This window comes from Shewanella algicola (assembly GCF_014648035.1).
GTDB classification, from domain to species: domain Bacteria; phylum Pseudomonadota; class Gammaproteobacteria; order Enterobacterales; family Shewanellaceae; genus Shewanella; species Shewanella algicola.
The window spans coordinates 57,672-102,464 of record NZ_BMQI01000013.1 but is presented as its reverse complement, the minus strand read 5'-3'; the positions used below and the strand labels follow the sequence as shown (position 1 = coordinate 102,464).

General features: G+C 42.3%; 42 protein-coding genes (1 of these 42 cut by a window edge). 21 read left to right on the top strand and 21 right to left on the bottom strand.

Annotation, left to right across the window (positions count from 1 at the left end; genetic code table 11):
• Window positions 1-373: 373 nt before the first annotated feature.
• Together IEY42_RS07715 and IEY42_RS07710 are read left to right on the top strand one after the other, a co-directional pair.
• A complete protein-coding gene (locus IEY42_RS07715; RefSeq protein WP_188924716.1) occupies window positions 374-925 on the top strand; it encodes a gamma carbonic anhydrase family protein in 552 nt (183 codons plus the stop codon).
• Window positions 926-1,178: 253 nt separating this feature from the next.
• A complete protein-coding gene (locus tag IEY42_RS07710) occupies window positions 1,179-2,399 on the top strand; it encodes a sensor domain-containing diguanylate cyclase (RefSeq protein WP_188924715.1) in 1,221 nt (406 codons plus the stop codon).
• A 32-nt stretch (window positions 2,400-2,431) separates the two neighbouring features.
• Here the strand turns inward: IEY42_RS07710 and IEY42_RS07705 are convergent, their stop codons facing one another.
• Genes IEY42_RS07705 through IEY42_RS07690 form a run of 4 tightly spaced genes read right to left on the bottom strand, consistent with a single transcriptional unit; the run spans window position 2,432 to window position 6,201 of the window.
• Window positions 2,432-2,686, bottom strand: coding sequence for a DUF1488 family protein (locus tag IEY42_RS07705; protein WP_188924714.1), 255 nt, complete (start codon window positions 2,684-2,686; stop codon window positions 2,432-2,434).
• Window positions 2,686-3,519: a shikimate dehydrogenase gene (gene aroE / locus IEY42_RS07700; protein ID WP_188924713.1), complete on the bottom strand. Its 834-nt coding sequence runs from the start codon at window positions 3,517-3,519 to the stop codon at window positions 2,686-2,688. The genes IEY42_RS07705 and aroE overlap by 1 nt, the downstream gene beginning before the upstream one ends.
• A 31-nt stretch (window positions 3,520-3,550) precedes the next feature.
• Window positions 3,551-4,807, bottom strand: coding sequence for an amidohydrolase family protein (locus IEY42_RS07695; protein WP_188924712.1), 1,257 nt, complete (start codon window positions 4,805-4,807; stop codon window positions 3,551-3,553).
• An 11-nt stretch (window positions 4,808-4,818) separates the two neighbouring features.
• Window positions 4,819-6,201 carry an amidohydrolase gene (locus tag IEY42_RS07690; RefSeq protein ID WP_188924711.1) on the bottom strand — a complete coding sequence of 461 codons (1,383 nt, stop codon included), beginning with the start codon at window positions 6,199-6,201 and terminating at the stop codon, window positions 4,819-4,821.
• 147 nt (window positions 6,202-6,348) lie between these two features.
• On the opposite strand from IEY42_RS07690, the gene IEY42_RS07685 reads away from it, so the two are divergent.
• Window positions 6,349-6,783, top strand: a complete 435-nt coding sequence (locus IEY42_RS07685) for a group II truncated hemoglobin (protein ID WP_188924710.1) — start codon at window positions 6,349-6,351, stop codon at window positions 6,781-6,783.
• A gap of 41 nt (window positions 6,784-6,824) precedes the next feature.
• Here IEY42_RS07685 and hemF read toward each other — a convergent pair whose 3' ends face one another.
• From hemF to IEY42_RS07655, 6 genes are all read right to left on the bottom strand, one after another.
• Complete coding sequence (gene hemF, locus IEY42_RS07680) at window positions 6,825-7,754, bottom strand: oxygen-dependent coproporphyrinogen oxidase (RefSeq protein ID WP_188924721.1); 930 nt, start codon at window positions 7,752-7,754, stop codon at window positions 6,825-6,827.
• 4 nt (window positions 7,755-7,758) lie between these two features.
• The gene (gene tsaC / locus IEY42_RS07675; RefSeq protein ID WP_188924709.1) at window positions 7,759-8,325 is read right to left on the bottom strand and encodes an L-threonylcarbamoyladenylate synthase type 1 TsaC; all 567 of its coding nucleotides are present in this window, start codon (window positions 8,323-8,325) and stop codon (window positions 7,759-7,761) included.
• 39 nt (window positions 8,326-8,364) lie between these two features.
• The gene (locus IEY42_RS07670) at window positions 8,365-8,928 is read right to left on the bottom strand and encodes a DNA topoisomerase family protein (RefSeq protein ID WP_188924708.1); all 564 of its coding nucleotides are present in this window, start codon (window positions 8,926-8,928) and stop codon (window positions 8,365-8,367) included.
• A 59-nt stretch (window positions 8,929-8,987) separates the two neighbouring features.
• Complete coding sequence (locus tag IEY42_RS07665; RefSeq protein ID WP_101033474.1) at window positions 8,988-9,461, bottom strand: DUF494 family protein; 474 nt, start codon at window positions 9,459-9,461, stop codon at window positions 8,988-8,990.
• Between the two features lie 2 nt (window positions 9,462-9,463).
• Window positions 9,464-10,480 carry a DNA-processing protein DprA gene (gene dprA, locus IEY42_RS07660; RefSeq protein ID WP_188924707.1) on the bottom strand — a complete coding sequence of 339 codons (1,017 nt, stop codon included), beginning with the start codon at window positions 10,478-10,480 and terminating at the stop codon, window positions 9,464-9,466.
• An 83-nt stretch (window positions 10,481-10,563) separates the two neighbouring features.
• Complete coding sequence (locus tag IEY42_RS07655) at window positions 10,564-11,670, bottom strand: LysM peptidoglycan-binding domain-containing protein (RefSeq protein ID WP_188924706.1); 1,107 nt, start codon at window positions 11,668-11,670, stop codon at window positions 10,564-10,566.
• A gap of 126 nt (window positions 11,671-11,796) precedes the next feature.
• On the opposite strand from IEY42_RS07655, the gene def reads away from it, so the two are divergent.
• The 5 genes from def to IEY42_RS07630 are packed head-to-tail and all read left to right on the top strand — an operon-like array spanning window position 11,797 to window position 17,434.
• A complete protein-coding gene (def, locus tag IEY42_RS07650) occupies window positions 11,797-12,303 on the top strand; it encodes a peptide deformylase (RefSeq protein ID WP_229779968.1) in 507 nt (168 codons plus the stop codon).
• 14 nt (window positions 12,304-12,317) lie between these two features.
• A complete protein-coding gene (gene fmt / locus IEY42_RS07645) occupies window positions 12,318-13,274 on the top strand; it encodes a methionyl-tRNA formyltransferase (RefSeq protein ID WP_188924705.1) in 957 nt (318 codons plus the stop codon).
• A gap of 1 nt (window position 13,275) precedes the next feature.
• Window positions 13,276-14,559 (top strand): 16S rRNA (cytosine(967)-C(5))-methyltransferase RsmB, encoded by a 1,284-nt coding sequence (gene rsmB / locus IEY42_RS07640; protein ID WP_188924704.1) that lies wholly within the window; start codon window positions 13,276-13,278, stop codon window positions 14,557-14,559.
• 16 nt (window positions 14,560-14,575) lie between these two features.
• The gene (gene trkA, locus IEY42_RS07635; protein ID WP_188924703.1) at window positions 14,576-15,985 is read left to right on the top strand and encodes a Trk system potassium transporter TrkA; all 1,410 of its coding nucleotides are present in this window, start codon (window positions 14,576-14,578) and stop codon (window positions 15,983-15,985) included.
• A 6-nt stretch (window positions 15,986-15,991) separates the two neighbouring features.
• Window positions 15,992-17,434, top strand: coding sequence for a TrkH family potassium uptake protein (locus IEY42_RS07630; RefSeq protein WP_188924702.1), 1,443 nt, complete (start codon window positions 15,992-15,994; stop codon window positions 17,432-17,434).
• A 3-nt stretch (window positions 17,435-17,437) separates the two neighbouring features.
• Here the strand turns inward: IEY42_RS07630 and hemG (IEY42_RS07625) are convergent, their stop codons facing one another.
• Window positions 17,438-17,989, bottom strand: a complete 552-nt coding sequence (hemG, locus tag IEY42_RS07625) for a menaquinone-dependent protoporphyrinogen IX dehydrogenase (protein ID WP_188924701.1) — start codon at window positions 17,987-17,989, stop codon at window positions 17,438-17,440.
• A gap of 194 nt (window positions 17,990-18,183) precedes the next feature.
• Between hemG (IEY42_RS07625) and IEY42_RS07620 the strand changes: the two genes are divergently transcribed.
• Window positions 18,184-18,492: an ArsR/SmtB family transcription factor gene (locus IEY42_RS07620; protein ID WP_188924700.1), complete on the top strand. Its 309-nt coding sequence runs from the start codon at window positions 18,184-18,186 to the stop codon at window positions 18,490-18,492.
• A gap of 4 nt (window positions 18,493-18,496) precedes the next feature.
• Here IEY42_RS07620 and hemG (IEY42_RS07615) read toward each other — a convergent pair whose 3' ends face one another.
• The 4 genes from hemG (IEY42_RS07615) to pepQ form a co-directional block, all read right to left on the bottom strand.
• Window positions 18,497-19,030 carry a menaquinone-dependent protoporphyrinogen IX dehydrogenase gene (hemG, locus tag IEY42_RS07615; RefSeq protein WP_188924699.1) on the bottom strand — a complete coding sequence of 178 codons (534 nt, stop codon included), beginning with the start codon at window positions 19,028-19,030 and terminating at the stop codon, window positions 18,497-18,499.
• Window positions 19,030-20,487 (bottom strand): TrkH family potassium uptake protein, encoded by a 1,458-nt coding sequence (locus IEY42_RS07610; protein WP_188924698.1) that lies wholly within the window; start codon window positions 20,485-20,487, stop codon window positions 19,030-19,032. The genes hemG (IEY42_RS07615) and IEY42_RS07610 overlap by 1 nt, the downstream gene beginning before the upstream one ends.
• 73 nt (window positions 20,488-20,560) lie before the next feature.
• A complete protein-coding gene (locus IEY42_RS07605) occupies window positions 20,561-21,175 on the bottom strand; it encodes a YigZ family protein (RefSeq protein WP_188920721.1) in 615 nt (204 codons plus the stop codon).
• The gene (gene pepQ, locus IEY42_RS07600; protein ID WP_188924697.1) at window positions 21,168-22,487 is read right to left on the bottom strand and encodes a Xaa-Pro dipeptidase; all 1,320 of its coding nucleotides are present in this window, start codon (window positions 22,485-22,487) and stop codon (window positions 21,168-21,170) included. The genes IEY42_RS07605 and pepQ overlap by 8 nt, the downstream gene beginning before the upstream one ends.
• A 234-nt stretch (window positions 22,488-22,721) precedes the next feature.
• On the opposite strand from pepQ, the gene fadB reads away from it, so the two are divergent.
• From fadB to IEY42_RS07575, 5 genes are all read left to right on the top strand, one after another.
• Complete coding sequence (gene fadB, locus IEY42_RS07595; RefSeq protein WP_188924696.1) at window positions 22,722-24,872, top strand: fatty acid oxidation complex subunit alpha FadB; 2,151 nt, start codon at window positions 22,722-22,724, stop codon at window positions 24,870-24,872.
• A gap of 22 nt (window positions 24,873-24,894) precedes the next feature.
• Window positions 24,895-26,058: an acetyl-CoA C-acyltransferase FadA gene (gene fadA, locus IEY42_RS07590; RefSeq protein WP_188924695.1), complete on the top strand. Its 1,164-nt coding sequence runs from the start codon at window positions 24,895-24,897 to the stop codon at window positions 26,056-26,058.
• 251 nt (window positions 26,059-26,309) lie between these two features.
• On the top strand, window positions 26,310-26,555 hold the full coding sequence (gene tusA, locus IEY42_RS07585; protein WP_188924694.1) for a sulfurtransferase TusA: 246 nt from the start codon (window positions 26,310-26,312) through the stop codon (window positions 26,553-26,555).
• A gap of 3 nt (window positions 26,556-26,558) precedes the next feature.
• Entirely contained in the window at window positions 26,559-27,002 is a 444-nt protein-coding gene (locus IEY42_RS07580) for an MOSC domain-containing protein (RefSeq protein ID WP_188924693.1), read from the top strand.
• 286 nt (window positions 27,003-27,288) lie between these two features.
• Window positions 27,289-30,474, top strand: a complete 3,186-nt coding sequence (locus IEY42_RS07575) for an amidohydrolase family protein (protein ID WP_188924692.1) — start codon at window positions 27,289-27,291, stop codon at window positions 30,472-30,474.
• A gap of 400 nt (window positions 30,475-30,874) precedes the next feature.
• Here IEY42_RS07575 and IEY42_RS07570 read toward each other — a convergent pair whose 3' ends face one another.
• Window positions 30,875-31,438, bottom strand: coding sequence for a DNA-3-methyladenine glycosylase I (locus IEY42_RS07570; protein WP_188920708.1), 564 nt, complete (start codon window positions 31,436-31,438; stop codon window positions 30,875-30,877).
• A gap of 112 nt (window positions 31,439-31,550) precedes the next feature.
• On the opposite strand from IEY42_RS07570, the gene glyQ reads away from it, so the two are divergent.
• Window positions 31,551-32,456: a glycine--tRNA ligase subunit alpha gene (gene glyQ / locus IEY42_RS07565; protein ID WP_188920707.1), complete on the top strand. Its 906-nt coding sequence runs from the start codon at window positions 31,551-31,553 to the stop codon at window positions 32,454-32,456.
• Window positions 32,457-32,465: 9 nt separating this feature from the next.
• Entirely contained in the window at window positions 32,466-34,550 is a 2,085-nt protein-coding gene (gene glyS, locus IEY42_RS07560; protein WP_188924691.1) for a glycine--tRNA ligase subunit beta, read from the top strand.
• A gap of 66 nt (window positions 34,551-34,616) precedes the next feature.
• Here glyS and IEY42_RS07555 read toward each other — a convergent pair whose 3' ends face one another.
• From IEY42_RS07555 to dnaA, 5 genes are all read right to left on the bottom strand, one after another.
• Window positions 34,617-35,666: an HDOD domain-containing protein gene (locus IEY42_RS07555; RefSeq protein WP_188924690.1), complete on the bottom strand. Its 1,050-nt coding sequence runs from the start codon at window positions 35,664-35,666 to the stop codon at window positions 34,617-34,619.
• A gap of 102 nt (window positions 35,667-35,768) precedes the next feature.
• The gene (gyrB, locus tag IEY42_RS07550; RefSeq protein ID WP_188924689.1) at window positions 35,769-38,186 is read right to left on the bottom strand and encodes a DNA topoisomerase (ATP-hydrolyzing) subunit B; all 2,418 of its coding nucleotides are present in this window, start codon (window positions 38,184-38,186) and stop codon (window positions 35,769-35,771) included.
• Window positions 38,187-38,201: 15 nt separating this feature from the next.
• Complete coding sequence (gene recF / locus IEY42_RS07545; RefSeq protein WP_188924688.1) at window positions 38,202-39,284, bottom strand: DNA replication/repair protein RecF; 1,083 nt, start codon at window positions 39,282-39,284, stop codon at window positions 38,202-38,204.
• An 88-nt stretch (window positions 39,285-39,372) separates the two neighbouring features.
• Window positions 39,373-40,473 (bottom strand): DNA polymerase III subunit beta, encoded by a 1,101-nt coding sequence (dnaN, locus tag IEY42_RS07540; RefSeq protein WP_188924687.1) that lies wholly within the window; start codon window positions 40,471-40,473, stop codon window positions 39,373-39,375.
• An 18-nt stretch (window positions 40,474-40,491) separates the two neighbouring features.
• Entirely contained in the window at window positions 40,492-41,880 is a 1,389-nt protein-coding gene (gene dnaA / locus IEY42_RS07535) for a chromosomal replication initiator protein DnaA (RefSeq protein ID WP_188924686.1), read from the bottom strand.
• 445 nt (window positions 41,881-42,325) lie between these two features.
• Between dnaA and rpmH the strand changes: the two genes are divergently transcribed.
• From rpmH to mnmE, 5 genes are all read left to right on the top strand, one after another.
• Window positions 42,326-42,463, top strand: coding sequence for a 50S ribosomal protein L34 (rpmH, locus tag IEY42_RS07530; RefSeq protein ID WP_006083827.1), 138 nt, complete (start codon window positions 42,326-42,328; stop codon window positions 42,461-42,463).
• 12 nt (window positions 42,464-42,475) lie between these two features.
• Window positions 42,476-42,832 carry a ribonuclease P protein component gene (gene rnpA / locus IEY42_RS07525; RefSeq protein WP_160055730.1) on the top strand — a complete coding sequence of 119 codons (357 nt, stop codon included), beginning with the start codon at window positions 42,476-42,478 and terminating at the stop codon, window positions 42,830-42,832.
• Window positions 42,799-43,053, top strand: coding sequence for a membrane protein insertion efficiency factor YidD (gene yidD / locus IEY42_RS07520; RefSeq protein ID WP_188739966.1), 255 nt, complete (start codon window positions 42,799-42,801; stop codon window positions 43,051-43,053). Before rnpA ends, yidD begins: the two co-directional genes overlap by 34 nt.
• 3 nt (window positions 43,054-43,056) lie before the next feature.
• A complete protein-coding gene (yidC, locus tag IEY42_RS07515; RefSeq protein WP_188924685.1) occupies window positions 43,057-44,685 on the top strand; it encodes a membrane protein insertase YidC in 1,629 nt (542 codons plus the stop codon).
• Window positions 44,686-44,782: 97 nt separating this feature from the next.
• A protein-coding gene (gene mnmE, locus IEY42_RS07510) for a tRNA uridine-5-carboxymethylaminomethyl(34) synthesis GTPase MnmE (protein ID WP_188924684.1) crosses the window boundary here: on the top strand, window positions 44,783-44,793 show its 5' end (the start). The gene runs 1,351 nt beyond the window's last position; 11 of the gene's 1,362 nt are visible here — the first part of the coding sequence; it begins with the start codon at window positions 44,783-44,785; its stop codon lies off the right edge, out of view.

Genomic DNA, 44,793 nt, shown 5'->3' with positions numbered 1-44,793 from the left:
GTGAATGTCCACACAGATTTCTTGTTTTGATTGTTAAAGAGCGTTGATGCCTTATTTCGTGCACCGCCGTTAGACGCTAGGTCGTTGGCTTGGGAGGCGTATTTTACGCTTTCCCGTGTTGGCGTCAAGTGTTTTTTCAAACTTTCTTTTCGCCGTTGAATTGTGTGTTTTGAAGCACTTAATTCAACCTAACTCGGTGACCGCTTTCGCTGCCTGCCGTGTCAGTGGATGCGCATTATAGGCACCATGAGATTTAGTGCAACCCCTTTTTTTAGGTTATTTGTTGTTTTCGACTTGTTTGCAGATAATTTAGCCTGACCAGCCAGTTTTTAAGCATTATACTGTCAGAAACCATGAAAATATAAGGATTGTTATGTCGACTAATGTAAGAACTTACCAAGGAATACACCCTAATTTAGCTGATAACGTCTATGTTGATGAGTCAGCTGTGCTTGTCGGTGACATAAAATTAGATCATGACGCGAGTGTATGGCCTTTAGTTGCTGCCCGTGGAGACGTTAATAAAATTCGTATCGGTAAACGCAGTAATGTTCAAGACGGCAGCATATTACATGTTACCCGTAAATCTTCGGCTAACCCAAATGGCCATCCTTTGATTATTGGTGACGATGTGACGATTGGTCATAAGGCAATGCTTCATGGCTGCCATATTGGGAACCGGGTCTTGATTGGTATGGGCGCTATTTTACTTGATGGTGCAGTAGTAGAAGATGATGTCATTGTTGGTGCTGGCTCTTTGGTACCACCAAACAAAGTACTACAGAGTGGTTTCTTATATGTAGGAAGCCCTTGTAAACAGGCTAGACCGCTAACGGATGCTGAACGCGCCTTTTTACCTCAATCAGCTGATAATTATGTACGTTTAAAAAATGAATACTTAGTAGATTTACTGCAATCTAGTTAATTCCTCTTACAAAATGGGCTGCAATACTAGTGAGTCCATTTTGTTTCTGTTATAAATCATTATCGTTGCAATCTATGGTTGGTATTTTCTATTTGCTCCTTAGCAACTAATGATGGATGACAAGCTAGGACGTTAACTTCTACCCACACCAAGTTATCAATGATTGTAAAGTAATAGCTAAATTTGCCGAAGCTTAGTTTTTTGATATTGAAGTTGTAATGTCATATCAGCTCCGTTTAACAAGGATGATGTTGTGCAGATAAAAAATAAGCTAAATACCCAAGAGCTTACTCAAATAGATGTAAAGCAGCATATCTGGCAGCTGATAATTCCTTTAGTACTGATTAGCATCATTCTATTTATTATTTTCGATAATCAGCAAGACTACCTCTATTTGGGTTTCTTTGTTGGTGGTTACCTTATTAGTTATGTCATTAGCCATTTTATGCATAAACAAAATATGCAGCGCCTATGGCGACACATGGAACAGATTTTACGTATCAATGACACTACCTATGAGTTAGTTAAGGTATCCAGTCAATATGAATCTGAACAAGCCTTTCTCGATGCGTTACTACAAAAAGCGATTACAGCCGTTGACGATGCAGAAATGGGTAGCATTATCTTAGTTGATAACCATACTGATAGATTGCAATTTGGCTCGGTCGTTGGGCTTGATATTGATAAACTTCGCCGGATTAACTTTACCTTAGAAGAAACCTTTCTCTATAGATTGACCAAAGGACGCTTAGATAAAACCGTCACCATTAATAATATGCGCAACATCAATGCTAAAAGCACCCTGACAGATGATGACCAATTTGTTTTACTCAATGCGTCGTCTAAACCTATTTGTTCGACATTATCTAGCCCTATTCGTATTGATGGCGAGCTTTATGGAATGATGAACTTAGACAGCAGCATGATGGAAGCTTTTGGTGAATACGACATAAGCTTAGTGAACATACTCACCTATGAAGCAGCCAATGCGATTTCACTTTATCAAAAGTCGAAAGAAATTGAGATTATGGCTAACTACGATGGCTTAACCCAATTGTATAACCGTAAAAAGTTTGATGAATCGGTTTTGCAATGGCAGCACGACTCGGCATTAGCAAGCTACATTGTGATTTTGGATATGGATAATTTAAAACCGCTAAACGATCTGTATGGACATCAGGCTGGTGACGATGCTTTAAAAGCATTCGCCCAATCACTGAAATCGATTTGGCATCCAGCTTTCTTAGTGGCTCGCTATGGTGGAGATGAGTTTATTGCTTTATGCCATGGTCCGCTTGAAACATTAGAAACGCAAATAATCCAAATCCAAAAAGAATTGAGCCAACTGAGTTCCGCGATTTACTTCAGTTATGGTATTGCGCAATATCAGCAAGATTGGAACAAATCATTTAAGCAAGCTGACAGTAATATGTATCAACAAAAACGCTTAAAAAACCAAAGAGTATCGCTCTAAAATAAGTTGATGACGACAAAAATTGAGGATAACTAAAATTCAATATCGCCATTATCGGTAAATGCTTCTTGGCTTATCAGTTCTTCAGCTTTATCTTCTAGATCGAAACGACATTGCTCAAACAAGCTGGCAGCATTGTGTTGGCTCACCACTTGTGACTGACATAACGCTGAAATCGTCGCAAAGCTAACGTAACAGTTAATATTGACGCCTTGTTGTTGAGCAACGAACCTAACGTTATCAGCTCCGACAAAGAGTTGGTCACCAAAAATCACGCTTTGATTCATTACTCTGCAGCCTTTTGTGCCAATTGTTCACGCAACTTGCGTATTACAGGGCCTTTATCTGGGGTTACACCGCGCCATAAACTAAAACTCGCCGCAGCTTGTCCGACTAACATGCCTAAACCATCTGCGGTTTTACGCGCATGCAAAGCTTGAGCCCACTGATTAAATCCTGTGGTTTGCTGGCTGTAAGTCATGTCGTAACAGTCGGTTGTGGCATCAACAATGGCGTCGGGCAATGCAATAAGTTGACCAGATAAACCCGCAGATGTTGAGTTGATAACCAAATCAAACGGAGAAATTAGCTCATCAATCGGTTTGGCAAAAAAATTACCATATTCATTGAACAGGCTTTGCAGCTCTACCGCTTTTTCATGGGTGCGATTACAAATAACCAATTGCGCAACATTGTGTTGCAGTATCGGTAAAATACAGCCTCTCGCGGCGCCACCAGCTCCCACCAGCAACACACGTTTACCTTTTAAGGGACCAAACAGCATTTCTAAATCGTTAACCAACCCCACACCGTCAGTATTGTCGCCACCAATTTTACCATTGGGCAAATTGAACAGCGTATTGACCGCACCTGCCAACTTAGCCATATCACTGAGTTCATCGCACATGGCAAACGCTTGCTCTTTAAAAGGCGCAGTAACATTGGCTCCTTTACCACCATTGGCAAAAAACTCAGTTAATGAAGTAGAGAATTGATCTACCGGTGCCAAAATTGCTTCATAGCTCATATCTTGTTGAGTTTGCTTAGCAAACTCGCTATGAATCAATGGTGATTTACTTTGGGCAATCGGATTACCAAATACAGCATACTTATCGGTCATCAAAAACTCTCTTCATTGGTATTAAGTCTATCTAACGATACGCGGCTGGCATATCGGTTTTTTTCAAATAGCGATCTCGTAATTCATCTTGACGACTGTGCAAAGATTGCTCTTCACCTGCTATCCACATTTTTTCAATACGAGTGCTAAATTCAAACGGGTCGCCACTCCACAATACTAAATCAGCAGGCTTACCCACTGCAATACGCCCACTGTCTAGATGAAAAATATCTGCAATGTTGGCCGTCAATGCCGCTAACGCATCGTTGTAATCCATGCCATTAGCAACTGCATTACCCGCACTATAACGTAATGCATAAACGCTATGACTGTCACCGGGTAAGGCAATAGCCACTTTGACACCTGCTTTTGCCAACTTACCGGCATTTTCAAGAGAGTTATGTAGCGAATCAAAACTCTCTGGCAGATTGCGCATCGCATCAATAACAACCGGAATATTGGCTTGGGCTAATGGTTCTGCAACTAAAACGGCATCGGCACCATTAACAATAATCAAATCCAGCTCGAAGTCTTGTTTAAGCTTAATTAAATGAATAATATCGCTAGCGCGGTCAACAGCAACAATCAACGGTATATCACCGGCTAATACTGCCGAAATGATGCTGTCCTCACGACTCGGCTCGTCGCTATCATCTTTATCTGACTTATTGGCTTTTTGGGTTTTGGTAAGTGTTTTTTGGGTATCTTCAAGCTGATGTATAAGTTGCTGCATTCCCGTGGCGCGCGAACCCTCATCGGTTGCGCCTAACTCAACATATAAGCCGGTGTTGTTTGCGATAACGCTATCAAAATCGCCACTTAAATCGACCACAAATGTTTGACCAGCAAAAATACTCTCTCCGCCGCCTGATGTGACAATATTGCGAGTAATCCCACCCTTGCGAGCAAATGTGATAGTGCTCGCTAGAGGGTTAAACGCAAAGCTAGGATCAAAACCGATATCGGCTTCTTTATCTCTGGCATCACGAGATGTTGCTACCGCGCCTACTTCAACCAATCCCATGTCATTCATCGCTGCAATAAAGCCAGGTGTTAATATAGCCCCTTTGGCATCGATAACACTGTCAGTTTTAGGGTTGTTGGGATTAATGGCAGCAATCGTACCGTTTTCGATCACCACAGTAGCATTGTTTAACACGCCCTGTTCGGTTGCGGTATGCACTGTGGCATTGATAATCGCTAGGCTTTCCGCTTGAGCCACATTCGCACCAAATGCCAAGCTAATAGATAGGCTCAAAGCAAGCGCTGATTGAGTAAATAATGTCATTGTCTTGCTCCTTATTGTTGACCTAACATAAAGTCACTTTGCGCCTGATAGGCTGGGTCTTGACGGTCATACACTTTGGCTCCATCAATAAACACTTTTTCAGCTTGGGCATACACACTAAACGGATTGGTATTCCAAATGACCACATCAGCATTTTTACCAGGCTCGAGTGAGCCAGTTTTATCGTCAATGCCTAATGATTTAGCAGCATTTGAGGTAATCCAACCAATCACATGTTGCTCTGTTAACTCAAAACCATTGTCATTTGCGGCGTGCATAATTTTAGCGGTTTCTTGGTTTAAACGTTGAATGGTGACACCTGAATCAGAATGCACAATGGCACATGAGTTTTTAATCGCATCAACCATGGCGACATTTTCTAGCACCATATCATAAGCTTCTAGCTTAAAGCCCCACCAGTCTGGCCACATAGCGGCACAGTTGCGATTTTCAGCCAATAGGTCTGCAATTTTATAAGCTTCTACTGCATGGTGGAATGTCCCTGCGTGATAACCAAACTCTTTACCTAAGTCTATCATCATTGCTATTTCTTCGGCTTTGTAGCAGTGGTTATGAATGAGAATATCACCTTCAAGCACACCTTTAAGGGTGTCTTTCATTAAATCGCGCTCTGGCGCGACCGGGTTTTTACCTGCGGCGTAGTCTGCATCGTATTTGTCCCATGCGCGTTTGTATTCTGTTGCTTGAATAAAAGCAGTGCGATAGCCGGCCATATTTCCCATGCGGGTCATGGGTAATTCATTACGGCTACCATAGAGGTTTTTAGGATTTTCACCGCAGGCCATCTTTAATCCGTAAGGTGCCTGGGGGAATTTCATCGCCTGCATTGTTGCCGCTGGGACATTTTTTAATGTCACCCCACGCCCACCTATCAAGTTGGCAGAACCGGGTAAAATTTGCAGTGTGGTAATACCGCCTTCTCGAGCACGGTTAAAGCCAGGATCCTGTGGCCATACGCTGTGCTCAGCCCAAACCTCAGCAGTAACAGGGTTGGTCATTTCATTACCATCATTATGAGATTCAGCATTAGGGCTTGGATAAACCCCTAAGTGTGAATGCACATCAATAATACCAGGAGTAATCCACTTACCTTTAGCATCAACAACCACCGCGCCGTCAGCAACAAGCTGCAGGCCTACTGCGCTTATCTTGCCATCTTTAATCAACACGTCAGCATCCTCAAGACGCTCACCAGTACCGGTTAATACAATGGCATTTTTAAGTAATGTCGTTGAATTAGGTAGTACCTGATAGGTGCTAGGATATGGATTAACATTGATAGTCACTTGTGGATCTTGTTGTTCTGCAGGGCTACAACCGACAATTGCAGCAGATAACGCCACAGCAACCAAAGCTGGCATTCGTTTGGCCATTGAGATCTCCTTTCTTATTTTGCGACAAATCTAACCAAGTTACCTGTTGAAATACAGTGTAATCGTTAAATAATTGGTATCAAAACGTTAATAGAAAAATCATTTTATGCGATATAATGGCAGTAACATTCTTAACCATACAAAACGATGAACTGGTTACGTAGATTATTCGCTAAACCGCAAGCAAACGATGACAGAGATACCACGCAATCTAACGCCTACGATTTAATTGGTGGCGATAAAGTCATCCGCGCTATTGCCCATGACTTTTATCAGCAAATGCAAACTCGGCCTGAAACTCAAAGCTTACTCGCCATACATCGCTCTCCCATTGCTGACTCTGAGCAAAAATTATATGAATTTTTAAGTGGCTGGCTTGGCGGGCCGCAACTGTATCAACAAAAACATGGTCATCCTGCGCTTAGAGCTAGGCATATGCCTTTTGCTATTGACGAATCAATGCGTGATCAATGGTTAATTTGCATGCGTGCCGCCATTGAAAAAAGTATAAAAAAACCTGAACATCAACAAGTGATTATTCAGGCTATTTCGACCTTAGCTGACAATATGCGCAACCGATAATGGTTAACGCAATGTCGCTAACTCATGTTACTAACTCACAATTAAGCTTGCGCTAACCAGTCTTGTGGCTTTAAGTAAACGTCGTACAATTCCGCTTCTGCCGTGCCTTCTTCAGGCGTAAAGGCATATTCCCAACGCACTAATGGCGGCATCGACATAAGGATTGATTCTGTGCGACCACCGGTTTGCAAACCAAACAAAGTGCCACGGTCATAAACCAAATTAAACTCTACATAACGACCACGACGATACAGTTGGAACTGACGCTCATCATCGCCGTACTCTAATGCTTTATTGCGCTCAACAATTGGGGCATAAGCTTCAATGAAACCATTACCGACCGCTTGCATAAACGCAAAGCTACGCTCAAAACCAGGCTGATTTAAATCATCAAAAAATAACCCACCAACACCACGCGTTTCATTACGATGCGGCAAAAAGAAGTATTCATCACACCATTTTTTGTATTTAGGATAAACATCTTCGCCAAATGGATCGCAAATATCTTTCGCCATTTGGTGCCAGCTAACCACATCTTCTTTAAATGGATAATAAGGCGTTAAGTCAAACCCACCGCCGAACCACCATACAGGGTCAGCGCCTTCTTTACGGGCAATAAAAAAGCGTACATTGGCATGAGTAGTTGGAATAAACGGGTTATTAGGGTGGATCACTAGCGACACCCCCATAGCCTCAAAACTACGGCCAGCCAACTCTGGACGATGTGCAGTTGCCGATGCAGGCATCGCCGCCCCCATCACATGCGAAAAATTCACCCCAGCTTGTTCAAAGACTTTACCTTGAGTCATCACACGGCTAGTACCACCACCTTCTTCGCGCTCCCATGAGTCAGCTTTAAAGCTCGCTTTACCATCGAGTAGCTCTAAACGCTGACAAATATTTTGCTGTAATGCCAACAAAAACGACTTAACTTGTTGTGCATCCGGCACCTGAGATTGAGTATTGGGCATATTGTTAGCTTCCATTTCGAAGTGTTTGGCCACTGCGAGCATCGATAATTGTTGATGGCTGACGCTGTTCACCAAGTTGACCTAAAATTAATGCATCAATTTTATCACTAAAATCAATGATGATATGTTGCGCATCGACCACGGGAGGCTCACCCGCTAAATTGGCACTGGTCGATACTAATGGTTTATTAAGAGTGTTGCATAACTCGCGTACTACCGGATGGGCAGACACTCGTACCGCGATGGAGTCAAACTGACCACAGAGTAATTGAGACACCTGCGGCTTAATGGGCATCACAAACGTAAACGGTCCTGGCCATTTAGATTGCGCAAACTGCAACTGCGACTCGGTGAGCTGAGCAATATCAATGTAAGGTAATAATTGTTCAAATGAACTGGCAACCAAGATTAACCCCTTTTGCCAAGGGCGTTGCTTTACCGCCAATAGCTTTGCAATTGCGCTGTCATTGTCAGGATCACAACCTAAACCAAATACAGCTTCGGTTGGATAAGCGATTACGCCACCTTGCTCAATAAGGGTAGCGACAGCCGATGGCTGCAGTTGCAACATTGGATTTCCTTTCATTAGATTATTGGTAATGGCAACGAACTATAAAGCTCGCTTATATTTACAGGATTTTTGCGGACACTCAAGACGACTGCCTGCTGCGCCTTTTCGTTCAACTAAAATCCCAAAGCCGCATTCAGGACACGACTCATTATATGGAGGATAGTTTACGATAAACTTGCATTTAGGATAGGCACTACAAGCAAAAAAAGTTTTTCCATAACGGCTAGTTCGAGATTCTAAATGACCTTTACTGCATTGAGGACAGGTAATTTGCTCAACTTCACTGCTGTGATCATGTTTTTCAATATGAGTACACTCAGGATAATTGGTACAGCCAATAAAGATACCAAACCGCCCAGGCTTTACCGCTAACTCATGACCGCATTGCGGGCATTGAGAACCACTGATCACTTGCGTTTCAATTGACTCATGCTGCACTAAAGGCCGTGTATAATCGCACGTAGGATAATTATTACAGCCAACAAAACTGCCATGCTTACTGTGCTTAACCGACAGCTCTGAACCACAAACAGGACAAAGCTCAAACTCTTTCTCCAGTGCATGTTCGTGAACAGTAAACAGCTGTTGATCAATTTTCGACATGGTGCTCTCAATGAATAATATTCTATAGACCTAAAAAAGGAGGCTAAGCCTCCTTTCTGTTATGAGTGTAAGCGCCCTTCCGGCTGCTCGAAGATTAAATCTTCCATTTGCTCGTAGGCTGACTCATTTCCTGGCACATTGAATAGTACCATTAATACCACCCACTTGAGATCTTCTAACACCAATGTAGGCTCATCTAACTCCATCACCCGGTCAATCACCATTTCACGGGTTTCAACACTGAGTACTTGAATTTGTTCTAAGAACAATAAAAATCCACGACACTCAACATCTAATTTAGCCATTTCCGCTTTGGTGTAGATACGAAATGAATGTTGCGCATGATTGCACAAATACGGTTTATCACTTTCTTGCAGATCAGCTAAGTGCTCTAACCAAGAAAGGGCTTTTATAATATCGACTTGATGAAAACCCGCTCGAGTTAACTCTTTAGTGAGCTCATCTTCATCCACTAATAGTTCAATTTCACTATGAACATAATTTTCAAATAAATACATGAGGATATCAAACATGGCTAACTCCTCTTTAGTCTGACGTAACCACCGGGCACTGCTGCAACCCACCCTTGTAATTCAAGTTCAAGCATTTGTATTAACACCAGATCTATTGGCTTCCCACTATCCTCAACCACTGCATCAATTGCAGTCGTTTCATAACCTACACTAGCTAACAGCGAAGGAAATGGCAAATCACAAATGTCATTATCCTGTATATGGTGCCGATGATGCAATTGTTCAAGGTGATAATCCGATAAACTCCCTAACTCTTCTATAATATCGGCAGCACACTCAACAAGTTTTGCGCCATTATTGATTAAATCATGACAACCTTGGCTGTATCCACCTAGTACTGAACCCGGAACTGCAAATACCTCACGGTTTTGCTCCATTGCCAGCCGAGCACTAATTAACGAACCACTTTTACGACTGGCCTCCACCACGACTGTACCCAGACTTAATCCACTGACAATACGATTGCGTTTAGGAAAATTACCCGCATAGGGTCCAACTTCCGGCCAATACTCACTGATAACACAACCAGATTGAATAATGTCGTGGTACAAGTATTGATGCCGCTTAGGGTATATACGTTCAACACCGGTGCCTAATACAGCCATAGTTGGACCATTAGCGGCCAATGTCGCTTTGTGGGCAGCACCATCAATCCCCGTAGCCATGCCACTGGTAATAACAAAACCTTGGCTTGCCAAATTATAAGCAAGCTCAGCTGCCATATCTAAACCACCACGCGATGCATTTCGGCTCCCCACAATGGCAATGCTAGGCATCACTAAAGGCGTCACGAGACCTTTAACAAATAACACTAAAGGAGCATCACTAATTTGTTGTAATAAAGGAGGATAGAGTGGATCTGAAGGAGTTAAAATATAATGATGAGGTTGCGACTCTTGCCATGCTAATGCCAAATCAACTTTATCAAAATCGATTTGACATTTTGCTAACAGGCTTGCCGATAACGGCAAGCCTTGTGGTTCAAACTCTAGACGTTGACGAAGTTCTTCAATGTCCATTTGAGTTAATAATTGTTGAATCCGGGCAGGTCCTAACCCAGATACTGCACAAACAACTAGCCAGTCGACCAGTTTATCCGAAATTATTTACCCTTTAAGGTCAACGGTTCAGGTTTAGCGAGTTTGTCGCCGGTGCGAACAGGGATTTCATTAAACATAATCAAGCCTAAACTCGTTTTATCGAAGACTTTAAATACCAATAAGTTTCCATGAAAGATATCAGGCATCTTATTCGAAGTCTCTTCAGCAAAGTGCGCTAACACTTTGTCATATGATGAACGGTCCAACGCGCGTACAGGCAAACCTTCATTATCATAGGTAATGATTTCACCATCTCGATACATCGAAAATACATGGCCTGTTTCAACACCATCTTCACTGCCACGGTCAATGTATACAACATCAAGTTTACCGGCTTCACGGATTTTACCGTTAATCGCTAAAATTGACGTAGGTACCGTAAGCTCGGCCGCTTTTGGAATAAAGTATGCTGACATTAATGCTTCATCTTCAACCGGAGCAACTCTAAAGCCGCCTTTGGTTTCACGTAAGCTACTTAATAACTCTACTTTTGATATTGGTCCAGACTCAATCACCCGGCCGCTAGAGGCTAAAATCATTTCTTGGCCTAACATGCCCTCTCTATCTGAAGCAAAAAACTCACGCCCCGTTTCATACATGGCCACTTTTAAACCGACCTCAAGCGGAGCGTTAACATAAATAACGTCACTCACCACATGATGCAACGATGGACTCTCACCACTCATTACCATTGGTAAACTGGCAAACCAAACAGGGTCCACCACTCGGTTTTGCGTTAAATAAGGTTGAATAAGCGCTAAGTCCACTGCAGGGATAGGACCATTTTTTGAAGCGACTCTTCCTTCAGGACTTTTCTTTATGTGCTGTTTTACCACCAAACGCGGTTGCCCATCGATAAAGACCAATGTCAGCCTATCGCCAGGGTAAATAAGATGAGGGTTAGCAATTTGCGGGTTAACACCCCACAATTTAGGCCAACGCCATGGATCATTTAAAAAATATCCAGATATATCCCACAACGTATCGCCCTTTTTAACGACATACGTATCAGGATGCCCAGCTTTCAAAGTTAATGTATCAGCACTAACTCCAAAAATATTTAATGATAAAAAAGCAAGTAAAAGTAAGCGTTTCATGGTGTGGTCCATGTTGTTTAGCTCTTTATTAGAGCTTTTTACTGTTATTGATAGGCGGTAAGGATTAAAATTACCCTATTCGCAACAGCCAGTATAGCTAACTGGCTGAAATTTGACAGACTTGTTAAGAGTTTATATATGCCATTATTAAATGTTTTACGATTTCCAGATGAGCGTTTACGCACTATTGCTGAACCTGTGACTGATTTTGGGCCAGAATTACAAACCCAAATCGATAATATGTTAGAAACCATGTACGAAGAAAAAGGCATTGGCCTTGCTGCAACCCAAGTCGATTTCCATAAACAGCTTATCGTCATGGACTTACAAGATGACGTTGAACGTCCAACGATTTTTATTAATCCACAAATTATAAAAAGCAGCGGTGACCTTGCTAACGAAGAAGGTTGTTTATCTGTTCCTGGTATATATGCCAAAGTAGACCGCGCCGAATTTGTCACATTCAAAGCACTTGATCGTCACGGTGAAGAATTTACCGTTGAAGCCGATGAATTGTTTGCGATTTGTATCCAACATGAAATGGATCACTTAAAAGGTAAGCTATTTGTGGATTACTTGTCACCACTTAAACGTCAGCGTATAAAAACAAAACTTGAAAAAGAAGCGCGTCTAGCCGCCAAGTAACAATAGGAACAAATTTGAAACCGTTAAAAATTATCTTTGCCGGTACTCCGGATTTTGCCGCCAGACACTTACAGGCGCTAATAAACTCTGAACATGATGTAATTGCCGTTTACACCCAACCAGACCGACCGGCTGGCCGTGGAAAAAAGCTAACCGCCAGCCCAGTTAAAGCATTAGCACAACAACATGACATCAACGTCTTTCAGCCGGCATCACTGCGCAACGAAGACGCCCAAGCAGAATTAGCCAGCCTCAATGCCGACATTATGGTGGTGGTCGCTTACGGATTGATTTTACCAAAGATAGTACTTAATACTCCTAGATTAGGCTGCATCAATGTTCACGGTTCTATATTACCTCGCTGGCGTGGTGCGGCACCTATTCAGCGTGCACTATGGGCTGGAGACACCGAAACCGGTGTCACCATTATGCAAATGGATGTCGGCCTTGATACGGGCGACATGCTACTAAAAACGCATTTGCCCATAGAAGCAAACGACACATCAGCAAGCCTATATGAAAAACTAGCAGAACAAGGCCCTCAGGCCTTAGTTGAAGCGTTAATAGGGTTAAGTAAAGGCAACCTTAAAGCACAAAAGCAAGATGAGGCCCTAGCAAACTACGCAGAAAAACTGTCTAAAGAAGAAGCCCGTATTGATTGGCATAAAAGCGCTAAGCAATTGTGGCAAGAGATCCGCGCCTTTAACCCTTGGCCAGTTAGCTACTTTGAACACCAACAAAGCGTGATTAAAGTATGGCAAGCAACCTACAATGCCCAAACATGCTCGCAAGCACCTGGCACTGTGATTTCGGCTACCAAACAAGGTATTGAAGTTGCGACAGCAGACGGCACATTAATTATCGAAACCATGCAATTGCCTAACAAAAAGCCCTTAAATGTGGCTGATATCTTAAATGCTCGTAGTGATTGGTTTGCTGCTGGTGTGTGTTTAAACCAAGAGGCTAACTAGCATGAATGTGCGTGCACTTGCAGCTAAAGCGATTTATGAAGTACTTGAAAAGGGCATGTCACTGTCGGTTGCCCTTCCAGAGCAACAGCAACACCTGGAAAACGGTAAAGACAAAGCCTTGTTAGCAGAACTCTGCTATGGGGTAATGCGTCAATTACCGCAACTAGACAAATGCGTAAGCGACTGTTTAGCTAAACCATTTAAAGGTAAACAACGCATTTTGCATCAGTTATTGATAGTGGGTTGTTATCAGCTTTACTTCACCCGTATTCCTGCACATGCCGCCATTTCAGAAACAGCAGAAGCCTGTCGGCAACTGCGTTTTGATGGATTAGTCAAAGTCGTCAATGGCGTATTACGCAATATTCAACGCCAAGATGCTGCCTTAAACACGGACTCAGATACGCTACGTTTTAATACCCCTGCCTGGTTTATTAAACGCTTACAACAAGCCTATCCAGACAGCTGGCAAACCATTATTGAGCAAAGCCACCAACGTCCACCAATGTGGCTACGTAACAATCGCTTATCGCAATCTCGCGAAGACTATTTAAGCGCACTAACGACACAAGAGATTAGTGCCCAAGCAGGCCCGAACCCAGATTCAATATTGCTAGACGGCCCTAAAGATGTGACCCAGTTGCCCGACTTTATGCAAGGCGCAGCGTCTGTGCAAGATGGCGCGGCCCAATGGGCTGCTACACTCTTAGCGCCTGCTGCAAATGAGCTCGTGTTAGATGCTTGCGCAGCGCCTGGTGGTAAAAGTTGTCATTTAATCGAACTCGCTCCAAGCATTAACCTTGTTGCAGTCGATTTTGATGAAAAACGCCTTGCCCGAGTGCAACAAAATCTGGACAGGCTGCATTTAAAAGCGCAAGTTATTCACGGCGACGCCGCCGACATAGATTCATGGTGGCAAGGGCAGCAATTTGACCGTATTTTACTGGATGCGCCATGCTCAGCAACCGGAGTGATCCGCCGCCATCCCGATATCAAATGGCTGCGTAAAAATAATGACATTGAAGAGTTAGCCAATTTACAACGACAGATTTTTGATCATTGTTGGCAATGGTTAAAACCTGGCGGCACATTACTGTATGCCACTTGCTCTATTTTACCGCAAGAAAACAGCCAACAAGTTGAGCAGTTTTTAGCCCGCACACCAGACGCTAAGTTAGTGCCCATTGCACAACAGTCAAATCCCGAAGACATTGGTTGGCAGATTTTACCCGGCCAAGACAATATGGATGGTTTTTATTACGCGCGTCTAGTTAAAGCAATTTAAGGATGTACCCAAAGCCATGAAGATTATTATTTTAGGGGCGGGCCAAGTTGGCGGCACATTAGCTGAAAACTTAGTCGGAGAGAATAATGACATCACCTTAGTCGACAGCGACCGAGCGAGACTAAGGCTATTGCAAGATAAGTTTGATTTACGTGTTGTAGTAGGCCATGGCGCCCATCCAAGTGTTTTAAAAGAAGCTGGTGCAGAAGATGCCGATATGCTCATTGCTGTGACAAACAGCGATGAATGTAATATGTCTGCTTGCCAAATTGCCTACAGTTTATTTGGTACGCCAACAAAAATTGCCCGAATTCGCTCCGAAGCTTACCTAGAACTACAAGATAAACTGTTTATTAACAGCGAGATTAAAACCAGTGACGCTAAACCGCGTGGTGGTTTTATTATTGATGAGCTCATCGCCCCTGAACAGTTAGTGACCACTTACATACAAAGACTAGTTGAATACCCTGGAGCATTGCAAGTACTTGAATTTGCAAAAGGTAAGTTGAGTCTAGTCGCAGTAAAAGCCTATTATGGTGGGCCTTTAGTCGGCAATGCATTAGCTACATTACGTGAGCACATGCCAAATATTGATACCCGAGTCGCGGCGATTTTTAGACAAGGTCGGCCGATTATGCCGCGCGGTACCACCATTATTGAAGCCGATGATGAAGTATTTTTTGTCGCCGATAGTCGCCATATTCGCGCAGTAATGAGCGAAATGCAAAAGCTCGATAACTCATACCGTAACATTATGATTGCGGGTGGCGGTAATATCGGCTTTGGCTTAGCACAAAAACTTCAACGTAATCACTCAGTAAAACTGATTGAACACCGACAAGAACGTGCAGAGCAACTATCTGAAAAACTTGAAAAAACAACTGTTTTTTGCGGTGATGCATCTGACCAAGAATTATTGATTGAAGAACACATAGATCAAACCGATGTGTTTATTGCCGTCACCAACGATGACGAAGCAAATATTATGTCGGCATTACTGGCAAAGCGCATGGGCGCCAAAAAAGTCATGGTGCTGATTCAGCGTGAAGCCTATGTTGATATTGTGCAAGAAGCCAATATCGACATTGCGATTTCACCACAACAAGCCACTATTTCTGCTTTATTAACCCATATTCGTCAAGGTGATATTTGTAATGTTTATTCATTACGCCGTGGCGCAGCGGAAGCCATTGAAGCCATTGCGCATGGTGATTCAAGCACTTCAAAAGTGGTTGGCAAGCAAATTGGTGAGATAAAACTGCCGCCCGGTACCACCATCGGTGCAATAGTTCGTAACGACGAGGTATTGATGGGTCATGACAAAACTGTCATCTTGCAAGGCGACCATGTGATTTTATTCTTAGTGAATAAAAAGTTTATTGGTGATGTAGAAAAACTGTTCCAACCAAGTGCATTTTTCTTTTAGGTTTTTATGTTTAACATAAAACAGCTTATCTTTATTCTGGGTATTTTTCTCTCGATACTCACAGGGTTTATGTTGGTGCCAATGGTATTTGCGCTATTTTATGGCGAAGAGACCATTGGCGATTTTATGATATCGGGCTTATTTACCGGCTTTATCGCCATTCTTTGTCTGCAAAATGGCCGTAATCGACAATTTAATCTCAATATTCGAGACATGTTCATGCTCACCAGCGTGACGTGGTTTGTGGTCAGTCTTTTTGCAGCATTGCCTTTCACCTTGTACCACGGCATCAACTACACCGATGCCTTTTTTGAAACCATGTCAGGTATCACTACCACAGGCTCTACCGTGCTCAGCGGCTTAGATACCATGGACCACAGTATTTTAGTGTGGCGTTCTCTGTTGCAGTGGCTTGGTGGTATCGGCTTTATTGTGATGGCAGTAGCGATACTACCTTTTTTAAACGTGGGTGGTATGCGGCTATTTAGAACAGAATCATCTGACTGGAGCGACAAAACCATGCCGCGTACCCAGAATATGGCCAAGCATTTATTTCAGATTTATTTTGCGCTTACACTGTTATGTGCCCTAGCCTACCACCTTGCTGGAATGCACTGGTTTGAAGCCATTAACCACGCAATGACCACGTTATCAACCGGTGGCTACTCAACGTCAGACCGCTCCATGGCAGCATTTTCACATGAAGCTCATTGGGTGGGTATCGTATTTATGCTAGCGGGTGGATTACCGTTAATCATGTTTGTTCAGTCAATCCAACAACGCAGTCTACGATTATGGAATGACCAACAAGTAAAAGGCTTTTTACTGTTTGTGTTATTGGTGTCTTGTTCATTAGCATTTTGGTTGTGGCGACATCAGCATATGGATTTTATTGATGCTCTGAGGTTATCAAGCTTTAACGTAATATCCGTTATCACTACAACAGGTTACGGATTAACAGATTATCAAGCTTGGGGAGCGGTCGCGAGCGTGGTGTTTTTGTTCTTAATATTTATCGGAAGCTGTTCTGGTTCAACGTCTGGTGGGATAAAAATATTTCGTTTCCAAATCGCTTTTTCAATTATGCGCCAGCAAATTAAACAACAATTTCATCCTAATGGCGTGTTTAAAGAAAAGTACAACGGCCATCGAATAAATGATGACATTGTTCGCTCAATTATGGCTTTTTTTATGTTGATGTTTGTGGTGATTTTAGGCTTATCGATTATTTTAGTGTCAACCGGCTTAGACCCAATGACCAGCTTTACCGGCGCAATCACCGCGGTAACCAATGTTGGGCCAGGGTTAGGGCCAATAATCGGCCCTGCGGGTAACTTTGCCCCCTTGCCTGATATTGCTAAATGGGCCCTCGCTGTGGGTATGCTTTTAGGGCGCCTGGAAATTCTCACCGTAGCGGTATTATTCCACCCGAAGTTTTGGCGCTTCTAGACCCTAGCTAAACTCAACTTGAGCCAGCTTAGCAATGTGATTGCCGTAAGCTTTCACATCTTCCCAATCGGTATAGTCAATAATGGCGGTAGGATCTGTCGGTCCATCAGTCATTTTCATGATCAACCTAATCATTAAACTGTCGTACCAAGGCCAAGATGGATAATCCACCTTACCGGCAATAATCTTAACATCTTGTGGCTTCCAAGCTGATAAGGTTAAGAATTTCTGTAAATATTTATTGTTTTCAGGGATGCGTTTTTCAGGGTTACGTGCAACAACATTGACACAGAAAAAGCTATTTGGAATATTCGATAAAGCTTGCTGATGTTGGCTGACAAATTCAAAAACCGACTTATGGTATGAGCCATACAAAACACAGGCACCTAAAGCTACGGCTTGATATTTATCCCATTCAATCGGTTTTTGTTTAGTATCATGGATATTTACTACATCACATTGATCACCATTAGCGATAATTTGATCAGCAATAGCACGGCTAATTTGAGCCGTGTGGCCTCCACGAGAATAATAAAGTACTAATATGTGCGCCATGTTATTTCTCATTACTGCGTTATTTGCCTCAGTTTGGCATAAAAAGTGGTTTTTAAACCTAAGCAATGATCACAAATTAGAAATAGCTCATATATTTAATAGTTAAAATTGAGATCTGTGAAGTGCAGAAGTATGATGATATTAAATAGGGAGTTAGTGTTAAACTAACTCAAGTTAACTAGGTTGGAATACTCATGCAGCAAGATATCGATGTCGTCACCATGCTTAATAATGCTGAAACGGCCGCACAATGGCTAAAGGCAATAGCGAATCCGTATCGACTGATGATTTTATGCTTGCTGCTGGAAAAAGAACACAGTGTGACAGAGCTGAATGAAACAGTGCCTTTGAGCCAGTCTGCATTGTCACAACATTTAGCCGTACTGCGCACACAAGACTTAGTGAATACGCGTAAAAGATCACAAGTGGTGTATTACACCCTTAAAGATGATCAAGTAACCGAAGTGATATCCATTCTTCACCGCCGTTATTGCGCCAGTTAGCAAGTTAATGCTTTTGCGCCACGATTTGTTTGGCATAATCGTCAACTTTATCCCAATCTGTAAATTCAAACGTGCCGCTGGTATCAGTTGGCCCTTTGGTCATCCACATAATGAAACGAATCATAACCTTGTCAAAAAATCGGTAGCGAGGATAATCAATCTTGCCCGCAAATACACCTAACATATTAGGTGTCCAAGCCGACAGAGTTAAAAACTTCTGCATATAAGGATTGGTTTCAGGGGTATTTTTTAGCGGTTTTCTGGCAACAACGTTTACGGTAAAAAAACTGTTCAACTTAGTGTCGAGCAATGCTTGGTGCTGTGCTGCAAACTTAAATAATTCAGGTCGATGTTTGCCATAACGGATACTGGCACCAATCACCACTTTATCCACTGCGGTTAGTTGCTCAGCAGTCACATCCGTTAGGTTAATCACTGTTACTTGCTCGCCACTTTCGCGAAGAACTTGCTCAATTCGCTGACAAATAGCCAAGGTTTGTCCATCAACTGTTGAATACAAAATTGCCGTTTTTAACATTAATTTTTCCAAAAAGTAGGGGTAAACAAGACCAACAATGTAAAGACCTCTAATCGACCAAACAACATCGCAACAATCAATACCCACTTAGCGCCATCGGTGACGTTAGCATAGCTTGAAGCAACGTCTCCTAAACCAGGGCCTAAGTTATTAATACTCGCCGCAGTGGCACTAAATGCCGTAATCGCATCCATTTCCATTGCCATTAAAATCACCATACACACCACAAAGACCAAAGCATATGCAGAAAAGAACCCCCAAACCGCATCAATAATCCGGTCTGGTAATGCATTCCCGCCGATCCGGATTGAATACATCGCCTTAGGATGAACTAAACGTTTCAATTCGCGCGAGCCTTGTAATACCAATAGAATCAAGCGAATCACTTTCATACCGCCACCGGTTGAACCCGCACAGCCACCAATAAAGCTCGAAAATATTAACAAAATAGGTAAAAACAATGGCCAGGAATGAAAGCTTTCAGTGCCAAACCCGGCGGTGGTCGAAATAGATACCACTTGAAAGAATGCATAATCGAGGGTTTTTTCTGCCGAATCGTAAACACCAGACTGATATAGCGTCATAAAACAAATGGCTGTTAATAGCAGCTGCACGGCAATTAACACTTTAAATTCGGCATCTTTAAAATAGATTTTAAAGTTAATCCCACGCCAACTAAATGCGGCAAAATGCAGACTAAAATTGACGGCTGCAATCAGTAAGAAAACCGCACAAATGACATTGATTAATGGGCTATCAAAATACCCTAAACTGGCATCATGGGTAGAAAATCCACCAATCGCAATCGTTGAAAATGAATGACAAATAGCATCAAAAGCGTCCATTCCGGCAAAGTAAAATGCTAACGCACACAAGGTTGTCAGCATAAAATAAATGTACCACAAGGCTTTGGCTGTTTCTGCAATACGAGGGGTAACCTTGGTGTCTTTTACTGGACCAGGAACTTCGGCTTTATATAACTGCATACCACCAATACCTAACAGCGGTAAAATAGCCACAGCAAGTACAATGATACCCATGCCGCCCATCCACTGCAGTAAATGGCGATAAAACAATACCGATTTAGGTAGGTCGTCAAGGCCAACAATAACGGTAGCCCCAGTGGTGGTTAACGCAGAAAAGGACTCAAAAAAACTGTCAGTCCAACTAAGATTCGGCTCGTTGGAGAAAATAAACGGCAGCGCCCCTATCGACCCAAGAACCGTCCAGAATAACACCACAATCAAGAACCCCTCGCGGGTACGAAGGTCACCTTTTTGATGACGATTGGGGTACCACAATAAAAAGCCTAAAAAGATACTGACAAAAAAGGCCTGAATGAACGCGGTACCACCGCCATCTTTATACAAGATAGCCACTAATGCCGACGGTAACATGGTGATTGAAAATAACCCCATCAGCAAACCGGTGATTCTAATAATTGTTTTATATTGCATTAAGGATTCTGTTTAGGTTGTACTGCGACCATGTTAACAATTGAATGACATTCTGGCATAAGTTTGCCATTGGTCAAACTGTAAACTTTACTTGTAACTGGCCCTGAGTCAGGGTCGCTAAAGCTTGATTAAAATCTTGATGGTATGATTTGGCCAATTCAAAATGAACTTCAACCCTATCAGTAAACACTTTATCAATAACCACACCATCATGTTGATTAACTAAATATTCTACATCGGTTAATTGCGCATAATGACACACTAAACTCGTTGGGTAGCGTATATGCTTTATTTGCGTTTGTACTTGAGGCAATCCTTGCTTAATCCCTGAGGTATAAGCACGAACTAAACCACCCACGCCCAACTTGGTACCACCAAAGTAACGCACAACGATTGCACCAAGCTCACCAATATTCGCTCCCTGCAGGCACGCTAACATGGGTTTTCCGGCACTGCCCGACGGTTCACCATCATCACTCGCCCCCATATCAATGGTATTTTCAGGGCTGCCAGCCACAAATGCATAACAATAATGACTCGCTCCTGGATATTGTAGCTTTATGTCAGTAAGCGCTAACTTCATTTGTTGTTGATTTGGACAATGAAACAACAAAGAGATAAAGCGGCTATGCTTTATCTCTTCCTCTATCAACACATTAGCTTGAGGTATTAAATATGACTCAATCAACTAAACCAAACTCTCTTGTCATGTTTTCGACCCGGTTTTGATGCACGATTACGTTATCTTCTATTCTGATCCCACCAAAAGGCCGCAACTCATCTACCGTTTTCCAGTTAATCACTTGTTTTGCTGACGGCGATAGTTGTTCAAGTAAGGTATCAATAATATAAATACCAGGCTCAACTGTTAGCACTTGATTTGCGGCTAAAACACGAGTGCAGCGTAAAAATGGATGCGCATCTGGCGCAGCAATGTGCGTACCTCGTTCATCATGAGCATAACCGCCCATATCATGCACCTGCACCCCTAACATATGCCCTAAGCCATGAGGGAAAAAAGCACTGGTAATGCCTTGTGCAACTAATTGCTCAACTGTGCCGGTTGCAAGTTCAAAATCAACGAGTAATTGGCCAATATGTTCATGTGTCGCAATATGTAAATCAACATATTTAACGCCGGGTTTCATTTGTTCAATAATGGCGAGTTGCACTTTATTAAGCGCGACAATCAATTGATAAAAACGATTTTTCTCAAAAGCATAAGTACGTGTAATATCAGCAGCATACCCATGAAAATTAGCACCCGCATCAATCAAAAAAGATAACCTTTGTTCAGGTTTAGTATGCTCAAGTGCGGTGTAATGTAAAATCGCAGAATTTTGATTTAATGCGACAATATTGCCATAGGGAACATCATTCTCACCTTGGCCGATTTCCAATAAATAGCACTGCTGAATTTCGAACTCACTCGCCCCATTATAAAACGCATTTTTGGCCGCTAAATGGCCTTTAATGGCAATTTGGTTGGCGCGGCGCAAACACTCAAGCTCATACTGTGTTTTATCAGCGCGATGATAATGTAAGTAATTCATCACAGCATCTGGGTTACGGGCAGTAAAACCTAACACATCAGCCACATCTAAGTGCTCACCGATATAGGCCCATGCGGTCATATTTTTAGGTAAGTAATCAGCAATGCGATCAGGTTTTGTTAATAACTGGATATTAAAATGTTCTGTCCAAAAAGTTTGTGGCACATCATTCACTTTATGCCAAAAATCAACAGGACGGTAAAACACTAAAGTCGGCTTGTCTTGGCCATTAGCAATTACCCAACAGTTAGGGGTGTCTAAAATTGGCAGCCAAGCTTTAAATTGTGGGCTGACTTTAAAGGGGTAATTTAGATCATCTAAAAATTGTCTATGAGGTTGCCCCGAATGGATCACAATGCCGGCAAGGTTTTCACGTTGACAAATATCAGCAACACGACGATTAAGCTCGGTAATATGCGCATGATATAGATGGGCTAACTGATCCATAGATTGTCCCTTTGATAAGTTTTAACCCAATAAGTCTATCACAAACTAGAAAACGCATCGCTAGATGATAAAAAATTAAACGGCCGTTTAAATTGGGTGTTGTAATTTTTCTCATTTAGTCGCACACTGATAATCAATTGGTCAATAGATGGCCTAAACTGCTGTGAATTGAGCTTGATAACTGCACAGTAAATAAGATGTGGAAGTCGCTTTTAAGCAATAAGGAAGCAAGCAATGATCTACCAAAGCCCTACCATTCAGGTTGAGTTACTTGAAGATAATATTGCCAAACTGTGCTTTAACGCACCTGGTTCGGTAAACAAATTCGACAGAGAAACTCTAGCCTCATTAGATGCTGCATTAGACAGCATAAAGCAAAACACCAATATCAAAGCGTTATTGCTGACATCAGCAAAAAGCACTTTTATTGTTGGTGCTGATATCACAGAATTCTTAAGTTTGTTCAAACAAGACGACGCAACGTTACTTGCATGGGTTGAACAAGCCAATGCAGTGTTCAACAAACTTGAAGACTTACCGTTCCCAACTGTATCTGCAGTAAACGGTTTTGCTCTTGGTGGTGGTTTTGAAACTATTTTAGCTACAGACCTCCGTGTTGTTGATACCAATGCTCGCATCGGTTTACCAGAAACAAAATTAGGCATTATCCCTGGGTTTGGTGGCACAGTACGCTTACCTAGAGTCATTGGTGCTGATAATGCACTTGAATGGATAACTTCAGGTAAAGATCAGCGTCCTGCAGATGCTTTAAGAGTGGGTGCTATTGATGCCGTAGTTGCACCAGAAGATTTAGAAGCTTCTGCTATCCAAATGTTGCATGAAGCACTTGCTGGCAGCATCGATTGGCAAGCTCGTCGTACACTAAAACAATCGCCACTAATGCTACCAAAACTAGAAGCAATGATGTGTTTTAGTACCGCTAAAGGCATGGTGTTCTCTGTTGCAGGAAAACATTATCCTGCACCTATGGCGGCTGTGAATGTGGTTGAACAAGCGGCAGGCTTTGGTCGAGAAGACGCATTGAAAGTTGAAGCTCAAGCATTCATTAAATTGGCTAAAACAGAAGTTGCCCAAGCACTTATTGGTATTTTCTTAAATGACCAATTTGTTAAAGCTAAAGCCAAGAAAGCGGGTAAATTAGCTAAAGATGTTAATCAAGCTGCCGTACTAGGTGCTGGTATCATGGGTGGTGGTATTGCATACCAAAGTGCCAGTAAAGGCACGCCAATCGTGATGAAAGACATCGCCCAACCAGCATTAGAGTTAGGCTTAAATGAAGCGGCTAAAATTCTATCAACACAAGTTGCTCGTGGCCGCTCTACCCCTGAAAAAATGGCTAAGGTACTTAACAACATCACTCCATCGCTTGATTATGCCGCCATTAAAGATAGCGACATTGTGGTTGAAGCCGTTGTTGAGCATCCAAAAGTGAAAGCAACAGTATTAACCGAGGTTGAAGGTCAAGTTGCAGACGATGCGATTATTGCTTCAAATACCTCAACTATTTCAATCAACTTATTAGCTAAAAGCCTCAAAAAACCTGAACGTTTCTGCGGTATGCATTTCTTTAATCCAGTGCACAAAATGCCATTGGTTGAAGTTATCCGCGGCGAACACAGTTCAGACGAAACTATTGCATCGGTTGTCGCTTACGCAAGCAAAATGGGTAAAACACCAATCGTAGTAAACGACTGCCCAGGCTTCTTCGTTAACCGCGTGTTGTTCCCATACTTCGCAGGCTTTAGCGGCCTACTTGCTGAAGGTGCTGACTTTGCCGCTGTTGATAAAGTCATGGAAAAACAATTTGGTTGGCCAATGGGCCCAGCATACTTACTTGACGTAGTAGGCCTAGATACAGGTCATCACGCACAAGCGGTTATGGCAGAAGGTTTCCCTGATCGCATGGGCAAAAACGGCAAAGACGCTATCGATATTATGTTTGAAAACAAGCGTCTAGGCCAAAAGAACACCAAAGGTTTCTATGCTTACTCAGTCGACCGTCGCGGTAAACCGAAAAAAGACATTGACCCTACAAGCTACGAATTATTAAGTGCTGAGTTTGGCGCATTAAAGGCGTTTGAGTCAGATGACATCATCGCACGCTGTATGATCCCAATGATCATCGAAACGGTTCGTTGTTTAGAAGAAGGCATTATTGCATCACCTGCTGAAGGCGATATGGGTCTAGTTTACGGTATTGGTTTCCCTCCATTCCGTGGTGGTGTATTCCGTTACATAGATACCATGGGCGTTGCCAATTTTGTTGCCCTAGCAGACAAATACGCACATCTTGGTGGCTTATATCAAGTTACCGACGCAATGCGCGAACTTGCAGCCAACAACGGTAGTTACTACCAAGCCTAATCAGTGGGAAAGGAATTAAATCATGAAACAAGCTGTTATCGTAGACTGCATTCGTACCCCAATGGGCCGCTCTAAGGCTGGGGTATTTAGAAATGTACGTGCAGAAACATTGTCTGCAGAATTAATGAAAGCACTGATGGTGCGCAATTCACAATTAGATCCTAACGACATTGAAGATGTTATTTGGGGTTGTGTGCAGCAAACGCTAGAGCAAGGATTCAACATTGCTCGTAATGCTTCATTAATTGCTGGTATTCCAAAAACGGCTGGTGCTGTTACCGTAAACCGTTTGTGTGGTTCATCAATGGACGCTCTTCACCAAGCGGCTCGTGCAATTATGACAGGCCAAGGTGACACTTTCATAATTGGTGGTGTTGAGCACATGGGTAGTGTCCCAATGAGCCACGGTGTTGATTTCCACCCAGGAATGTCAAAGCGAGTAGCAAGAGCATCTGGCATGATGGGCTTAACCGCAGAAATGCTAGGTAAAATGCACGGTATCACTCGTGAGCAACAAGATGCATTTGCCGTGCGTTCTCATCAACGTGCACACGCAGCAACCGTTGAAGGTCGTTTCGCCAAAGAAATTTGGGGAATAGAAGGTCACGACGCAAAAGGTGCATTGATTAAAGTGTTAACCGACGAAGTTATTCGTCCAGAAACATCATTAGAATCATTAGCGGGTTTACGCCCAGCATTCGACCCTGCAAACGGTACTGTTACAGCGGGAACATCTTCTGCATTATCAGATGGTGCCTCGGCAATGTTGGTTATGGAAGAATCTAAGGCTCGCGCCTTAGGCTTACCAATCCGTGCACGTATTCGCTCTATGGCCATTGCCGGTTGTGATGCGGCAATTATGGGTTATGGCCCAGTACCAGCAACCAAAAAGGCATTAGCCCGTGCAGGTTTGTCTGTTGCTGATTTAGATCTTATCGAACTAAACGAAGCGTTTGCAGCTCAGTCTTTACCTTGTGTTAAAGATCTTGGCTTACAAGATGTTGTCGATGAAAAGATTAACCTTAACGGTGGCGCAATTGCACTAGGTCATCCATTAGGGTGTTCTGGCGCACGTATCTCAACAACGCTAATAAACTTAATGGAAGAAAAAGATGCAACGCTTGGTCTTGCCACTATGTGTATTGGTTTAGGTCAAGGTATCGCGACAGTATTTGAGCGTGTATAAAAAACATTTTATTTAAAACTGAGCAAAACTCAGTTTACGAATAACATTAAAAACGAGCCAATTTGGCTCGTTTTTTTTATTTTTAAATTTTTCTGCTTTGGCTAATGTTCCACGTGAAACATGTTCTATGAAAATTAAAAAATATCCAAAAACGATATAAATCGAGATATGTTAGAAAAACTCAAACTTGGCAAGCATTACTGACAAGAGTAATATTGGCGCAATTAGACTAGTAAAATAGATTTTATTCAATGACCGATATATATGCACAAGCACAACACCAACTCGACGCACTTGGCCTACGTTGCCCTGAGCCCGTAATGATGATCCGCAAAACCGTTCGTAAAATGTCTGACGGAGAAACCTTACTTGTTATCGCTGATGATCCAGCAACAACAAGAGACATTCCAAGTTTTTGTGAATTTATGGACCACACCTTAATTGCCAGTGATACCAGCAAAACGCCCTATCAATACTTACTCAAAAAGGGACTTTAGATCATGGCCATCACATTGGAAGCCATCGCTTATAAAACAGCAAAGCGTGGTGTAATGAAACCGACATTTTGTGCCAATGTGACTGTAGAACGTGGTGTAGAAAATGATATTTTTGGCCGCCCAGGTAAACGCCAGGTGACCGTTATGTCTCAACAACAATGGCAACTTGCTTGTGAGCAAATTAATGTAGATCTAGATTGGCTCACTCGCAGAGCAAACTTATTAATCAGTGGCTATCAATTTAATGCCAAAGATGTCGGTAAAATCATTTCAATTGGCACCGATCTTCAACTGCAAATCACCGGTGAAACTGACCCATGTAAAAAAATGGAAATAGCTCACCCAGGTTTAGAGCAAGCGCTTTTACCAGACTGGCGTGGTGGAGTAACTTGCCGTGTCATTCAAGCTGGTTTAATTCAACCCGATGACCAAGTCACTATCGCTTAAAACAAAAGGGTTAACTCATTTTTATTTAAGCTTTTCCCTTTAAACTCGAATCCTATCTCTCACTCTTATCTCTCTAAGCCCATTAATGATTAATGGGCACCTATGTTAAAATCTGTCATCAATTGAAACAGATTTGTTATACACCTTATCGATAATTTGTGCGATAAAGGAACCTCTAAAATGACACCTTGTTCTATTTAAGTGTGCAGAGACATCAATATCTAATACAAAAACTCGAAACAGGTTGATTCCACTAAAATCTAAAACCAAACGGATAATCTAATTTATGTTTACATCAAAATTGACACCTATTTATGCAGCAATAGCCCTATCACTCGGTATGAACACAGCAAGCATTGCCGCTGAAGATGACACAGCGAAATGGCAAGTTAACTCACCAGAAAATGCTCCACTGCAACAAATTGATATTAATGTCACCGAAGGCACCTGGATGAACGTCAATGTGTCCCCTGACGGTAAACACATCATATTTGACCTACTAGGTGATATTTATCAAATGCCAATTTCAGGTGGCGAAGCCAAGCCAATTGCACAAGGTATAGCCTGGCAAATGCAGCCTGTTTATAGTCCTGATGGTAAATATATTGCCTTCACCAGCGATGAAGATGGCGGTGATAATATCTGGATTATGGAAGCAGATGGCTCAAATCCACACCCTGTCACCAAAGAAACCTTTCGATTACTCAACAGCCCAGCATGGAGTCCAGACTCGCAATACCTTGTTGCTCGTAAGCATTACACAGGTACCCGCAGCTTAGGCGCGGGCGAAGTATGGATGTACCACGTTGCAGGTGGTGAAGGCGTTAAATTAACCGAGCGTCCAAACGAGCAAAAAGACTTAGGTGAGCCAGCCTACTCGCCAGATGGCCGCTATATTTACTTTAGCCAGGACGCAACGCCAGGTAAAACCTTTCACTACTCTAAAGATTCAGTAAAAGGCATTTATAAAATTAAGCGTTATGACACCCAAACTGGCGATATCGAAGTATTGATTGAAGGTACCGGTGGCGCAATCCGCCCAACACCAAGCCCTGATGGCAAAACATTAGCGTATATTAAACGTGATGGATTTCAGTCAACGCTTTACTCACTTGATTTAAAGTCAGGTGCAGAAACCAAACTGTACGATAAGCTTGATCGCGATATGCAAGAAACCTGGGCGATTCATGGTGTGTACCCAACAATGTCGTGGACCAAAGACAACAAGCACATTGTGTTTTGGGCCCAAGGAAAAATTAATAAACTTGATGTCGACAGCAAAAAGGTCAGCGACATTCCATTTAGCATTAAAGGCCAACGTGACGTGCAGCCGGCAGTTCGTTTCACGCAAAACCTAGATCAAGATGAGTTCGACGTAAAAATGTTACGTATGGCTCAAGTATCACCTAACGGTGAAAAAGTTGTATTCGAAGCCCTAGGAAAAATTTGGATCCGTGATATTAAAGACGGCAAACATAAACGCCTGACCCGTTTAGATGATGATATTAACGAGCTATTCCCGCAGTGGTCTCGCGACGGTAAAGACATTGTATTTACTACCTGGAATGATCAGCAACAAGGCACTGTAAGCGTTGTCAGTTCTCGTGGTGGAAAAGCCAAAGTATTAACCAATGAACCAGGCAAATATGTCGAGCCAACCTTCTCGCCTGATGGCGACTACATTGTGTACCGTAAAGCCCGTGGCGGATACATGACTCCACGCACCTGGTCACAAGAACCGGGCTTATATAAAGTCGATATCAAAGGTAAACAAAGTACCAAACTAACTGCCAGCGGCCATCAACCGCAATTTGGTGCAGACTCAGACCGAGTGTATTTTATGGATTTTGGTAAAACCCCAGAGTTCGCCTCAATCGGCATGAATGGCTTTGAAAAGCGTACCCATTACACCAGTGACCACGCAACAGAGTTTCGTTTATCGCCAGATGGTGAACACCTAGCCTTTGCAGAACGCTTTAGAGTATATGTAACCCCGTTTGCCAAACACGGTGAAACCATTGCCATTGGACCTAAAGCCACTAACTTACCTATTAACCAATTAAGTGCCCGTGCAGGTGAAAGCATCAGCTGGAATGGTAAAAACAACCAACTATATTGGACATTAGGCCCTGAGCTATATCAAGCTGATGTTGACACTCAATATAGTAAATCAGACAAAAAAGTAGAACCCAAAGTGACTGCCATTGGCTTTAAAGATAAAGCAGATGTTCCACGTGGAACAGTGGTATTTCTCGGTGGTAAAGTCATTACCATGGAAAATGATCAAGTCATCGATAATGGTGTTGTCATTGTAAAAGACAATAAAATTAGCCAGGTTGGTGATGCGACATTAGCAATTCCGGATAACGCACAGGTTATCGATATTAGCGGTAAAACCATTATGCCTGGTTTATTTGATGCCCATGCGCATGGTGGACAAGCTGATGATGAAATTATCCCGCAACAAAACTGGGCATTATATTCAGGTTTGTCACTTGGGGTGACCTCTATTCACGACCCATCAAATGATACAACTGAAATTTTTGCCGCATCAGAACAACAAAAAGCAGGTAAAATAGTTGGTCCACGAATTTTCTCAACGGGTACCATTTTATATGGCGCAAACCTACCAGGTTACACCTCGCACGTTGATTCGTTAGATGATGCAAAGTTTCACCTAGAGCGTCTTAAAAAAGTCGGCGCATTCAGTGTTAAAAGTTACAACCAACCTCGCCGAGATCAACGTCAGCAAATTATTGCCGCGGCGCGTGAACTCGAAATGATGGTGGTTCCTGAGGGTGGCAGTTTACTGCAACACAACTTATCAATGGCCGCTGACGGACACACAACTTTAGAACACTCATTACCTGTGGCGTCTATATACAATGACATTAAGCAATTCTGGAGCCAGACCAAAGTTAACTATACGCCAACACTAGTTGTTTCTTATGGTGGCATATCAGGTGAACATTACTGGTACGACAAAACCGACGTCTGGGCTCACCCACGCTTAAGCATGTATGTACCGCATGAGATTTTAGACGCTCGCTCAATGCGCAGAACCACCGCGCCAGACGAACACTATAATCACTTTAATGTTGCCAGAGTGGCAAATGAACTGAATGATTTAGGTGTTAAAGTTAATATTGGCGCCCATGGTCAACGCGAAGGTTTAGCGGCTCATTGGGAAATGTGGATGTTCGCACAAGGCGGCATGAGTAATATGGATGTGCTCAAAACGGCCACCATCAATCCTGCCACCACCTTCGGCATGGATCATCAGTTAGGTTCAATTAAACCAGGTAAATTAGCCGACCTTATTGTGATTGACGGCGATCCATTAACAGATATCCGTAGTTCCGATAAAGTGACCTACACCATGATAAACGGTAAGTTATTTAACTCAGAAACCATGAACGAGTTAAATGGTGATAAGCAAAAACGTAAAGCGTTTTTCTTTGAAAAGATCTAGCATTCTCACTCTAGTAATGTGAGTAAGTAAAAAGGGTGTTCCACGTGGAACACCCTTTTTTATTAACAGAAATGAGTTTTATACCAATTCCACTAATTATCTGGTCATTCAGCGGGAGTTCTGTGCCTTCTAGGCAAGTAATAGAATTGTAGGCATAGTTGTTCTCGGCAACTGCTCCTGCGTTGCTCTACCTCCTGCATCCATGCAGTCGTACGTCAAAATGCTATTAAGCAGCATAGAAGGCACAGAAACCCGCCTTGCAGGAGGCTCTCAGACCGTTCATTTCTTTGTTGCATTGCCTTAGAAGGGAATAACCATTATTTCAACAATGCGCCTCAAACTGAACAATCTGAGTGACTCTGATTGGTCACATAATTAATGGAATTGGTATTAAAGGTAATCAATACTGACCATAACAATGGCAATCTGTCGTGTGGTCATTCACCATTCCAACGGCCTGCATAAACGCATAACAAATAGTTGGCCCAACAAAGTTAAAGCCTAACTTTTTAAGCGCTTTAGACATGGCTTCAGATTCTGGGGTTTGAGCTGGCACCTGGCTTGAGTTTTCAAAATGATTGACCTTAGGGCTTCCACCAACGAAATCCCATAAAAAAGTAGAAAAATCATTTCCCTGCTCAACAAACGCCACATACGCTTTAGCGTTTTTGATGATAGAGTTTATTTTTAATCGGTTGCGCACAATGCCAGGCTCAAGCATTAGTGCTTCAACTTTGTCTTGGTCAAACTCTGCAATCAAACTAGGCTGAAATCCGGCAAATAATTGCTCATAATTTTGCTGCTTTTTTAAAATAGTAATCCAAGACAAACCTGCTTGCTGACCATCTAAACATAACTTGGCAAATAACTGCTTTGCATCGTATTGAGGTCTGCCCCAAACGTTATCATGATAATCTTGATACAAAGGATCTTCACTTACCCAGCCACATCGGTTAACTTGCATTATACGGTTCCATTAACGTTTTTATTCATACGTTAAAAAATAACCTACATCTGCCTTGTTCTACAAGGTATAATCATTACCATTTTCTATTAATAGCCTAATAGCAGTAGACATGACGACGAAACACGACGTAAAGACATTTCAGGGTTTCATCCTAACCCTCCAGGAATATTGGGCGCAGCAAGGTTGCGCAATTGTCCAACCTCTCGATATGGAAGTTGGTGCAGGTACTTTCCACCCGCAGACGTTCTTACGCTCATTAGGCCCAGAGCCTATGAGTAGCGCATATGTGCAGCCGTCTCGCCGCCCTACTGATGGACGCTATGGTGAAAACCCAAACCGCTTACAACATTACTACCAATTCCAAGTAGTATTAAAGCCATCACCTGACAATATTCAAGAGCTTTATCTAGGCTCATTAGAAGCCTTGGGTATTGATACCCAAGTGCATGACATTCGCTTTGTTGAAGACAACTGGGAGTCACCAACATTAGGCGCCTGGGGTTTAGGCTGGGAAGTATGGCTTAACGGTATGGAAGTGACACAATTTACTTACTTCCAACAAGTTGGCGGCATTGAATGTAGCCCTGTAACGGGTGAGATCACCTATGGCCTTGAGCGTTTAGCCATGTACATTCAAGAAGTCGACAGTGTGTACGATCTTGTTTGGACCGACGGGCCTCTTGGCCGTGTAACCTACGGTGATATTTTCCATCAAAATGAAGTTGAGCAATCAACTTATAACTTCGAACATGCCGATGTAAACTTTATGTTTACCATGTTCGATGAATGCGAAAAGATGTGCCAGCACTTATTATCGTTAGAAAAACCTCTACCACTACCTGCATACGAACAAGTAATGAAAGCCTCGCACGCTTTCAATTTACTTGATGCTCGCCATGCCATTTCGGTTACTGAACGTCAGCGTTATATTTTACGCGTTCGCACCATGGCTAAAGGTGTTGCAGAATCTTATTATCAAGCACGTGAAGCACTTGGCTTCCCACTGTGTAAGTAGAGGTCACCAATGAAATTTGAGAACTTACTCATTGAAGTGGGTACAGAAGAGTTACCGCCAAAGTCATTACGCACTTTAGCGGAGTCTTTTTTAGCAAACTTTACCGATGAATTAACCAAAGCAGACTTACCTTTTGATTCTGCTCTTTGGTATGCCGCGCCTCGTCGTTTAGCCATTAATGTTGTCGGCCTAGCCCTTGCTCAAGCAGATAAAGTCGTTGAAAAACGAGGCCCTGCGGTAAGTTCTGCATTTGATGCAGATGGTAACCCAACTAAGGCAGCACAAGGCTGGGCACGTGGTAACGGTATTACTGTTGACCAGGCTGAACGCTTAGTCACCGACAAAGGTGAATGGCTAGTACATCAAGCTAAAGTCGTGGGTGTTGATACTAAAAGCCTAATTGCTGATATGGCACAACGAGCGCTTGATAAATTGCCAATCCCAAAACCAATGCGTTGGGGCAGCAATAAAACACAATTTATTCGCCCTGTTCACACTGTGACCATGTTACTGGGCAGCGAATTAGTGGCTGGTGAATTATTGGGTATAAAATCTGATCGTGTTATTCGCGGTCATCGCTTTATGGGTCAAGCAACTTTCGAGCTAGACCATGCAGACAACTATTTAACTGCGCTAAAAGAGCAAGGTAAAGTACTGGCTGATTATCAACTTCGTAAAACCTTAATCAAAGCAGACTCTGAAGCCGCTGCTGCCAAGATTGGTGGTGTTGCCGATATCCAAGAAGACTTACTTGAAGAAGTGGCATCATTGGTTGAATGGCCAATAGTATTAACAGCTAACTTTGAAGAAAAGTTTTTAGCTGTGCCATCTGAAGCCCTTGTGTACACCATGAAAGGCGACCAGAAATACTTCCCAGTATTTGATAAAACCGGTAACTTGCTACCTAACTTTATTTTCGTCACTAACATCGAATCTAAAGACCCGCAGCAAATTATTTCAGGTAATGAAAAAGTGGTTCGCCCTCGCCTAGCCGATGCTGAATTCTTCTTTAATACTGATAAAAAGCACACGCTAGAGTCACGTTTAGCCAGTCTTGAAACGGTTGTATTCCAAAAACAACTTGGCACGTTAAAAGCGCGCGTTGAGCGCATTTCAACACTTGCAGGGTTTATTGCTACACAACTTGATTGTCAGGGTGTTAGCACAAACAGTGCTGATGCAAGCCGCGCCGGTCTATTGTCTAAAACAGACTTGATGACCAACATGGTGATGGAGTTTACTGACACTCAAGGTACCATGGGGATGCATTATGCTCGCCTTGATGGTGAAACAGAAGCGGTTGCCGTTGCTTTAGAAGAGCAATACAAACCTAAATTTTCTGGTGATACAGTACCAACGGCAAGCGTGTCATGTGCTGTTGCGTTAGCTGAAAAGCTGGACACCTTAGTGGGCATTTTTGGTATTGGCCAGGCACCTAAAGGCGCTGCCGATCCATTTGCACTTCGCCGAGCTGCTATTGGTATTTTACGTATTATTGTTGAAAACAATTTGCCACTAGACTTAGTCGATTTAATTGCTAAAGCACAATCGTTACACGCAGATAATGTTAGTAACGCTAATACTGCAGAAGATGTACTCGAATTCTTACTCGCACGCTTCCGTGCTTGGTATCAAGACAAAGGCATTCAAGTTGATGTGATTTTAGCAGTATTAGCTCGTCGCCCAACTCGCCCAGCTGATTTTGACAGTCGCGTTAAAGCGGTATCGCACTTCCGTGCTTTAGAGGCTTCTACTGCACTTGCTGCTGCCAATAAGCGTGTTTCTAATATCTTGGCTAAAGTTGAAGGCGAACTGCCTGCAAACATCAACCAAGCGCTATTAGCAGAAACAGCTGAAAAAGCCTTGGCAGAAAAGTTAGCACTACTACAACCACAGTTAGCACCATTGTTTGCCAATGCTGATTACCAGCAAGCATTAACATTATTAGCCGATTTACGTGAAAGCGTGGACCAGTTCTTTGAAGATGTAATGGTAATGGCTGACGATAAAGCATTGAAAAATAACCGTTTAGCGTTATTAACCAATCTTCGTGAGCAGTTTTTGCATGTAGCAGATATTTCACTATTACAATAATATGAAATCACTGCATAAAAAAAGCGCCTTACGGCGCTTTTTTTATTGCTAAAGAGTCTTAACGACTTAAAACTCTAGCAACTTTTTATGTAGTTCAGCAAACTCTTGTTCAGTGATACCCACCTGAGCCAACAACACGATAAGTTCTTTCTGCGGTAATTTATCCACTTGCTGCAGCATAGAGCACTCACTAATAATATTGGCCTTCCAGATGATTAATGTCATTTCGTCATCAGGCTTAATGTTAGTATTAGCCAATAACGTTAACGGTGTTTCAAAATGCTCAGGTAAACGCCAGTAACGTGCTAATAATGCACTTAAGGTTAATGACTTTGTGGTCATGACCTGCTTAAACAAGGTTGAGCTAGGCTGTTCACCGGGCTCAGCTTGATAAAATGCATCCACCAGCATCTTAAAAATCGCAATTTTGCCGACATCATGAAGTAAGCCAAGTAAAAATGCGCTATCACATTGTTCTGCATTGGCGAGTTCACTGGCTAAAAAAGCCACCTGCATTGAGTGACGCCAAATCTCGGCACCAAAGCGCCTAAAATATATTGGTTTTATGTCTATCATTTCGCGCGCTAAGCAGCTGGTGATAAAGTGCCTTAATTGTTGTCGACCAACCTGTACTAATGCTTGTTGAATACTCGTTACATCGTTTTCGGAACGTTTAAAGGCCATTGAGTTACACAGTTTAAGCACTTCAACACACAACAATGGATCTTGCTCAATAAGCTTAATAAGCTCTTTGGTGTCAATATTGTCATCAGCTAGTTTTCTATCTAATTCGAGTATTTTACTAGGAAGCTTTAATACATTTTCTGCAATGGCTTGAGGCGAGCTTAACGCCAGCTCTATATCTTGCATGACTCGGCGCTCAAGATTATTGGCAATACCACTGTCGGCTATAGACTGGTTGGCAAATAATAAACTGTAAAATAAAGCCGATAAATCTAATTGTGACTCTACAGCCTGAGTAGGTGTCACAACAATTGCCTCTGTCACCTGTTGTTTGGTGTGTTGACGTTTTTCTACTGCGGTTTGCCCAGTAAATTTAATTTGTTCATTACGGTCACGAATATTAAACAGCTTTTTAAAAAATCTAACGACCACAATAAGTAACCTTCTAAAATTAAACTAACACCGAGAATTTAATCATAGCAATAAAAACAAAAATGGGCGCCATAAGGCACCCATTTATTTTAATAAGACGTGCTACACGTCTAAGTTAGCCACGTTTAACGCGTTAGTTTCAATAAACTCACGACGAGGCTCAACTTGGTCGCCCATTAAACATGTAAATAGTTGGTCAGCAGCAACAGCATCTTCAATGGTAACGCGTAACATGCGACGAGATTCAGGATCCATTGTAGTTTCCCACAATTGTTCAGGGTTCATTTCACCCAATCCTTTATAACGTTGAATGTATAACCCACGTTTTGCTTCGCTCATGGTCCAATCTAACGCTTCTAAGAAGCTTTCAACTTCTTTAACACGTTCACCACGTTGTACATAACCACCTTCTTCAATCATGCCATCAAGTGCAGCGCCTAACTTAGCGATTCGTTGATAATCAGCAGAAGTAAAGAAGTCGTAACCAAATAGGAAGCTAGTATCGATACCATGTTTACGGATTGTCACGCTTGGGGTATACACTTTACGCTCAGGATCCAAAACAATATTGGCCGAGAAAATAATACCGTTGCTTTCGCGTTCAACTAAATCTTCGATAAAGTGCTTACACCATGTCGTCATTAGCGCTTCATCGCTTAGCATATCAAGTGTCACCTCTGGGTGATACAACATGCGATCGGTTAAGTTCATCGGGAAGCGTTTTTCTAAACGAGTAATGATTTTCTCAACTTCACGGTATTGATTCACCAAACGCTCAAGCGGCTCACCACTCATGCCTAATGCACCTTGGCTAGGATAAACATGTGTGCCGTCTAACGCTTGCGTTGTTAGGTATTCAGTTAACGCTAGCTCATCCTTAAGATATTGCTCTTGCTTACCTTTTTTAACTTTATATAAAGGTGGCTGTGCAATATATACATAACCACGTTCAATCAATTCAGGCATTTGACGGAAGAAAAAGGTCAACAGCAAGGTACGAATGTGCGAGCCGTCGACGTCAGCATCGGTCATGATAACAATGTTGTGATAACGGGTTTTATCTGGGTTGTATTCGTCGCGACCAATACCACAACCTAATGCGGTAATTAAGGTAGCCACTTCTTGTGAAGATAACATCTTATCAAAACGTGCTTTTTCAACGTTTAAGATTTTACCTTTAAGTGGAAGAATAGCTTGGTTTTTACGGTTACGCCCCTGCTTGGCTGATCCGCCAGCAGAGTCCCCTTCCACTATGTATATTTCAGAAAGACCAGGATCTTTTTCCTGGCAATCGGCAAGCTTACCTGGTAAACCACCTAAGTCTAATGCGCCTTTACGACGTGTCATTTCACGCGCTTTACGGGCGGCTTCACGAGCACGAGCAGCATCAACAATTTTACCTACGATTAATTTAGCATCGGCAGGGTTTTCTAATAGGTAATCATTTAACTGCTCACCCATTGTTTGTTCTACAGCACTTTTCACTTCGCTCGAAACCAGTTTATCTTTGGTTTGCGAACTAAACTTAGGATCCGGTACTTTAACAGAAATAACCGCGGTTAAACCTTCACGAGCATCATCACCCGTCGCATTCGTTTTACCCTTTTTGTTAAATCCTTCGCGTTCCATGTAAGTGTTTAAGTTACGCGTTAATGCGCCACGGAAGCCCGCTAGGTGAGTACCACCATCGCGCTGAGGAATGTTATTGGTAAAACAGAAAATACTTTCTTGGTAACCGTCATTCCACTGCATTGCCACTTCAACGGTAATACCGTCTTCGCGCTCTTGCGAGAAGTGAAATACGTCTTTGTTAATAGGTGTTTTATTACGATTTAAGTAATCTACAAATGCGCTAATACCGCCTTCGTATTTAAAGAACTCGTCTTTGTTTTCGCGTTCATCAACTAAACGAATACCCACACCAGAGTTTAAGAAAGATAACTCACGTACACGCTTAGCTAAAATATCGAAATGGAATTCAACATCAGAAAAGGTTTGGCCACTAGGCCAAAAACGAATTTCGGTACCAGATTTAACTGCATCGCCAATTTCTTTAATCGGTTCATTTGGTACACCATGAGTATAAAATTGCTCATAAATTTTACCGGCACGACGAATGGTTAATTGCAGCTTTTCAGACAAAGCATTTACAACCGATACACCCACACCGTGAAGACCACCCGATACCTTGTATGAGTTATCATCAAATTTACCGCCGGCATGCAATACCGTCATAATAACTTCAGCAGCAGATACACCTTCTTCCTCATGGATAGAAACCGGAATACCACGACCGTCATCTTTTACAGAGACAGAACCGTCTGAGTGAATAGTAATGGTGATATCGCTACAATGGCCGGCTAAAGCTTCATCGATAGAGTTATCGACCACTTCGAATACCATGTGATGAAGACCGGTGCCGTCATCAGTGTCACCAATGTACATACCAGGTCTCTTACGGACTGCATCAAGGCCTTTTAATACCTTGATACTCGAAGAATCGTAACTATTCTCTGACATATTTCTCTCTCGTTGTTATTCAATAACCGTTACCAGCCCTTGCTCCACATGAAACATCCTGTTCGGAGGGCTAGATAACGAATCGACTATTGCTAGCGGATCAATTGCGGTGACAAAAATTTGCGCACCGGTCTCGGTTAACTGCTGTAGCAATAGCTGCCTATGCTGTGCATCCAACTCAGACGGTAAATCGTCTACTAGATAAATACTGTTTTTATCGAGTTGTTGTTTGAGCAACTTTCCCTGTGCAATACGCAGTGCACAGACTAATAATTTTAATTGTCCACGGGACAATGCATCTTGTGCAGGTAAGTTACCTACTCGCAAACGTAAGTCTGCTTTATGAGGACCGCTGCCCGTGTTACCCGCGGCAACATCGCGCGAATATTGGTTTTCAAGTAACTGCGAAAAATCCGTTTTGCTGTCCCATCCTCGGGTAAAAGAAACCTTAATATCAACCTGAGGTAAAAACCGTCCTATTATACCCTTAAGTAGCTCATTTAACGAGTCTACATATCGATTTCGTATGTCGGTAACTTGTTCAGCATACCGCACCAGCTCTTTATCCCAAAATTGTATTTGGCTATAAGGAGATTGGTTACGAAGCAATTGATTACGTTGCTTTAATACCTTACGAACATTCACCCAGGCTTGATAAAAATGTGGGTCAGAATGAAATGCGCCCCAATCAATAAACTGTCTGCGAGCTTTTGGTCCTTCAAACAGTAAAGAAAAACTTTCGGGGGTAATAACTTGAATAGGCAACGTTTCAGCTAATGTGGATAAGCGTTTGACTTTTTCGCCATTAATTTTGACTTCAATTTCGCCGTTTCGATGACGTCTTAGACCAATTTTACAGTCATTTTCATCTTGGATAAGATTGGCAAAAAGGGTGAGTTTATCGTCATCATTATTAATCACTCGTTGTGATAAGTGACTGCGAAAAGAACGTCCCATGCCTAAAAAGTAAATCGCTTCTAAAATACTGGTTTTACCGCTGCCATTTTGACCGTAAATCAAGTTTAACCCATCGCTTGGGTTAAGCGTTGCTGCGGTAATATTACGAAACGAGCCAATGGTAATGCGCGATAAACTCATGAACACCTATTGTGATAGCCAAATAAAGCAATAGAGACAAAGAAGGTGCTTTGCAGCACCTTTTATATAGTATTTAGACAATAACGTATTACAGACGCATTGGCATCACCACATACATAGAATCTTCTTCTTTGTGGTTCTCTATCAATGCACTTGAGTTACCATCAATGAGCGTTATACGCACATCATCGCTGGCGAGGTTATTCAGTACATCTAATAAATAACTCACGTTAAAACCAATTTCGAGCTTATCTGAATCATAATCAACGTCGATAATTTCTTCGGCTTCTTCTTGCTCTGGGTTGTTGGCGGTAATTTTTAACAAACCAGGCTCAAGTTGAATGCGTACACCACGGAACTTTTCGTTCGATAAAATCGATGCACGGGTTAACGCTTGTTTTAATTGATTGCGGCTGGCAATAACCACCTTGTTACCACCCTTTGGTAACACCCGGCGGTAATCAGGAAAACGGCCATCAACTAATTTACTGGTAAATACCGCAGAGCTCGTCATCGCGCGAATCGCGTTATCGCCAATCGCAATGGTAATGTCTTGGTCGTCGCTTTCAAGCAAACGTGCCATTTCAACTACCCCTTTACGTGGCACAATCACTTGTTTTTCAGGCAAAGAAATATCAATAGTACGATGGCTTAACGCCAAACGGTGGCCGTCGGTAGCAATAGCGCGTAGTACATTACCTTCGGTTTCAAATAATAAACCATTGAGGTAATAGCGCACATCCTGGTTAGCCATTGAAAACTGAGTTGAGTCGATAATCGACTTTAATACACCCTGCTTTAAGCTAAATTCAATATCAGCCTGGAACGCTTCAACATTAGGATAATCTTCTGCTGGCAATGTGGCTAATGAAAAACGGCTACGACCCGAGCGTAACAACCATTTACCATCTTGTTGTTCTACTTTTAATTCGCTTTGTTCAGGAAGAGACTTAACAATGTCGAGTAATTTTTTGGCAGGAACGGTAGTGCGACCAATGTTGATGTCACCGTGTATAGCGGCTTGCCCAACGAGTTCAACCTCTAAATCCGTGCCTGTTAGCTTAAGTGAGTCTTCACTAACCTCAACTAATAAATTAGCAAGAATCGGTAAATTGTGTCTGCGTTCTACCGCGCCGCACACTAGTTGCAGCGGCTTTAATAGGGCATCCCTATCAATTGAAAATTTCATCGTTCTACATTCCCTGAATTAAGAAGACAAAGTTCTAATCAAGTTAGCGTAATCTTCTTTAATGTCATGACTCTCTTCACGCAGTTGCGCAATTTTACGACAAGCATGTAATACCGTCGTATGGTCACGACCACCAAAAGCATCACCAATTTCTGGCAAGCTTTGGTTAGTGAGTTCTTTAGATAGCGCCATCGCCACTTGTCGTGGTCTTGCCACACTCCGTGAACGACGTTTAGACAGCATATCAGCCATTTTAATTTTGTAGTATTCAGCAACCGTCTTCTGAATATTGTCTATAGTGACTAATTTTTCTTGCAGTGCCAAGAGATCACGTAACGCTTCACGCACAAAATCAATAGTAATTGGACGACCGGTGAAGTTAGCGTTAGCAATAACGCGGTTTAATGCACCTTCAAGCTCGCGTACGTTTGAACGTAAACGCTTAGCAATAAAAAAGGCCACTTCATCAGGCAGGTTAATGCCACTCTCTTGTGCTTTACGCATTAAAATCGCCACGCGGGTTTCTAATTCAGGTGGCTCGATGGCAACCGTTAACCCCCAACCAAAGCGAGATTTTAAGCGATCTTCTACCCCGTCGATCTCTTTAGGATAACGGTCTGAAGTTAAAATAATTTGGTGATTACCTTCTAGTAGCGCATTGAAGGTATGAAAAAACTCTTCTTGAGAACGATCTTTATTGGCAAAAAATTGAATATCGTCAATAAACAGGGCATCGACACTGCGGTAATAACGTTTAAATTCTTCAATGGCATTATTTTGTAAGGCTTTGACCATGTCCTGTACAAAACGCTCAGAATGCATATACACCACTTTAGCGTTCGGATTATTTTTAATGATCCCATTACCGACAGCATGCAATAAGTGGGTTTTACCTAAACCGGTACCACCGTATAAAAATAATGGGTTATATGCGCCACCAGGGTTTTCAGATACTTGTAAGGCAGCCGCTTTACCAAGTTGGTTTGATTTACCTTCAACGAAGTTATCAAACTGATAAGTCGGGTTGATGTTACTGCGATGATTGGCATTAACAATCGGTTCTGCCTGGGTATTAAATGACGTTGTGCCAACTTGAGCACGCGTTTGGCTACTCACAGGCTTAGCGGCTACAGGGGTTGGAGCAACAGGACGTGCAGAAGACGGACGGCTACCAATATCAAAACGCAACTGAGGTGCATCACTGCCCATTTGTTCAGTGAAAAATTGATTAATGATATTAATGTATTTATCGCGTACCCAATCAAGTACAAAACGATTTGGCGCATACAAAACCAGAGTATCACCATCCATTTCAGCTTGTAACGGACGGATCCACATACTGAACTGCTGGGCTGATAACTCATCTTGCAGTCTGCCGATACATTGTTGCCAAAGTGAAACCGCCACTTATTTATCCCCAAATATCTTTAGTCAAAGGAGGTGTATTCTATAGGGAGATCACAATGATCGCTATCCTTAAAAACAGATTTATCCCCAGCGGGATCATTCTATGTGGATATCTGGGATCATGAAAGATCAAAATCGATCCATTAATTGTAAATTTGATGCAAATCCAGCTTTATTAACCGATCCACATTGATCTATAATACGCCAGCTTTGATCTAGGAAAACAAGCAAAGATCCACAAGATGTAGTGTCTGTACACAGACTTATCCACATTTTCTGGTGCTTATAAGCTTTCACCATCAAAGAAAGATTGGCAGAAATTCATCATATAACCACTTTCGTTATTGACGATAGTAATTAAAGTGATTACAATTCGGCCTCTTTTTTGCCCTTACCTCTAATTTTGGAGATAAGGTAAATTCACTAACAAAGACGGATTGCCATCATGAGTAAACGTACTTTTCAACCTAGCAACCTGAAGCGCAAGCGTTCTCACGGCTTCCGCGCTCGTATGGCCACTGTAGGCGGCCGTAAGGTGCTTGCACGTCGTCGTGCGAAAGGTCGCGCTCGTTTATCTGCGTAAGTAGATAACTAGGTGACTAGCTATACCTTTACGCGGGAGTTACGTTTGTTAACTCCCGCGCAATTTAAATCTGTATTCTCCAATCCAATCAAAGCATCCTCTGCTGAAATAACTCTGCTCGCTATTCCAAATTCTGAGCAACATCCTCGTTTAGGATTAACTGTGGCCAAACGTTTTGTAAAACGTGCTAACCAACGTAATCGCATTAAACGCGTGATAAGAGATAGTTTTCGTTTACATCAACACGACATCCCTAACATTGATATCGTAGTATTAGTCAGAAATGGCGTGATGGAAATGGAAAATGCAGAACTACATAAGTTGATAGAAAAGCTATGGCGAAAACTCAGTCGCCGTTACAATGGCTAGCAACTACGGTTATCCGTGGTTATCAAATTTTTATAAGCCCTTTACTGGGACCGAAGTGTCGGTTCGATCCAACTTGTTCTTATTATGCGATTGAAGCAATAAAAACGCACGGAACAGTGAAAGGTAGTTGGTTTGCAATCAAACGCATATTAAAATGTCACCCTTTACATCCCGGCGGTAGTGATCCCGTCCCCCCTAAAAATGACAGGTGTAATAAATAGGCTATGGAATCTCAACGCAATATATTGCTAATCGGTTTGTTGTTTGTCAGCTTTTTAATGTGGCAGCAATGGCAAACAGATAAAGCACCACAACCGGTAGCACAACAAACTGTTACCCAAACAAACGCAGCGACGATTAACGGCGCAGACGTTCCTGAAGCAGACTCAACTGGTATGCCAGTGGATATGCCTGCAACCAAGAACTTAATTACCGTTAAAACTGACCAGCTTGATATCAAAATCAGCCCTGTCGGTGGTGACATCGTTTATGCCGCATTGGTTGCGCATAAAGTTGAGATTGATAAAGATGACCCGTTTGTCATTCTTGAACAAACCAACGACCACACTTATATCGCACAAAGTGGTTTAATCGGCCGCGACGGCATTGATAGTAGCGCTAAAGGTCGTGCCGCCTTTGCCGCGCAAAATACCTCTTATACATTAGCAGACGGTCAAGACACATTATCAGTGCCATTAACTTTTACTGCTGACAACGGTGTGACTTACGTAAAAACCTTTACGTTTACCCGTGGTCAATATGATGTTGGCGTTGATTACAATATTAGCAACACTTCAGATACTGCATTACAAGTGCAAATGTATGGTCAAATTAAACAATCCATCAAAGAATCTGAAAGCAGCATGATGATGCCAACCTATCGTGGTGCGGCATTCTCAACTCAAGATACTCGCTACGAAAAGTATGACTTTGAAGACATGGCAGACAAAAACCTAGGTAAAGTAACACTAGGTGGTTGGGCTGCAATGTTACAGCATTACTTCGTATCAGCTTGGATTCCGCCAGCAACTGACTCAAACACCATTTTCTCAAGTGTGAGTGCTGGTGGTTTAGCTAACATCGGTTTCCGTGGCGCGTTATATGATATTGCACCAGGCGCAACACAAAAAATTAGTTCACAATTTTATGTTGGCCCTAAAAACCAAGAAGCCCTTTCAGCTATCTCTGAAACCTTAAACCTAGTGGTTGATTATGGTTTCTTGTGGTGGTTAGCAATACCTATTCACTGGTTATTGATGTTCTATCAATCATTTGTGGGTAACTGGGGTATGGCGATTATTTTAATCACCCTAACGGTACGTGGTTTGTTATATCCATTGACTAAAGCACAATACAGCTCAATGGCTAAAATGCGTAACCTACAGCCAAAATTAGCTGAGATGAAAGAGCGCTTTGGTGATGACCGTCAAAAGATGGGTCAAGCCATGATGGAACTGTACAAAAAAGAGAAAGTAAACCCAATGGGCGGTTGCTTACCTATTTTGCTACAGATGCCAATCTTCATCGCATTATACTGGGTATTACTTGAAAGCTATGAATTACGCCACGCGCCATTCATGCTATGGATTGATGACTTGTCAGTACAAGATCCCTACTACGTATTACCATTGTTAATGGGTGTATCAATGTTCTTGATGCAGAAAATGCAGCCAATGGCACCGACTATGGACCCAATGCAAGTTAAAATGATGCAGTGGATGCCAGTTATCTTTACCGTATTCTTCTTATGGTTCCCAGCAGGTCTGGTACTTTACTGGTTAGTCGGTAACTTAGTGGCTATTACCCAGCAAAAGATTATTTATGCAGGTTTAGAGAAAAAAGGCTTAAAATAAGCCCAAGCTCAACAGTTAACTTATTCAAAAGTTAAATGAATAAAAAAGGCGGCTTAATAGGCCGCCTTTTCCTTTAATGATTTAGCAGGTATTTACCGTGACAACAGA

Coding starts and splice junctions, on each gene's coding strand:
- IEY42_RS07715 (WP_188924716.1), top strand. CDS start 374: ATGTCGACTAATGTAAGAACTTACCAAGGAATACACCCTAATTTAGCT.
- IEY42_RS07705 (WP_188924714.1), bottom strand. CDS start 2,686: ATGAATCAAAGCGTGATTTTTGGTGACCAACTCTTTGTCGGAGCTGAT.
- aroE (WP_188924713.1), bottom strand. CDS start 3,519: ATGACCGATAAGTATGCTGTATTTGGTAATCCGATTGCCCAAAGTAAA.
- IEY42_RS07695 (WP_188924712.1), bottom strand. CDS start 4,807: ATGACATTATTTACTCAATCAGCGCTTGCTTTGAGCCTATCTATTAGC.
- IEY42_RS07690 (WP_188924711.1), bottom strand. CDS start 6,201: ATGGCCAAACGAATGCCAGCTTTGGTTGCTGTGGCGTTATCTGCTGCA.
- IEY42_RS07685 (WP_188924710.1), top strand. CDS start 6,349: ATGAACTGGTTACGTAGATTATTCGCTAAACCGCAAGCAAACGATGAC.
- hemF (WP_188924721.1), bottom strand. CDS start 7,754: ATGCCCAATACTCAATCTCAGGTGCCGGATGCACAACAAGTTAAGTCG.
- tsaC (WP_188924709.1), bottom strand. CDS start 8,325: ATGTTGCAACTGCAGCCATCGGCTGTCGCTACCCTTATTGAGCAAGGT.
- IEY42_RS07670 (WP_188924708.1), bottom strand. CDS start 8,928: ATGTCGAAAATTGATCAACAGCTGTTTACTGTTCACGAACATGCACTG.
- IEY42_RS07665 (WP_101033474.1), bottom strand. CDS start 9,461: ATGTTTGATATCCTCATGTATTTATTTGAAAATTATGTTCATAGTGAA.
- dprA (WP_188924707.1), bottom strand. CDS start 10,480: ATGGACATTGAAGAACTTCGTCAACGTCTAGAGTTTGAACCACAAGGC.
- IEY42_RS07655 (WP_188924706.1), bottom strand. CDS start 11,670: ATGGACCACACCATGAAACGCTTACTTTTACTTGCTTTTTTATCATTA.
- def (WP_229779968.1), top strand. CDS start 11,797: ATGCCATTATTAAATGTTTTACGATTTCCAGATGAGCGTTTACGCACT.
- rsmB (WP_188924704.1), top strand. CDS start 13,276: ATGAATGTGCGTGCACTTGCAGCTAAAGCGATTTATGAAGTACTTGAA.
- trkA (WP_188924703.1), top strand. CDS start 14,576: ATGAAGATTATTATTTTAGGGGCGGGCCAAGTTGGCGGCACATTAGCT.
- IEY42_RS07630 (WP_188924702.1), top strand. CDS start 15,992: ATGTTTAACATAAAACAGCTTATCTTTATTCTGGGTATTTTTCTCTCG.
- hemG (WP_188924701.1), bottom strand. CDS start 17,989: ATGGCGCACATATTAGTACTTTATTATTCTCGTGGAGGCCACACGGCT.
- IEY42_RS07620 (WP_188924700.1), top strand. CDS start 18,184: ATGCAGCAAGATATCGATGTCGTCACCATGCTTAATAATGCTGAAACG.
- hemG (WP_188924699.1), bottom strand. CDS start 19,030: ATGTTAAAAACGGCAATTTTGTATTCAACAGTTGATGGACAAACCTTG.
- IEY42_RS07610 (WP_188924698.1), bottom strand. CDS start 20,487: ATGCAATATAAAACAATTATTAGAATCACCGGTTTGCTGATGGGGTTA.
- pepQ (WP_188924697.1), bottom strand. CDS start 22,487: ATGGATCAGTTAGCCCATCTATATCATGCGCATATTACCGAGCTTAAT.
- fadB (WP_188924696.1), top strand. CDS start 22,722: ATGATCTACCAAAGCCCTACCATTCAGGTTGAGTTACTTGAAGATAAT.
- fadA (WP_188924695.1), top strand. CDS start 24,895: ATGAAACAAGCTGTTATCGTAGACTGCATTCGTACCCCAATGGGCCGC.
- tusA (WP_188924694.1), top strand. CDS start 26,310: ATGACCGATATATATGCACAAGCACAACACCAACTCGACGCACTTGGC.
- IEY42_RS07580 (WP_188924693.1), top strand. CDS start 26,559: ATGGCCATCACATTGGAAGCCATCGCTTATAAAACAGCAAAGCGTGGT.
- IEY42_RS07575 (WP_188924692.1), top strand. CDS start 27,289: ATGTTTACATCAAAATTGACACCTATTTATGCAGCAATAGCCCTATCA.
- IEY42_RS07570 (WP_188920708.1), bottom strand. CDS start 31,438: ATGCAAGTTAACCGATGTGGCTGGGTAAGTGAAGATCCTTTGTATCAA.
- glyQ (WP_188920707.1), top strand. CDS start 31,551: ATGACGACGAAACACGACGTAAAGACATTTCAGGGTTTCATCCTAACC.
- glyS (WP_188924691.1), top strand. CDS start 32,466: ATGAAATTTGAGAACTTACTCATTGAAGTGGGTACAGAAGAGTTACCG.
- gyrB (WP_188924689.1), bottom strand. CDS start 38,186: ATGTCAGAGAATAGTTACGATTCTTCGAGTATCAAGGTATTAAAAGGC.
- recF (WP_188924688.1), bottom strand. CDS start 39,284: ATGAGTTTATCGCGCATTACCATTGGCTCGTTTCGTAATATTACCGCA.
- dnaN (WP_188924687.1), bottom strand. CDS start 40,473: ATGAAATTTTCAATTGATAGGGATGCCCTATTAAAGCCGCTGCAACTA.
- rpmH (WP_006083827.1), top strand. CDS start 42,326: ATGAGTAAACGTACTTTTCAACCTAGCAACCTGAAGCGCAAGCGTTCT.
- yidD (WP_188739966.1), top strand. CDS start 42,799: ATGGCGAAAACTCAGTCGCCGTTACAATGGCTAGCAACTACGGTTATC.
- yidC (WP_188924685.1), top strand. CDS start 43,057: ATGGAATCTCAACGCAATATATTGCTAATCGGTTTGTTGTTTGTCAGC.